The organism is Mesorhizobium sp. WSM4842, from assembly GCF_055901575.1.
In genome coordinates this window covers 853699-908501 of sequence record NZ_CM148372.1, presented here as the reverse complement: position 1 = coordinate 908501, position 54803 = coordinate 853699, and the positions used below count along the sequence as shown (strand labels likewise).

Below are 54803 nucleotides of genomic sequence, written 5' to 3'. Positions count from 1 at the left end.
CTTCGAGGGCACCATTGCCAAGGGCGAATATGGCGGCGGCTCGGTCATCGTCTGGGACGAAGGCAAATGGCAACCGGAGACCGATCCGGCCCAGGCGATGAAAAAGGGCCATATCAGCTTCGAGTTGCACGGCCACAAGCTGAACGGTCTCTGGCATCTGGTGCGGCTGAAGCCGCGTCCCGGCAAAACGCGCGACAATTGGCTGCTGATCAAATCCGACGATGCCGCCGCGCGCCCAGGCGAGGACATTTTGCAGGAGGCGCCAAAGTCGGTGAAGTCGGGCCTGACGATCGAGGAGGTCGGCGAAGGCAAGACGGCCGACGGCAAGAAGCCAAGGGTCTGGCATTCGAACAAACGGCCCACCAGCAAGGCGAAGGCCAAGGCGGCAAAGCAGCTCGAATTCATCGCACCATGCCTCGCCACACTGCAGAGGGATGCCCCTCCCGGCAAGGAATGGCTGCATGAGGTGAAATTCGACGGCTATCGCATGCAGGCGCAGCTTGCCGGCACAAAGGTGCGGCTGTTGACCCGCACCGGCCTCGACTGGACGGACAAAATCGGCGGCGCGATTGTTGCGGAACTCAAGCGTCTGAAATGTACCGACGCCATCGTCGACGGCGAGATCGTCGTGCTGGCGGACAGCGGCGTCTCGTCCTTCGCGCTGCTCCAGGCTGACCTGTCGGCCGGCCGCACGGATCGTTTTCTCTATTACGTCTTCGACCTGATGCGTCTCGACGGCGAAGACCTGCGCCCAGAGCCGCTGGTCGAGCGCAAGCAGACTTTGCAGGACTTGCTTGGCAAACAGCCAGACAATTCGGCAGTCCGCTTCAGCGACCATTTTGCCGAACCGGGCAAGGTCATGCTGGAGCACGCCTGCCGCATGGGGCTGGAAGGCATCGTTTCCAAGCGCGCCGACGCGCCCTATCGCAGCGGCCGCGGTCTGTCCTGGGTGAAGTCGAAATGCACGCTGCGCCAGGAATTCGTCATCGGCGGCTACCTGCCGTCGGAGAAGACCGGGCGTGGATTGCGCTCCTTGCTGGTCGGCTACCATGAGGGCGGCAAGCTGCACTATGCCGGCCGTGTCGGCACCGGCTTTTCGATGCAGAGTACCAACGACCTGAAGAAAAAGCTGGATGCGCTCAAGGCGAAAACCTCGCCCTTCGATAGGGCGGTACCGAGGGGCAAAGGGCTGGGCAAAAGAGTGGTTTGGGTGAAGCCCAAACTTGTCGGCGAAGTGGAGTTCCGTACCTGGACGTCCGACCGTATAATACGCCACGCCTCGTTCCAGGGATTGCGCGAGGACAAGCCGGCGGAGGAAGTCGTGGAGGAAAAACCGAAGGCACCCGCTGGCAAGGCCGACGCCAAGGCAAAGCCTGCCGACACCAAGGCAAAGCCTGCTGGGGGCAAGGGCGAGAAATCCACCTCTGTCAAATCCACGGAGGCGGCAAACACCGTCGTAAAACTTTCTCATCCGGACAAGCTTCTGTGGCCGCAGGAGAAGGTATCGAAGCAGGGCCTGCTCGATCACTACGCTTTGGTCTGGCCGCGCATGCAACAATTCGTCATCGATCGGCCGCTCAGCCTTGTGCGGGCGCCGGACGGCGTCGGCGGCCAACGCTTCTTCCAGAAGCATGCCTCGGCCGGCATGCATGACAAGATCGCCAAGATGAAGGATCCGACGGACGGCGAGGAGATACTGTTCATCCGCGACATCGACGGTGTCGCTGCCTTGGTCCAGCTCGGCGTGGTCGAGATCCATATCTGGGGCTGCACCATCGATGAACTGGACAAGCCGGACCAGATCATCTTCGATCTCGATCCCGACGAAGGCGTCGACGTGAAAGCGGTGCGCGCGGCGGCGCTCGAAATTCACGGCCGGCTCGATGCGCTGTCATTGCCGAATTTCGTCAAGACGTCGGGCGGCAAGGGCTACCATGTCGTCGTGCCGCTGAAACCGTCGGCGGATTGGGATGAGGTGAAGGACTTCGCCCATGATTTCGCCCGCGCCCTCGAGCAGGCCGCCCCTGATCGGTATACAGCGACGCTGTCGAAGAAGGCGCGCACCGGCAAGATCTTCGTCGACTATCTGCGCAATGGCCGCGGGTCGACCACGGTGGCACCCTATTCGTCGCGCGCCAAGAAAGGCGCTACGGTCTCAATGCCGGCGACCTGGGCGGAGATCGAGGCCGGGTTGGCGCCGAACGCCTTTCCGATCGGCGACAAGACGACGCTGAAGCAGTTGGCGAAAGCCGATCCCTGGGCGGATTTTTTCAAGCAGGGCAAGCCGCTCAAGCGCGGCTGATCAGTTTTTCAGCCGAGAAACACCTTCTCGAACGCCTGCTTGCCCATCGGCGAAAAGATCACAGCGCGGCTGTCTTTCTCGCGTCGCGCCCATTTCTCGGCGATAATCTTGTCGAGAATGGCCGCACCCAGCGTGCCGGCCAGATGTGAGCGCCGCACGCTCCAGTCGAGGCAGGCCCGGCACACCGGTCGTCGCGCCTTGCTCTCGACGTCGATGCCGATCGCGGCGAAATGCGAGGCGGCCGACGGCCCGAGCCGGATCTCCTTGTCGTGGCGCAGGAGCACTTGTCTAGCGACAAGACGGTCGAGCATCGCCACGGCCTGCTCGCCGGCGAGGTGGTCGTAGCAGACCCGCGCCACGCGCATGGCGGCGTCGCGCGGGCCCGGCCGCACCCGCTGTGGCCCGACCGCAGCGGCGACGCCGGTAATCGCCTCGATCATGCCGGCCACCTGCGGCCCGGCGAGGCCGTAGTAGCGATGCCGCCCCTGGCTTGCCAGCGTCAGCAGCCCACCCTCCATCAGTTTCGACAGATGCGAGCTGGCGGTCGGCAGCGACACGCCGGCCTCGAGCGCCAGTTCGCTCGCTGTCAGCGCCGTGCCACCCATCAGCGCGGTCAGCATGTTTGCCCGCGCTGGATCGCCGATCAGGCTGGCGATGCGGGCTATGTCAGGTCCTTCACGCATAGTTCGTCCGCCATCGAAGCATTCTTGTCAGATAACCACTATTCTCTGCTCAGATCAAGGAGACGAAGATGACCGCAAGAGCCGCCCCCAACGCCGTGCCCGACAGCCGCTTCGGCCGCCGGCCGTTTCCGTTCATCGTCTTGTGCCGATTGCGGCTCCTGGCTTGGTATGATCGCCATCTGCAGCGCCTCGACCTTGCCGAGATTGACGAGCATCTTTTGCGCGATCTTGGCCTGACGCCGGAAGACGTTCGCCGCGAATGCGCGAAATCCTTCTGGCAAGCATGACTACCGGTGAAATTGCTTAGCACATCGATCCACGGAATATTTCGACCCCGCTCGAACTGTCGCCGCAACGAACCATACTCAGCAAGGAGACAAAAGATGACCATCACCTGCTTTATCCGCTACGAGATCGACCCGTTCGGCAAGGCGGCGTTCGAGGAGTATGCCCGCATCTGGGGCCAGGCGATCCCGCGCTGCGGCGCCGATCTGATCGGCTATTTTGCGCCGCATGAAGGCTCGGCCACCACCGCCTACGCCGCCTACAACATCGACAGCCTCGCCGCTTACGAAGCCTACCGTGCCAGGCTCGCCGCCGACCCGGCCGGCAAGGCGAATTATGAATTCGCCCGGCGTGAAAAATTTATCCTCAAGGAAGATCGCATGTTCCTGAAACTCGCCTCCGGGCCGCATGCCTCTCTGGTGAAACTATGATCGCCGTCATCTTCGAGGTCGAGCCGGCAGCGGGCAAGCGCGACGCATATCTCGGCCTCGCCGCCGACCTGCGCCCGCTGCTCGACGGCATAGACGGTTTTCTGTCGATCGAGCGCTTTCAGAGCCTCACCGACCCGAACCGCATCCTGTCGCTGTCGTTCTGGCGAGACGAGGAGGCGGTGAAGGCCTGGCGCAACACGGGGGAACATAGGCGGGCTCAGAAGGCCGGCCGTGGCGGCATCTTTGCCGGCTACCGTCTGCGTATCGCCCACGTCGTGCGCGACTATGGCCTGACCGAACGTGCAGAGGCGCCTGAGGACAGCCGGGCGCTGCATGGGTAGGGCTTTCTAAGCATTCCCTATCAGCACGCCCGCCGCGAACACCAATCCGCCGCCCAGCACCACCTGAAAGGCGGCGCGCCAGAACGGCGTCTGCATATAACGGTTCTGCACAAAGGCGATCGCCCATAGTTCGAAGAACACCACCACCACCGCGAGAATTGTCGCGGTCCAGAAATACGGAATTAGGTAGGGCAAGGCGTGACCGAGACCGCCCAGCGCGGTCATGACGCCCGTGGTGATGCCGCGTTTTACCGGCGAGCCGCGGCCCGACAGCTTGCCGTCGTCGGAAGCCACCTCGGTGAAGCCCATCGAGATGCCGGCGCCGATCGAGGCGGCAAGCCCGACCAAGAAGGTCTGGAATGTGTCATGCGTGGCAAACGCGGCGGCGAAGATCGGCGCCAGCGTCGACACCGATCCGTCCATCAGCCCGGCCAGGCCCGGCTGCACATAGGTCAGGATGAACTGGCGTTGCTCGGCCGCTTCTTCCTCGTTCTTCACCGCGCCCGGCACATGCTTTTGCTCCAGCCGCTGCGCCAGCGTCTCGTGGCCCTGTTCGGCCACCGCCAGATCGTCGAGCAGCTTTCGTGTCGAGGCGTCGCTGGTGCGTTTCGCCGCCTCGACGTAGAACAGGTACGCCTGCCGCTCCATCGCCTCGGCTTGGCTGCGTACATGCTCGATGCCGAGTGGCCTGACCAGCCAGTCGGGCTTGCGATCGTAATAGCCCCTCACATGCTCGCGCCGGATCAGCGGAATGCGCTCGCCGAAACGCTCGCGGTGAAGTTCGATCAGCGAGTCGCGATGGCCGTCCTCCTCCTCGGCCATCTCCTCGAACACTTTGGCCGAATGCGGAAAGCTATCCGCCAGCCCGTCGGCATAGGCACGATAGATACGCCCGTCGTCTTCCTCGGAAGAAATGGCGAGCGCCAGGATCTCTTGCTCCGAGAGCGATTCGAACGGACGGCGGCCAAAACCGAAAACACGGGAAAGCATGAGAAATTCACCCTAGTTTAGAATAATTCTAAACTAGGGTTTGGCGCGCCATTGGTCAATCGCGCCCGTCTGCCGAACGTCCAAAATTAGGAGCTCCGGGAATCCTTCTCTGCCCCTTAATTATTGGCGAATGTTCACCTATATAGCTGAACCTAAGCCAAGAAAAAGGAATCCGTAGATGCCGGCAAAACAGTCCACGCATGCATTCGACCCGAAACCCGTTCTCGACCTGATCGCCGGTATCGAGGCCGATTTGCAGCGCCTCAAAGGCCTGGTCGAGCAGCAGGTCGAAAAATTCGATCCGGCCAACCCGCACAACAAGGCCCCCGACGGCAAGCTGACCGAGGAGGGCGTCGAGTGTTGCTACCGCATGTTCGACGAGGGCAAGTCGCGCTATTCGGTTGCCCAGCAGATGAAGATCTCCTTCGCCGCCGCCACCCATCGCTTCAACACCTGGCGCAAGATGGGCGGCGCCAAACGGAAAAGGACGCTTTTGGGATAAGAAGCGGCCGGGCGAAGATCTCCTGACTTCGTCACCCTAGGGCGGAGCGAACGCGAAGCGGAGCCCTAGGATAACGAAGTTAGGGAGGCTTCGGCCAAACGTCGGGGCGCTGATGAAGGCACCACGCTCTTTTCGCAATCCACGAATTGTAACGGTCACATTTTTCCAGTGGTGCGCGGCCTGGTTTTCCGTGCACCATGGGCGATCTCACTTCTGCAGGACCTCGCCATGACCACCCTTCCCGGCATCGCCGACATCCGCGCCGCAGCAGCGCGATTGTCCGGCCTGATCGTCGAAACGCCGCTGATCGAATCGCCTGAGCTGAACAAGCGCTTCGGCGCCAGGATCCTGTTCAAGCCGGAGACGCTGCAGCGTACCGGCTCGTTCAAGTTCCGCGGCGCCTACAACAAGCTGTCGTCGCTGGGCGATGAGGAGCGCAGCCGTGGCGTCGTAGCCTTCTCGTCGGGCAATCACGCGCAAGGCGTCGCCGCCTCGGCGGCGATGTTTGGCGTCAATGCGGTCATCGCCATGCCCACCGATGCGCCGGCGATGAAGGTCGGCAATGTCAGGAAAATGGGCGCGGAAGTGGTGCCGTTCGACCGTTTCCGCGATGACCGCATGACGGTGGTTCGCCCGTACGTCGAACGCGGCATGGTCCTGGTCCCACCTTTCGACGATCCGGCCATCATCGCCGGCCAGGGCACGATCGGCCTCGAACTGATGGCGCAAGCGAAAGCGCTCGGCGTGAGCCTCGACGCGGTCGTCATTCCCTGCGGCGGCGGCGGCTTGAGCAGCGGCATCTCGATTGCGGTCAAGGATGCCTCGCCGGGCACGGCCGTCTGGGCGGTGGAACCCGAACATTTCGACGACACCTGTCGTTCACTGGCCAGAGGTGCCCGGGTTTCGATCGAACCCGGCCACACTTCGATCTGCGACGCGCTCCTCACCGCCGAGCCGGGCGCGATCACCTTCGAGATCAACCGCAGGAATCTCGCCGGCGGCATTGCCGTCTCCGACAAGGCCGCGGCACAGGCTATGCGTGACGCCATGGCCCATCTCAAGCTGGTGGTCGAGCCCGGCGGCAGCGTCGGGCTGGCCGCACTGTCATCAGGCGAGATCGAGCTATCAGGCAAATGCATTGCCGTGGTGCTGTCCGGCGGTAATGTCGATTTCGGCACCTACGCTGAGATCATGGCGGCGGCTTAGGTGGCGACCGAACCAGCACCATTCAAAAAGGCTGACATGGAATGAAACTGTTCTTCAGCCGCAATCCCAATCCTCGCCTCGCGGTCGCGGTGGCACGTTATCTCGACGCAAAGGTCGAGTTTAAATTCGCCTCCCCCTTCGCTCCGGGGCAGGCTGAGCGATTTCGCCCACTGAATCCAAATCTTTCATTGCCCATACTTGTAGGCTCGGGAAAAAGCCTCTGGGAGACCGATGCCATAGCCTGCCGGCTGTCACGCGACGCGCATTCGGATCTCTGGCGCACCGGCGATGACGAACCCGAGATGATCCGATGGCTCAGTTGGGGGAAAGAGAACTTCGCAAGAGCTTGCGACGTCGTGCATTTCGAACGCGGGACCAAACAGCGGTATGGGCTCGGCCCGATCGATCAGGGCCGGGTTGAGGAGGGGTTGAGAGACTTCCGCACGGCCGCTGCAACACTTGAGGCCGAGCTTTCCGAGCGAGAATGGCTGGTTGAAAATTCGGTTTCCTATGCCGACTTTCGAATGGCGACGTTTCTGCCCTTCAACGATGTCGCCAGATTGCCGCTCGATGATTATCCTTCTGTCAGCCGCTGGTATCGTCAGCTTGAAGAAATCGACGCCTGGCGCGATCCTTTCCAAGGACTGGAAGCGCCTGAATTGCGGCCGGTCCCGGGAAGCCCGCATGAACCTCGATCCGAATGATCATGCCTATCGGCACAACCCGATGCGCTATCAAAGCGCGGTGTTTCACGACCTATCCGCCATGGCGAGAGTCCCCCCTTTTTCTGTTGATCAAAACGGGAAAACAACGCTAACTGGCTCCCGCGAGGGACCATGCTGACAGTTGATGAAGTGCGAGCAATCCCGTTGTTTTCGGGTTTGCCGCCGGCCGAACTGGAGCGGCTGGCGCGGACAGCGGCCGACCTCCATCTCAGCCCTGGAGAGTTCGCAGTTCACGAGGGCGGAGAGGCAGCGCTGTTTGCGGTTCTCGCCGGCAGGATCGAAGTCGTAAAAACCTTCGACGGCGTCGAGCGGACGCTCGGCTGGCGGCTGCCGGGAACGATATTCGGTGAGGTGCCGATTGCCCTGGGCTCGGGTTTCCCGGGCGGGTACCGCGCCACTGAGCCGTCCCGCGTGATGCGGATCGAGGTTCAGCAGTACTACTCCATCGCCGCGGTTTCAAAGGACGTCGCCCAGAAGGTCAGCGCGCTTGCCCGCGAGCGGATGGGCGGGCTGCAGAGCGTCACTGCCGAGCCGCAGAAGCCGCGCGTGACATTGGTCGGCCATCGCTGGGACACGGCGTGCGGTGATCTGCGCCGGTTTCTGGCCCGCAACCAGATCTCATTCACCTGGCTGTTGCCCGACACCTCAGATGCCGAGGCTTTCTGGTCTGCCATGGGCAAGCCGGCTCTCGATGGTCCCGTTGCCCGGCTGGCGGACGGAGAGATCATGGAAAGTCCCGCCGTGCGCGATCTTGCCATGCGCCTCGGGCTGCAGACGCGCCCGCGCGGCGCCGAATACGATGTCGCGATCATTGGCGGCGGGCCGGCCGGCCTTGCCGCGGCGGTCTACGGCGCATCCGAGGGGCTGCGCACCATCGTCGTCGAGCGCGAGGCGCCCGGCGGACAGGCGGGGACATCGTCGCGGATCGAAAACTATCTCGGCTTTCCCAGCGGAATCTCCGGCGACGAACTGGCCAGCCGCGCGCTGCAGCAGGCGAGGCGGCTGGGCGCCGAAATCCTGGTCACCCGCTCCGTCGCCGGCATCGATCCGGCGACGCACCAGCTGTTTCTCGACGGTACCGATGCCGTGCGGGCGCGCAGCCTCATTCTTGCGACAGGCGTGACATGGCGTCGTCTCGCCATCGACGGGTTCGACCGCCTTATTGGCAAGGGCGTCTATTATGGAGCCGCGCGCAGCGAGGCAAGCACCACACATGGACTGGACGTCTTCCTGATCGGCGCCGGCAACTCGGCCGGCCAGGCAGCGCTGCATTTTTCGGGCCATGCGCGCAGCGTGACACTGCTCGTGCGCGGCCCGGCGCTTGCAGACAGCATGTCTCACTACCTTATCGAGCAGCTCAGGGCGAAATCGAACGTAAAAGTCCAGCTTCGGTCCGAAGTCCAGGCTGTGCACGGCGAGACTCACCTGACGGCGATCGACACTCTCGACAAGGCCGGCAATGAGGTGAGCCGGCACGATTGCGGCGGGCTCTTCGTTTTCATTGGCGCCAACGCAGAGACCGAGTGGTTGCCGGCCGACGTCGTGCGCGATGCCCGCGGATACGTGCTAACCGGGGACGATGTGAAGAAGGCCGGCGGCTGGTCGCACGACCGCGACCCCTATCTGCTCGAAACCAGTGCGCCCGGCGTCTTTGCCTGCGGCGACGTACGCTTGAGTCCTGTCAAGCGGGTTGCGTCAGCGGTCGGAGAGGGCAGCATGGCGATCGCGTTCGTTCACCAGTATCTGGCGAATGAAGGAAAGGCCCACCGCAGCCGAAGCTAGACAGGGGCCGGCAACGTCCGCTCATGTTGCGTGCTCGGCTCCGCCGACCACTTCAAACGGCATGGTCCCACGCGTCGGCTTTTTGACGGCAGCCGGCCTGACTGAGTTTTGATCCTAGTCCAGCGTTCGGCGGAACCGCACCAGTGCGACGCCGGCAAACAGCGCTACGAACATGACGAGCCAGCCGATTTCCGTCGCGACCGCCGGCAGTTCGGCACCCTTCAGCATCACCGCGCGGATGATGCGCAGGAAATGCGTCAACGGCAGGATTTCGCCGAAAGCCTGGGCCCAGCCTGGCATGCCGCGATAGGGGAACATGAAACCGGACAGCATGATCGACGGCAGGAAGAAGAAGAAGGTGAGCTGCAGCGCCTGCATCTGCGTGCGCGCCATCGTCGAAATGGTATAGCCGAGCAGCACCAGCGCCAGCACGAAGATCAGGACCGCCGTCAGCAGCAGCGGCATCGACCCGGTGAACGGAATGGCAAACAGCAGTTTCGCCGCCGCGAGCACCACCACCACTTGTACCGCGCCGACCACCAGATAGGGCAGCACCTTGCCCAGCATGATCTCGAGTGGACTGGACGGCATCGCCAGAAGGTTTTCCATCGTGCCGCGCTCGGTCTCGCGCGTTAGCGCGATCGAGGTCATCATTACCATCGTCATCTGCAGGATGACGCCGAGCAGGCCGGGCACGATGTTGTATTGCGAGATGCCTTCCGGATTGTAGCGCCGGTGCACCACCACTTCGAGCTGGCCCCGGGCAGCTTCGGCGGCCGTCTCCTGCATGCCGCGTGCCCGGAGCAGCGCCTGGTTGGCGACAGTGCCGAGCGTCGAGATGGCGCCGCTGGCGACGGCTGGGTCTGTCGCGTCAGCCTCGATCAGGATCTGCGGCTGGTCGCCGCGCTCGACCCGCCGGGCAAAATCCGCGGGGATGGTGACAACGAAGGCGACATCGCCGCGCGCCATCAGGAATTCCGCCTCGGCGGCACTTTGCACGACACGGTCGAACCTGTAATAGCCGGTGGTTTGCAGCGCCGAAACCATGGCCCGCGTGTAAGGATCGCTGCTCATCGCCACCAGGGCTGCCGGCAGGCTCTTCGGATCGTTGTTGATGGCATAGCCGAACAGCACCAGCTGCATCAGCGGCACGCCCAGCATCATGGCGAAGGTGATGCGGTCGCGCCGCATCTGGATGAACTCCTTGATCAGCAGCGCGCCGAGCCTGGCGAAGGAAAAGACGCTGTCTATCCGGTTTTTCATCCCATATTGTCCTTCGAACCGGACATGAACTGGATGAACACATCCTCCAGGCTGGTCTCGCCCGGCGTCACCGTCACGCCCCTGTGCTCCTTCTCGACGTCGGCGAGTGCTGCCTGAAGCGCTTTCTTGTCGGAGCCGACGACATGCAGCGTCGCGCCGAACGGCGCCACCTGGTCGACGCCGGGGCGGCCGCTGAGTGCGGCAGCAACCTGGTCAAGCTGCGGGCCTTGCACCACAAAGGTCGTCAGCCCGGCATTCCTGACCACCTCGTCGACCGTGCCGGTGGCCAGCATCTTGCCGTACGAGATGTAGCCGATGCGGTGGCAGCGCTCGGCCTCGTCCATGTAGTGGGTGGAGACCAGCACGGTCAGCCCGCCGCTGGCCAGGCGATGGATCTCGTCCCAGAATTCACGCCTGGCTTTCGGATCGACCCCCGCCGTCGGCTCGTCGAGCAGCAGCAATTTCGGCTGATGCATGATGCAGGCGGCCAGTGCCAGCCGCTGCTTCCAGCCACCGGACAGCGTACCGGCCAGCTGGTCCTTGCGCGAGGTGAGGCCAAGATCCTCCAGTGTCCTGCCGACATGCTCGTTAAGCGGCTTCAACCCATAAAGCCGCGCCACGAATTCGAGATTCTCGGCTATGGTCAGATCCTCATAGAACGAGAATTTCTGCGTCATGTAGCCGACTTCGCGCTTGATCCTCAGACTGTCGGTGCGGATGTCGAAGCCGAGCACCGTGCCTTCGCCCTCGTCCGGCGTCAGCAGGCCGCACATGATGCGGATGGTCGTCGTCTTGCCCGAGCCGTTCGGGCCGAGGAAGCCGACGATCTCGCCCTCGGCCACCGTCATCGTCACATGGTCGACGACGGTCTTGTCACCAAAACGCTTGACCAGGCCATGGACATCGATGGCGTTCATTTGCCGATATCCGCCAGATCGACATCGACGATCTGCCCCGGTTGCAGCGCGCCGGCATCGCCCTCCGGCCGCGCCTCGACCAGATAGACCAGCTTCTGCCGGGTCTCAAGCGAGTAGATCACCGGCGGCGTGAATTCCGGGTCCGGCGACACGTAGCTGACGCGCGCCTTCACGTCAGGCCCGCAGCCGTCGCAATGGACGTTAAGCAGCGTTCCGACCTTTATCGACGAGAACGCGTTTTCCGGAACATAGACGCTGAGCTTCACGGCGCCGTCCGGCAGCATCGAAATGACAGGCGCGGTCGGACCGGCGATATCGCCCGGATTGCGGATCACGTCGTTGACACGGCCCGGCGACGGCGCCGCAAGCACACGCTTCGACAGCCGCCAGCGCGCTTGCTCCAGCGCCGATTGCGCCTGCCTGACCTTATTGTCGGCGGCCTTGATCGTCTCGGGCCGTGCCGGCAGGCCGCCGACAGCGAGATTGGCTTCCGCCTGGCCGAGCTGCGCGTTGGCTGTCTCCAGCGTCGCCGAGGCGGTGTCAAAATCGGCCTGGGTGCCGGTGCCGCGTTTGAACAGATCACTGGCGCGGGTGTATCTGCGTTTGGCGTCGGCGGCCTGCGCCTTGGCCATGTCAACCTGCGCCTTGAGCACCTCAATCTCTTCCGGCCGTTTGCCGACCTGCAGGTCGGCAAGTTGCGCCTGGGCCTGGGCAAGAGCCGCCTCGGCCTGTGCGACGGCTATTTTTGCGTCGGCGCTTTCCAGCGTCACCACAGGCGTACCCGGCGCGACGCTGTCGCCGCGCCTTACCGAAATCGTCTCTACCTGCGCCACCTCGATCGGCGCGAGCAGCACATAGTCGCCTTCGACATAGCCGACGGCGAGCGGCGGCGCCGGTGCGCAGGCACTGAAAAGCAGGGCGGCGAGCGGCAAAGAGCAGAGGAAACTCATGACCTACGATCCTTCCGGGCGGCCAATATCGCCCCAAGATTATCCGTCACCGCCGCCGCAATCTTGGTGGCCTCGGCATCGCCGATCCCTCGCCAGCCCATGCGGCGCATCACCGCTTCGCGGCCGATGCGAAAATAGACGACCTGGCCGATCAGCGTGAACACGGTGAGTCGGGTAGCCTCGCTTTCGGCCGGCTCGCCAGTTGCCTGCTCCCAGATCAGGCAGAGCCTACGATGCGTCGGCTCGAACACGCCGTCATAGATGCGGTCGAGTGCCGCCGTAGGATGCGAAAGTTCGCGCAGGACGAACTGCACGATTTCACCGGCCTCCGGCCTGGCCACGATGAAGGTCACCATCCGCTCCAATGCGGTGAAGAGTTGTGCCCGCGCCGCTTCAGGGTCGTTTGGCGCCTGCAGATCGCCGATCGCCTGGCCGGCAATGGCCTGGATGGTGTCGACGATATAGTCGGCCGCTGCCGCGCGAAGTCCTTCCTTGCCGCCGAAATGATAGGCGATCGAGCCGATATTGGCCTTGGCCTCAGCCGCGATCTCGCGCGTCGAGGTGCCGTCGAAACCCTGCCGTCCGAACAGCGTCAGCGCCGCCTGGACAAGTGCTGCGCGCGTCATGTCGGCGGGCGATACCTCGCGACGCGGAATTTTGGCGTTTGTCGGCTTGCTCATATCAAGTATTTAATCAATCGAATGATTAAAGTCAACCCCGCCTATCTCCATCTTGCCATCTCCAGCCGCACGCGCTTTAGTGCGAAGCCATGGTCAAGGAAATCGAGCGCAAGTTCCTGGTCTCCGGCGCGCAGTGGCGGGATCTGGTCGAGGCGGACATCCGCATTCGCCAGTTCTATCTCGCCGCCGCACCCGACCGCTCGGTCCGCGTGCGCATCAGCGACGGCGCCTTGGCAAAGCTGACGCTCAAATTCGGCAGCAAGGCCCGCGAACGTGACGAATTCGAGTATCCGATCCCGCTGGCGGAGGCGGAAGAGATGCTGGCCTTCGCCATCGGACGTGTCATCGAGAAGACACGCCACCATGTTAGGCATCGCGGCCATCTCTATGAAGTCGATGTCTTCGGCGGGACGCTTAGCGGTCTGGTGGTCGCCGAGCTTGAGACGCCCGAGGACGTGCAGGACGAAATGCTGCCAGATTGGCTCGGCCGCGAAGTCACCGGCGAGCAGAGGTTCTACAACGCGTCGCTCGCCATCGAGGGGGTTCCGGAGATCGCCGCATGAGCTATCGCATCGATCCGCGCCTGCCGTTAACCGGCGAGGTCAGGCGCATCCTCGCCGAGGAGATCGGCAAGGCGCTCGTCCATCTGGACGCGGCGCATGACAGGCCGGAGCAGGCGCTGCACAAATGCCGCAAGCGGCTGAAGAACGTGCGCGCCTTGCTGCGCCTGGTCCGTTCCGGAGACGAAACATTTTGCGGGACCGAGAATCAGTGTTACCGACAGGTGGCTGCCCTGCTTGCCGGTCCGCGCGAGGCAACCGCGCTGGTTGAAACCATCGATCGGCTGGCGGCAAGCTTTCCCGAGCAAAGCGCCGACGGCGGTCTCGATGCCGTTCGCGACACGCTCGTCGCGCGCCAGCACCAATTGCATGGTGGAGCCGGCCTCGGCGCAGCGATAGCTGCCGCGATTGCCGCTTGCGAGGAGGGTATCAGCCGGATCGATACGCTGGCCTTGCCCGACCAGCCCGAACAGGCCGCCGATGTGCTTGCCGAAGGCGCGCGCATCACTCTGCGTCGTGCCAGAAAGGCGCTGGACAAGGCAGGCTCCCGCGGTGAGGCCGATGATTTCCATGATCTGCGCAAGGCGGCCAAGACCCACGGCATGCATCTGTCGCTGCTCGGAAGGCTGTGGCCGACGCCGATCAAGGCCCGGCGCAAGGCGGTCGACGAACTCGGCGAAAGACTGGGCGAACTGCATGATATGTTCGTCCTGCGTACGCTTCTCGATGCCGACGACCGGCCGCTCGGCTCTCCTCAGGAAATGCGGCTTCTGAGCAAGCTGTTGAAGCGCTCGGAGAAAAGCCTGAAAAAGACCTGTCTCGCCGCGGCAGCCGATCTGTTCGGCGACAGCCCCAGGCGCTCGACAAGGAAACTCGCGCGCAAAGTGCGTGACGATCTGGCCGCTGCGCCGCGCGAAGATGCCAGCGCGCCCGGCGCCGCCGGCTGACGCGGTGCTTGCATCGGTATCCGTCCCGAGATCGTTGACAAATAAGGAGGAGGTTTAGACCTCTCCCGGGGGGCTTTTTTCAGTTGCGCCCGCGCACAGCGGTTTGGGGCACGCATAAAAACCAAGGAGGCGGCGGGATCGTCGGCAGGACTGTCGGCGGTCGCCGTCGCGACTTTTATCGGCTCAGCCTGGCGGCTTCTGCGGCACGACCGGCTTGAGGCGCACGCCCCTGCCGCCGCGCTCGCTGGCCTGGTTCTCGCCGATCTGTTCCACGCCGGCCTCATCGAGAGCCTGGATGACCTTCATCAGCGTATCGACCACGCCCCTGACCACGCCGTCGCTTGCTTCCATGCGCTGAATGGTTGGAAGCGAAACCCCGGCGCGCTCGGCGAGCATCTTCTGATCGATGCCGGCCAGCGCCCTTGCGGCGCGCATCTGCGCGGCAGTGATCATCGGCTAAGAACTCCCGTCTGAGTCTGCATTTCCATGTGTAATACCATCGTTATGATGGTTCAACCATCATGATGCACATGTCACGCATGCACACACCAAAACCGCCTGGGTCTTGCAGAGCTCGCGCGTTTCGCGTCGTCTGGCGGAAATAGCCACGGCGGTCTTCAATTTTCAGCAATCGAAATTCAAAGGGATTAACAGTTGAGAGTTTTCAGGGCTTTTGATGTGGTCGACGGTCTTAGTGTCGACGGTTTTCCAGCTGGCAGGTTGCGGGCATGAGCTCGCCAACACGCTGATTTGACCGCACGCTGACCGACGCAGCGTCGTTCTGACCAGCCGGTTCAGGCGCCGTCGGTCTGCCCGCGCCAGCGCTGTAACGCCCATGCGGCCAGCCAGCACAGCATCGCCCAGGCGAAGCCGGCGCACCAGCCAGCCAGCACGTCGGACGGCCAGTGGACGCCGAGATAGACGCGGCTGATACCGACCAGCAGTGCCGTCAGCACCGCCAGCGACAGCACGTAAATCTTCGTCGTTCGCCCAGGCAGGAAGCGCGACGCCATGCTGCCCAGCGTCAAATATGTCACCGCCGACAGCATCGCATGGCCGCTCGGAAACGAAAGCGACGCCACGTCGGCGAGATGCGAGACCAGATCGGGGCGCGGCCGGTCGATTCCGAGTTTCAGCGTGCTTGACAGGACCTGTCCGCCCGCCACCGCTACGAAGACGAGAAATGCTGGTCCCGGCCTGTGGATCAGCAGCAGATAGACAATCACCGCCGCCGTGATCAGCCCGAGCACGATGGCGCTGCCGAGGCTGGTGATGTCGCGCATCGCCCCTTCCAGCCATGGCGGTCCGATCGGATTGTCGGGCTGGCCCGCTTCACGAAAGGCGAGCAGGATTTCCGTGTCGAAGGCGTGCGGCGTGGTGTCTCGCGCCACCTCCATCAGCTCCTCGAATCCCCACAGTCCGCCGGCGATGACCAGTCCGGCCAGCAGCACCGGGAATTCGATCCAGTTGAGCAGCTTGCTTGCGGTATTCTTCATCGGCCCGATCGTCCTACAGCGCCGAGCGTCCTTTTAGACGCGCAAAGTACGCTGTAGCATTTTGACTGGCGCATGATCCCCCGCGAAATCGATTCCGATTTTCGGGGTCATGCGCGGTTACAGTTTTTGCAGATAGGGCCCGAGCGTGATCAGCGCCACCGCTGCGACGGCGAGCGCGATGCCGGTCGCCTGCAAGGCATCGACGCGCTCGCCGAAGAACACCAGTGCCACCACGTTCACCGATACCAGCTGGATCACCGCCGACAGGCTGAACGACACCGACATGCCGAATTCACGGATCAGCCTCAGCATGATAAGATTGCCCGCCGAATAGAGCGCCAGGGTCAAAACGATCTTGCCGAGGCTCGGCGCCATTCCCCATTGCTTGGCCGCCGTCGCCGCCAGCAGGAAGATCACCGTCGAAATGCCAAGCTGCCCCAGTCCCCAGAAACTCACTTTTTTGTCCCTCTCGATGCGATCTTCCGCGCCTGCCGCAGATGTTGTTTCCGAAGCTCGGGTCGCGGTCAAGCGGAGCTGATCATGGACATGAAATCGGGGCTGGAATTGGCCGGCAACGTCATCAAACTGTGATCTGCTGGCGATAGGCGGTCAGTCAAGCAACACGCTCCAGCCATCCCAAAGAAGCCAGAGGCAAGCCCCCATGACTGAACATCGCTCGACCGGACATCTTTCCCCAAATGCCCATTTCCGCACCAGTCTGCTTGAGGAAAACGATGGGCCAGGAGCCAATCCCACTGACAACCAGACGATGGGCGAGATCATCGCCGCGCGTTTCTCGCGCCGTGGTTTCCTGCAGGGATCGCTCGCGGCAACCGCCATCGCCGTCACCGTCAGCCCGCTCGCGCTGATCCTCGCCGACGATGCCCGCGCCGCCGGCGGCTCGGCCTTCAGCTTCAACGAGGTCGAGGCCGGCGTCGACGACAAGCATCATGTCGCCGCCGGCTACGACGCCGACGTGCTGCTGCGTTGGGGCGATCCGCTGTTCGCCGATTCGCCGGACTTCGATCCGACAAAACAGTCGGCGCAGGCCCAGGAAAGACAGTTTGGCTACAACAACGACTATGTCGGCTATATCCCGATCGACGGCTCGGCCGAGCATGGCCTGCTGGTGGTCAACCACGAATACACCAATCCGCATCTGATGTTCCCGGGCATCGTGAAAGTCGGCGAGAAGGACGGCAAAAAAGCGCTCGAAATAGCGCCCTTGAGCAAGGAACAGGTCGATGTCGAGATGGCAGCACACGGCGGCACCATCGTCGAGATCCGCAAGGAGTCGGGCAAATGGCAGGTGGTGCGCGACGGCAAGCTCAATCGCCGCATCACCTCCAACACCGAGATGGCACTGTCCGGCCCGGTCGCCGGACATGACCGCGTCAAGACCAGTGCCGATCCGACCGGCACGAAGGTCTTCGGCACCGCCAACAATTGTGCCGGCGGTGTCACGCCCTGGGGCACCTACGTCATGGCCGAGGAAAACATCCACGGCTATTTCTCGGGCGAACTGCCGGCCGGTCACGCGGAAGCCGCCAACTACAAGCGCTTGGGCATTCCCGAAGGCGCCTATGAATGGGCGGCGCATTATGACCGCTTCGACATCGGCAAGGAGCCGAACGAGCCCAACCGCTTCGGCTGGATCGTTGAGGTCGACGTCAACGACCCGACCTCGGTGCCGAGGAAGCGCACTGCGATGGGCCGCTTCAAGCATGAGGGCGCTGAATCAATCGTCGCCAAGGATGGCCGTGTCGTCTTTTATCTCGGCGACGACGAGCGCTTCGACTATGTCTACAAATTCGTCACCGCCGGCAAGTTCAACGCCGAGGACCGCGCCGCCAACATGGATCTTCTCGACGACGGCTCGCTCTACGTCGCCAAATTCGCCGAGGACCGGTCGATCGAATGGCTGCCCATCGTCTTCGGCCAGGGCCCGCTGACGGCGGAGAACGGCTTTGCCAGCCAGGCCGACGTGCTGATCGAGACGCGCCGCGCCGCCGACCTGCTCGGCGCCACCAAGATGGATCGCCCCGAGGATATCCAGCCCAATCCGACGACCGGCAAAGTCTACGTCATGCTGACCAACAATTCGAAGCGCAAGACGGATCAGGTCGATGCCGCCAACCCGCGCGCCGAAAACGCCTTCGGCCACATCATCGAGATCGTCGAGGACGGTGGCGATTTCACTGCTGCCAAGGGCAAGTGGGAAGTGCTGCTGAAATGCGGCGATCCCTCGGTGGCCGAAGTCGGCGCCACCTTCTCGACCGCAACCACCGCCAATGGCTGGTTCGGCATGCCGGACAATTGCGCCATCGATTCGGCCGGCCGGCTCTGGGTCTCGACCGATGGACAGGGCCCGAAGGCGACCGGCCGCACCGATGGCCTGTGGGCGGTCGACACCGAAGGCGAGGCGCGAGCGACCTCGAAGCTGTTCTTCCGCGTGCCGATCGGCGCCGAAATGTGCGGTCCGCTATTCACGCCCGACGACCAGACCGCCTTCGTCGCGGTTCAGCATCCGGCCGATGGCGGCGAAGACTGGGAGCCTTTTGGCCGTCCCTCTTACTATGAGGACCTGTCGACCCGCTGGCCCGACTTCAAGCCTGACATGCCGGTGCGGCCATCGGTCGTCGCCATCACTAAGCAGGGCGGCGGCAAGATCGCGGTCTGAATCGCCGCAAGGTGCTAGCAGCGCCAAGGAAGGATTTCGTCGATACGAAATCCTTCCTTTTCCTGATGCGCGGGAATGCGCCTGATGGGCTCATTCGGCGCGCTGAACCACGGCCACGTTCATCATGCTTCTCAACCTGAAGCCAATGGACTCGTATAATCCTATGGCCGTGGTGTTGCTGGCATAGGCGTGGAGATAGGGAACTTCGCCGCGCGCCGCTATCTGGTTTGCCACGAACAGCGACAGCAGCTTGCCCAGGCCACCGCCCCGAAATTCCGGATGTGAGCACACCCCGCTAAGTTCGGTATAGCCGGGTTGCTTCATGCGTTCGCCGGCCATCGCCGCAAGTCGGCCCTCGATCTTCACACCCCAAAAATCGCCGAGGCTCAAGGCTTCGAGCGTGAATGGGCCAGGCTTGGTGACCAATGCCAAGGCGAGCATCTCAGCTGCATCGTCTCGCGTCAGACGTTGCACGCGCTTGTCGGAGACCATCTGCAATGGCCGCTCGGCAATCATCTGAACCCCGGGCGCGGTCGAAGTCGCCGAAAGTTCCGCGGGCAGAGCAATGGCGTCCACCTGAAGCAGGATCGCACTCTCGCCTGGGGACACAAGTTTTCCGAGCGCCTGCAGGCTTTCCGCATCGTCCGCGGCACTGGCGGCGAAGGGAGCTATCGAGGGCCGATACCGCATGGCGAGGTCGTCACCTTGCGCGAAGGCTTGGTGTCGCGTCCGAAGCGCGCTCCACACGGGACGGTCAAGCAGGTATTTCATCGCGCGGCACCTTCCGGCTTCCTTACACGACGGTCGAGAGGCGCCGCGGCGAGGCCGTCCTCGATGGCGGCCAGCTGATCAAGAAGCGGCCCAGAAAGATCCGCGCACAGATTCGCGACGGCATTCTCGATGCGCGGCCAGACGTCGTGCTTTGCAACATCGACCAGCCGCTGGCCGTGCAGGGTGAGGCAGACAATCCTGCGCCGCTGGTCATCATCCGATGGACTGACCTCGACCAGTCCCAATTCGGCCAGAAGCGACACGCTCCGCGTTACACCTGGCTGCGCGACCCCGAGGGATTTCGCCAGTTCCCCGACTGGCAGCGGGCCCAGCCTGTCGAGCGCAGCCAGCAGCGGGTACTGGCTCGACTGAACCGGCACATCGAGGCAGTCGAGCAGGCGCTGCGTATCCGCCTGCAATTGCTCGCCAATACGCTTCAGCCTGCTGCCCAGGCACAGGAAGCCAAGGGACCTTATGACGTCTTCCATAATCGACCCGCCAGCACATTGATAACATCATATATAACATTATATGGAAATCAAGCGCCGCCATCGCACGGCCGCTTTCAAGCGTCGTCACCAGATTAGGTCGCCTTGGGTCGGGAACATCGCTCGGATGCTGGCGCTGCGTCGCCTGGGCAGGCCGTTCGGTCAGGTCCGCAGCCGGTACCCGGTCCTGAAGATCCACGCGACGATCGCTATGCAGATAAACAGGAAAACGACGGTCATGCCGAGGCTGACGCCGATCGAGACGTCGGACTTGCCGTAGAAGCTCCAGCGAAAGCCGCTGACCAGATAGAGGACGGGGTTGAACAGCGTCACCGAGCGCCAGACGCCGGGCAGCATGTCGATCGAATAGAAGCTGCCGCCAAGGAAGGTCAGCGGCGTGATGATCAGCAGCGGCACCAGCTGCAGCTGCTCGAAGCTTCTCGCCCAGATGCCGATGATGAAACCGAACAGGCTGAAGGTCACCGCCGTCAGCACCAGGAAGGCAAGCATCCAGAACGGATGCTCGATGGTCAGCGGCACGAACAGCGCTGCGGTCGCCAGTATGATCAGGCCGAGTATGATCGACTTGGTCGCCGCACCCCCGACATAGGCAATGATGATCTCCAGATAGGACACCGGCGCCGACAGCAATTCGTAGATCGAGCCGACAAATTTCGGGAAATAGATGGCGAAAGAGGCGTTGGAGATCGACTGCGTCAGCAGCGACAGCATGATCAGCCCCGGCACGATGAAGGCGCCGTAGCTGATGCCGTCGATCTCGGTGATGCGCGAGCCGATGGCCGAGCCGAAGACGACGAAATAGAGCGATGTCGAGATGACCGGCGAAACAATGCTCTGCAGCACGGTCCGAAAGGCGCGCGCCATTTCCATCTTGTAGATCGCCCAGACGGCTCGCAGGTTCATGCGTCCCTCCTCACCAGATTAACGAAGATCTCCTCGAGCGAGCTGTTTTGCGTGTCGATATCGCGGAACTGGATGCCGGCCGTCTCAAGGTCGCGCAGCAGCGAGGCGACGCCTGGCCGTTCGCTCTGGTTGTCATAGGTGTAAGTCAGTTGATTGCCGTCCGGCGAAAGCTCCAGCGCATAGCGCGAAAACGTCTCGGGTATGGTGACAAGCGGACTGCGCAATTCCAGCAAAAGCCTTTTGCGGCCGAGCGTGCGCATCAGTTCGGCCTTGTCCTCGACCAGCACGATCTCGCCGCGATTGATGACGCCGACGCGGTCGGCCATCGCCTCGGCCTCCTCGATATAGTGCGTCGTCAGGATGATGGTGACGCCATCCTCGCGCAGCCGGCGCACCATCGCCCACATGTCCTGGCGCAGCTCGACGTCGACGCCGGCTGTCGGTTCGTCGAGGAACAGCACCCGTGGTTCGTGCGACAGCGCCTTGGCGATCATCAGCCGCCGCTTCATGCCGCCGGACAGGGTGATCGCCTTGGCGTCCTTCTTGTCCCACAACGACAGATCACGCAGCACCTTCTCGACGAAGGCGTGGTCGGCCGGCTTGCCGAACAGGCCGCGGCTGTAGTTGACCGTCGCCCATACGCTCTCGAACGCGTCGATGGTCAGTTCCTGCGGCACCAGCCCGATCAGGCTGCGCGCGGTGCGATAATTCCGGCTGATGTCGTTGCCGTCCACGGTGACCGTGCCCGACGAGCGGTTGACGATACCGCAGACGATCGAGATCAGCGTCGTCTTGCCGGCGCCGTTCGGCCCGAGCAGCGCAAAGATCTCGCCGCGCTCGATATCGAGGTTGATCTCCTTCAGCGCCTTGAAACCGGTGGCGTAGGTCTTGGTGACCCCGGAAATGGAAATGATGGATGGCATGGCTGAAAAACGGCTGCTTGAAAGGAAGTCTGTTGATTTTAGTCCGCTGAATGTCGGTGCGCGCAGCTGGAAGTCAATGGCTCTCCTGACAGTTCTGGACATCGACATGTGAGGACGCATCCACAGCTGCCGCGGTCCTGCGGCGTTCCGCCTCGCGTGACGCCACGCCGCTTTGACCGGTCGGCGCATCCGGCCTATCTTCCCTGACATAGCAGCAGCCGGAGCCCACCATGGACCCGCTCATCCTTTCGCGCATCCAATTCGGCGCGAACATCTCGTTCCATATCCTGTTTCCGGCTATCACCATTGCGCTTGGCTGGGTGCTGCTGTTCTTCAAGCTTCGCTACAACGCCACAGGCGATTCCGCCTGGATGCGCGCCTATTTTACCTGGGTGAAGGTGTTCGCGCTGTCCTTTGCCATGGGCGTGGTTTCAGGCGTCACCATGAGCTTCCAGTTCGGCACCAACTGGCCGGGTTACATGGAGACCGTCGGCAACATCGCCGGCCCGCTGCTCGCATATGAGATCCTCACCGCCTTCTTTCTCGAGGCGGCTTTCCTCGGCATCATGCTGTTCGGCTTCCGCCGCGTCTCCAACCGCATCCACACGCTGGCAACCGTGCTGGTGGCCGGCGGCACCACCCTGTCCGCCTTCTGGATCATCGCGCTCAATTCCTGGATGCAGACGCCGGTCGGCTTCGAGATGCGCAACGGCGTAGCGCACGCTATCGACTGGTGGGCGATCGTCTTCAACCCGTCCATGCCCTACCGGCTCGTCCACATGCTGCTTGCCTCCGGCCTGACGGTCTCGTTCCTGATCGCCGGCCTGTCGGCGCTGCGCTATCTCTATGGCGACCGCTCGGAATCGATGTGGAAGGCCTTGCGCACCGGTGTCTTCACCGCGGCGATCCTGATCCCCATCCAGATCTTCGCCGGCGACCAGCATGGCCTCAACACGCTGGAGCATCAGCCGCAGAAGATCGCCGCCATGGAGGCCAACTGGAACACCGGCCCCAATGTGCCGCTGGTCCTTTTCGCGCTTCCCGACGAGGCGGCAAGGGAGAACAAATTCGAAGTCACCATCCCCGACGGCGCCAGCCTCATCCTCAGGCACAGCGCCAGTGGCGTCGTGCCGGGGCTGAACGACTATGCCGGCAACCACCCGCCGGTGTTCCCGGTGTTCTGGGCTTTCCGCATCATGGTCGGCACCGGCGTCCTGATGCTCGTCGTCTCCTGGTCGGCCGCCTTTTTCCTCAAGCGCCGCCACAGCCTGCCGAAACCGCTGGCGCTGGTGATGGTGCCGATGGCGCTGTCCGGCTGGCTAGCGACGCTGGCCGGCTGGTACACCACCGAGATCGGCCGCCAGCCCTGGCTGGTCACCGGCGTGCTCAGGACCGTCGATGCCGTCGGCCCGGTCGCCGGCAGCCAGGTCGCGCTGTCGCTTGCGGTCTATCTCATCCTCTATGCGCTGCTTCTGACCGCCTATCTCGGCGTACTGGTCTATCTGGCGCTGAAGGCGGCGAAGGACGGCGATACCTCGCCGCTGCCGGGCGTTCTCGACGCGCCGCTGTCGCAGCCGGCGGCGAAATAGGAGGAATGGTGATGACCCTCGACTGGCCGACATTGCTCCCCCTCATCTTCGCCGGCCTGATGGGCCTTGCCATCCTGATCTACGTCATCCTCGACGGCTTCGATCTCGGCATCGGCATCCTGTTCGCGGCCTCCGAGGACGCCGAGCAGGACACGATGATCGCGGCAATAGGCCCGTTCTGGGACGCCAACGAGACCTGGCTGGTGCTGGCCGTCGGCCTGCTGCTGGTCGCCTTTCCGCTGGCGCACGGCACCATCCTCACCGCGCTCTACATCCCGGTCTTCCTGCTCCTTGTCGGCTTGATCCTGCGCGGCGTTGCCTTCGATTTCCGTGCCAAGGTGCCGGCCGGCCGGAAGCATCGCTGGAACCGCATCTTCTTCCTGGGTTCGGTCATCGCCTCGCTGGCGCAGGGCTACATGCTGGGGATCTATGTGCTCGGCCTGGATGTCGGCCTCGGCGGCATGGCCTTCGGCGCGCTGGTGGCGCTCTGCCTTGCCGCCGCCTATGCGGCGATGGGCGCGGCCTGGGTCATCTACAAGACGGACGGCGAATTGCAGAAGAAGGCGGTGCTCTGGCTGCGCCGGGCGCTGGTGCTGACCGCGCTCGGCATGGTCGCCGTCTCGCTGGCCACGCCGCTCGCCAGTCCGCGCATCTTCGACAAATGGTTCGTCTGGCCCGCCATGCTCTATTTGTCGCCGCTGCCGATCCTGTCGGCGGTGCTGTTCGCGTGGCTGTGGCGGCAGACCTTCCATCTGCCTAAGACGGACGATCGCCATGCACTGACGCCGTTCTTGACGCTGGCTGCCATCTTCACGCTGGGCTTTGCCGGGCTCGCCTGGTCGTTCTATCCCTTCGTCGTTCCCGACAGGCTGACCATCTGGCAGGCGGCGTCCGCGCCTGAAAGCCTCGCCATCATCCTGGCCGGCACGGTGGTCGTGCTGCCGATCATCATTTTCTATTCGTTTTATGCCTACCGCGTGTTCGGCGGCAAGGCGACGGATCTGACCTACGACTGACAGGCAGCAGCCGCCGCACTGCACAATATGTAGGCAGCCTGCCGGTCGGGCGGGTATTGGATCGTGAAGACGGCCTTCCCAATCCTACTGGGAAACGCCGATTCGCGCTGATTTCGATGGTTTGGCATGTCTGTTGCTTTGCCCTGACGACCAATCGGTTTTGTTCAGTCAAAGGGAAAAATAATGAACCGTCGCAATGTATTCATGCTGGCCTTCGCCGCCGTGGCTGGAATCGCCATGGCTCCGTTTCCGCAGGCGCGGGCTGACGCCTTGAGCGACATCGGCGCGCGGGGCACCATCCGCATCGCCGTCCCACAGGATTTCCCACCCTTCGGCAGTGTCGGCGCCGACATGACGCCGCAAGGCTATGACATCGATATCGCCAATCTGATTGGCGAAAAGCTCGGCGCCAAGGTCGAGATCGTCCCGGTCACCAGCGCCAACCGCATTCCCTATCTCCAGACCAACAAGGTCGACCTGGTCATCTCCAGCCTCGGCAAGAATCCCGATCGCGAGAAGGTCATCGACTTTTCCGAAGCCTACGCCCCCTTCTACAATGGCGTGTTCGCTCCGGCGGACGTCGCGGTCGCGAAGGCGGAAGACCTCGCTGGCAAGACCGTTGGCGTCACCCGCGGCGCGATCGAAGACCTCGAACTGACCAAGGTCGTGCCGGCGAGCGTCGAGATCAAGCGGTACGAGGACAACAACGGCACTATTTCCGCTTTCCTTTCGGGGCAGGTCGAGGTGATCGCAACCGGGAATGTCGTCGCCGCCGCCATCCTCGAAAAGAACCCGCCCAAGCGGCCCGAGCTCAAGTTCCTGATCAAGAACTCGCCCTGCTACATCGGCATGAATAAGGAGCAGCCGGCATTGATGGCCAAGATCAACGGTATCATCGCCGCTGCCAGGTCCGACGGCGCCCTCAACGCGATTTCGCAAAAATGGCTGAAGGTGGACCTGCCGGCTGACCTGTGATCGCCGCCCGCCGCGTGTGGCTGAGGTCAGATAGCAAGCCATGACCTATCATTTCGATTTCGGCTGGCTGATCGATTCTCTGCCGGTGCTGCTCAAGGGCATCCGGATTACCGTGCAGCTCATCCTGATCGGTGCGGTGTTCGGCGTGGCATTGGGCATTGCCTGCGCCTGGGTGCGGGCGCTGGGGCCGAAATGGCTAAAACCTGTCGTCGCGACCTATGTCGAGCTGATCCGCAACACGCCGTTTCTGATCCAGCTGTTCTTCATCTTCTTCGGCCTGCCGTCGCTTGGCATCAGGATGTCGGAACTGACCGCCGCCAACCTCGCCATGATCGTTAACCTCGGCGCCTACAGCTGCGAGATCATCCGCGCCGGCATTCAGGCCACGCCACGTGGCCAGTTCGAGGCCGGCGCGAGTCTCGCCATGACCCCGTTCCAGGCCTTCTGGTATGTGGTTCTGGTCCCGGCGCTGCAGCGCATCTGGCCTGCGCTGTCGTCGCAGATCGTCATCGTCATGCTAGGTTCGGCCGTCGTTTCGCAGATCGCCGCCGAGGACCTGACCTTCGCCGCCAACTTTATCCAGTCGCGCAATTTCAGGGCCTTCGAAACCTACATCGTCTCCACCTTGATCTACCTGGCCCTCGCCATCCTGCTGCGCCAGCTGCTGGCCGGCCTGGGCTGGATGCTGTTTCCAAGGAAGGCGTCGCGATGAGACAAGCGCCATGATCGAGTTCAGCTTCTGGGACATCCTGCGTAACCTGCTTTTGGCCGCCCGCTGGACCGTTGTGCTTTCGCTGGTCTCCTTCATCGGCGGCGGCATCGTCGGTGCGGCCCTGCTTTTCCTGCGCATCGGCGGCCGGCATTGGCTGCGGCTTCTGTCACGCGGCTACATCCAGCTGTTCCAGGGCACACCGCTCTTGATGCAGCTCTTTCTCGCCTTCTTCGGCCTTGGCCTGTTCGGCGTCGACGTTCCCGCCTGGCTTGCCGCTTGTGTCGCGCTCGTCCTGTGGACCGCCGCCTTCCTCGCTGAAATCTGGCGCGGCTGCGTCGAGAGCATCGCCAAGGGTCAATGGGAGGCGTCCGCCAGCCTCGGCATGGGTTACCTCCAGCAGATGCGCTACGTCATCCTGCCGCAGGCGCTGAAAGTGGCGGTGCCGCCGACCGTCGGCTTCTCGGTGCAGGTGGTGAAGGGCACCGCGCTCACTTCCATCATCGGCTTCGTCGAATTGTCGAAGGCGGGTTCGATCGTCACCAACGCGACGTTCCAGCCGTTCACGGTCTATGGTCTGGTTGCGCTCATCTACTTTGCTTTGTGCTGGCCGCTGTCGAAATCGAGCCAGCTCCTGGAAAGGAAGCTCAATGTCGCTCATCGCAATCACTGAGGTGAAGAAGCGCTTCGGCGACAACGAGGTGCTGAAGGGGATTTCCATCGACATCGCGCCGGGCGAGGTCGTCGCCATCATCGGCAAGAGCGGGTCCGGCAAGTCGACGCTGCTGCGCTGCATCAACGGGCTGGAGACCATCGATGAAGGTTCGATCGTTGTCGCCGGCGCCCAGTTCCTGCCCGACGAGGTGCATCTCAAGGCGCTGCGCCTGAAGGTCGGCATGATCTTTCAGCAATTCAACCTGTTTCCGCATCTCACGGCCGGCGGCAATGTCATGCTGTCGCAGATGGTGGTAAAGAAGACGCCGAAAAAAGCCGCCGAAGCGGTCGCGCGAAAAATGCTCGACCGCGTCGGTCTCGCCCACAAGTTCGACGCCTTGCCGGATGAACTGTCCGGCGGCCAGCAGCAGCGCGTGGCGATCGCCCGGGCGCTAGCCATGCAGCCCATCGCGCTGCTATGCGACGAGATCACCTCGGCGCTCGACCCCGAACTCGTTGCCGAGGTGCTGGCGGTCGTCAAGGAATTGGCCGCGGAAGGCATGACGCTGGTGATGGTCACCCACGAGATGCGCTTCGCCCGCGACGTCTGCTCGCGCGTCGTCTTCATGCATCAGGGCCGCGTCCACGAGATCGGCGCCCCCGAGGACGTCTTCGCCAACCCCAGGACGCCGGAGCTCAGGCAGTTTCTGGGCGTGCACTAAGCGGGCATTGCTGCCCGCTCGCTGCCCTAAGCGCGTCGCAAAAGATCAGCTCTTGTTGGCGACCAGCACCAGCACCGGCTTGTCGCTGTAAAGGCTGGGGAATAGCGTCTTCAAATTCTCGACCTTGGGCAGGTCGTTGTAGACGATGTAGGGGTAGGTCGGGTTCAGCGTCAAAAAGTCCTGGTGATAGTCTTCGGCCGGATAGAACGTCTTTCCGGTCTCCAGCGTGGTCACGATCGGCTCTGGAAACACCTTGGCCTTGTCGAGCTGGGCGATGTAGCTCTCGGCGATCTTCTTCTGGGCATCGTTTTCGGCAAAAATCGTCGAACGGTATTGCGGGCCGCGGTCCGGACCCTGATAGTTCAGCTGCGTCGGGTTGTGCGCGACCGAGAAATACACCTGCAGCAACTGGCCGTAGCTCACCTCTGTCGGCTCGTAGGTGATCTCGACGGCTTCGGCGTGCCCGGTCCGGCCGGTGCCGACCGTCTCGTAGACGGCAGTGTCCTTGTCGCCGCCGGCGTAGCCGGAGACGGCGCTGGTCACGCCCTTGACGTGCTGGAACACGCCTTGCACGCCCCAGAAGCAGCCACCGGCGAAGACCGCCTTCGCGGTGCCGGCGGCGGGTTTCTCGTCCATCGCCGGCGGCGGGATCACCACCGCCTCCTCGGCCGAGCTTGCCGGCGTCTGCCACAAGGCGGCGCCGGCCGCCGCGAGCATCAGCGCCGCAAGCGCGCCCCTGGCGAAGCTCGTCGAGCGCCTCGCAATGGGTTCTCGAATGCCAGTCATGTCTGATCTCCATTGATGGTGTTGTGACTATAGAACATTTGGGTCCGCCGGCGTCTCACATTGCCGTGCGTACTTTCGGGCCGTGCGTATTTGGAATGGTGCACCGGCGCGGGATTGAAACCCCGCGCCGGTGCCGCGAGGGCTTGCCGGACCTACTTGGCCATGCCCATGGCGTCGCAGGCCTTGGTTGCCTCATCCTTCTTCATCGCGTCGGTCTCCATGGCTGCTTTGTCTATGCACTCCTTCATCTTTTCGGCGGCCATCGGATCGGCCGGCTTCATCGCGTCGGTGGCCATCGCATCGGCGGGCTTCATGGCATCCGTGGCCATCGGCTTCATCGCATCTTCGGCGCGGGCAATGCCGCCGGCGAAAAGCGCCGTCGAGCAAAGCGCGAAGGCGAGCGCCGGCAGCGTCAGTCGGGTAAAGTTGGTCATGGTGGTCTCCTCTGGGTGGCGCGCTGATGCGGCCGGCATGTGCGGCGCCGCTCATGCGGCGTTGCGCAGATCTTTGGATTCTAGTTCGTCGCGGCGGCCAGGATCGGTCCGCCATCCGGCACTTGCACCAGCACCGCGGTGCTTAGCCCGCTCGGCGGTGCCGGCAGCGGCAGCGCGATGGCCTCGCCGGTCCAGGCGCCAAGCCTGGAGAGGGAATGCACGACGTTGGCATGCGGCAGCGTGCGTCCGGTGTTTTCGCCGCGCGCCACCGGCACTTCGATGACGCCCTGCCGGTAGCGCACCAGCCAGATATCGGCCTTGCCGCCCGGCACCGGGCCGGCGCCGACGGCGATCTTGCCGCCGTCGAGTGACAGCGAGGGTCCTTTCGCGCGGCCGCTGCTCGAAATCAGCTGCTCGATCTCGCCGGGCCGGGCGCCGACCGCATCGGAATTGCCATTGACCACCACTTGCGGCGTGAACGGACCCGAACGGCCGAGAGACGGCTCGTAGCGGACCTGACGCTGGGTGAATTCCTCCCTGCCGAAAGTGTCCTTCCAGCCGAGATAGTCCCAGTAGGTGACGTTGAAGGAGAGCGCCAGCACATCAGGCCGGTCCTTGACCTTGATGAGATTGGCGTTGGCCGGTGGGCAGGATGAGCAGCCCTGGCTGGTGAACAGCTCCACCACGGTGAGCGGCTGGCCGGCGGCGCCGGTTGCTGAAAACAGAACAGCGGCGAGCCCTACAAGGACCGCGCCTGCGCTTGATTGCGTCGCGCTCCCGCTGCGTTTGGCTTGTGATCCAGTCATCGGCTGTCCTCCGCTGCGACGGGCGTGAAGCGCCGTCATGTTCACACTTCGGCGCCGCAGTGCGGTTCGTTACAGCCATCACCGCTTCGTGATCGTTTATCTTCGTTTGCTGCCGGCGCGATGCCGCGAATAACGGCGTATTCGGCCGCCTGCGCTCAGCCCTGGCGCCGCGTTTCCATGTAGTGCCATAGGCCGGCCGCGACGGCACCGGCCGCAATACAAACGGCGATCCAGATCCCGGTGTTGCCGCCCACATTGCCGAACGCGGCGCCCAGCACCACCCCCCCCGAGAATGCCCCAAACCAGCTTGCTCGCCATTGGTTTGTCCTTTCGTGAGTTCGGAAGGATAAGAGCCTTGCATAGCTGTGTGGTCATTTCGACACCGGACGGAGACCGGAAAATGGCCGGCACCGATGGATGCCGCTTCGGCTTTCGCCAGCCACTAATGCTGGAACACAGGCGGGGTGAGCGCAAACCTGACGCGATTGCCCTGGCGCCGCGCCCGGCCGCTTGCCCGGGCAAGCTGCCCCTGCTAAAGCCGCCCCATCATGACCACGCCGATCAAAAACATCCGCAATTTCTCCATCGTCGCCCATATCGACCATGGCAAATCCACGCTTGCCGACCGGCTGATCCAGTCCACCGGCGGGCTGGAGCTGCGCGACATGAAGGAGCAGGTGCTGGACTCGATGGATATCGAGCGTGAGCGCGGCATCACCATCAAGGCGCAGACGGTCCGGCTGAAATACCGCGCCAACAATGGCGAGGACTATATCCTCAACCTGATCGATACGCCCGGCCATGTCGACTTCGCCTACGAAGTGTCGCGGTCGCTCGCCGCCTGCGAAGGCTCGCTGCTGGTCGTCGATGCCTCTCAAGGCGTCGAGGCGCAGACGCTGGCCAATGTCTACCAGGCCATCGACAACAACCACGAGATCGTCGTGGTGCTGAACAAGGTCGATCTGCCCGCCGCCGAGCCCGAGCGCATCCGCGAGCAGGTCGAGGAGGTGATCGGCATCGATGCCTCCAACGCCGTGCTGATCTCGGCCAAGACCGGGCTCGGCATTCCCGACGTGCTGGAGGCGATCGTCAACGATTTGCCGCCGCCGCGCGAGGGCGACATCACAGCACCGCTGAAGGCGATGCTGGTCGACAGCTGGTACGACGCCTATCTCGGCGTCATCGTGCTGGTCCGCATCATCGACGGCGTGCTGAAGAAGGGCCAGACCATCCGCATGATGGGCACCGGCGCCAAGTACCTTGTCGAGCGCACCGGCGTCTTCACGCCGGCCCGCATCAATGTCGACGAGCTCGGCCCCGGCGAATTCGGCTTCTTCACCGGCTCGATCAAGGAAGTCGCCGATACCCGCGTCGGCGACACCATCACCGAGGACAAGCGCCAGACGGCCCAGGCCCTGCCCGGCTTCAAGCCGGCGCAGCCGGTGGTGTTCTGCGGCCTGTTCCCGGTCGACGCCGCCGATTTCGAGGATCTTCGCGCCGCGGTCGGCAAACTGCGCCTCAACGATGCTTCCTTCTCCTTCGAAATGGAAACCAGCGCGGCCCTCGGCTTCGGCTATCGCTGCGGCTTCCTTGGCCTTTTGCACCTCGAAATCATCCAGGAGCGGCTGGAGCGCGAGTTCAACCTCAACCTCATCGCCACTGCGCCCTCGGTCGTCTACCGGCTGCTGTTGAACGACGGCACGACGAAGGAATTGCACAACCCGGCCGACATGCCCGACGTGGTCAAAATCCAGGCGATCGAAGAGCCGTGGATTCGCGCCACCATCCTGACGCCCGACGAGTATCTCGGCGGCATCCTAAAACTCTGCCAGGACCGGCGCGGCATCCAGGCCGATCTGTCCTATGTCGGCAAGCGCGCCATGCTGACCTACGATCTGCCGCTCAACGAGGTTGTCTTCGACTTCTACGACCGGCTGAAGTCGATCTCCAAGGGCTACGCCTCCTTCGACTATCATTTGACCGATTATCGCGAGGGCGACCTGGTCAAAATGTCGATCCTGGTCAATGAGGAGCCGGTCGACGCGCTGTCGATGCTGGTCCACCGCACGGCGGCGGAAAAGCGCGGCCGGCTGATGTGCGAGAAGCTGAAGGAACTTATCCCGCACCATCTGTTCAAGATCCCGATCCAGGCGGCCATCGGCGGCAAGGTCATCGCCCGCGAAACGATCTCGGCGCTGCGCAAGGACGTCACCGCCAAATGCTACGGCGGCGACGTCTCACGCAAGCGCAAGCTGCTCGACAAGCAGAAAGAGGGCAAGAAGCGGATGCGCCAGTTCGGCAAGGTCGATATCCCGCAGGAGGCGTTTATCCAGGCGCTGAAGATGGGGGACTGAGAAGCCGGTTGGCGCGCAGCGCGCCAAGTCATCGATCCGGTGGATCGATGACAGGCTTCGAAAGCGGGGGAGCTGCCGGAGGCAGCGGGCCCCCCGCCAGCGCGGCGTTGAAGCTGCCCGGTAGAGAGCGAGTGTAACGACCCAGTCGCCATTGCGTTTTCTACCCCCGATTGTATCTTTGCCTCGGGGTCTTTGGGGAAAATCGCCTTTCATGCGCAAATATGTTGTTCCGTTCCTTTCGCTTTTTCTTGATTTCATCTGGATCAACGCCGTTGTAGGTCTGGCTATCTATCTAGCGCCATCACTACCGGAAACTGCGTTTGGCGGACCTTTGCCGTGGTCGGCGCAAATCGTCATTTCCCTGGTCTTGCTCTCGATTAATCGCCTGCTGAACCTCTCGCTCGGTGAGTATCTGCTATCCTACGCTGTCGCTGAATGGGAAGCCGGCGTGCGGCTTCGCCAATGGCCAAACCTCCTCCTTGGGACGGTCGGAGTCCTGTCCGGCGTAAACGAGCTGGTGCGCGGGACCGAGCCTGGCACCGGAGTGCCGTTCCTTTTCATGGTGGAGGAAACACGGCTCAAGATGGTCTCGCTCATGGTCTACGGAGCGCTCTATGGTTTGGGGGGCATCATGTTGCTGAGGTTTGCAACAGGTGCGAAACTGCTCAACGCCGCCTTATTAGCGAGCGGCGCTGTGATCTTTGCGATCAACATGCTGTTCAGCCATGACGCAATGGTTGAAGCAATCATCGCGCGCAACGAAGATCAAGGCAGACCAATCACCTGGGGAGCGGCAGAACAAGTCGTGGCGTTCTCGCCATACTATCTCGCAGTTATGTTGGCTGTCATGGCCGCGATCCTGTACTTTTGCCGGGAGCGCCCGGCAGCCCGGTGACCGGCAAGCTGCTCGACAAGCAGAAAGAGGGCAAAGGAACGCGCGGCAGTTCGGCAAGGTAGATATGCCGCAGGAGGCGTTATCCACGCTGAAAATGGGGACTGAGCGAGCTGCGCCACGAAAACCAACGATTGGAGAACGCCCTTTCCTGAAGTATCCTTGGGCTTGGAAGGGGGATCTCAATGCGTTCCGCCAACCCTGCCATCTCCGATATCGTCGCCGCGATTGGCCTGGCGATCGGTGGCGCCTTTGGGCTTGCCGGCACCTTCGTGGCGAGCGCCGAGCTGCGCGAAACACTTTGGACGATCGACGGCGTCGCACTCGTGGTGGCAGCCGCCCTGTTAACGATGAAGTACCAGCGGCTGGGCAATGACTGGGTCGCGGCCGGGTTCCTCACCTTCGTCGCCGGCGAGAGCCTGCTGCTGTCAGGCAATGCCGCAGGCCTCGAGGCCAGCGTTCCCTCCTATGTCGGGGGCATCTCGCTTTGGGCGGCCGCCCTTGTCATGGTCAGCGCGCCGAAAACCTTCGCACTGTGGATGCGCCTGACCGCTGTCGTGGCCGCTGTGCTGTTTGTCGTGTCGGCAGGCCTGATCCTCTGGGGCGCCCCTTTGCTGGCGACTTCGGCGCCGCTGCCCGCTGCCGGATATCCGTTTCTGGTCCTCACATTCATCGGCTGGATCTGGACCCTGCTGAAATCAGGCCGATGAGTGGCCCATGTCTTCGCCCGTCGAAATCCGCAACAGCCCCACCGGAAAAATCTTTCCCGCGCTCGGGCCGCTCCTGATCGCTGCGATCTTCGGCTTCTTCGCGCTGAAGGGGCTTGCGTCAGGCGCCCCGGGCCAAGGGCTGTTCCTGGTGGTGGTGCTGGCGCTTGGCTGCCTGGGGCTTGGTCTGTTCCTGGCGCGCGGCGCGTTCGACACCGGCGTCCAGGTGGTGCTCGACGCCAGTGGCTTTCGCGACCGGCGCGGTGGCGACGTGCTGGTGCCCTGGGAGAAGGTGCGCAGCGCGCACCTCACCTCCGGCGAAGGCGCGGCGATGATCAGCTTCGAACTGACCGAGCCGCCTCCCGATGCGATCAGATATGCGCCGGCCAACGCGCTCGGCCGCTTGCTGCCCTTCGGCAAAAACATCGTCCATATGGAGATATCCTCGCTCGACATCACCGGCGCCGACATGATCGCGGCGATCCGGCGGCTCGCGCCGCATGTGGCGGTGTTGAGGTAAGCGCTCCCCCTTCTCCCCCTTTGTTTGGACTGGGGACATCGCGAACAGGTGTGCGAGGACATCGCGAACAGTTTTGCGCGTTGTGCGCGAGGGGGTTCGGGATGCCGTTCAAGGACAGAAGCGCGATGTCCCCAGTCCAAACAAAGGGGGAGAAGGAAAGGTCGCGCCTTTCGCGACGCGCAGATTTACCGCCACCCCCTTCCACCCCTCCAGCCTCTATGCCATGGTCTCCTCGCGGCCGGGCAGGCCGTTTCATTCCGGGGGGAATCATCATGTTGTCTTACGCTTTCGCGCGGCGCATCGCCGTCGCGCTCTGTCTTGCCGCATCGTTTGCATCGGCGGCTTATGCCGGCGATGTCACCTTCGCCATCAAAAACAGCCATCCCAACGCCATGCGCGTCGAGCTCTACAGCCAGGACCGCGACCATATCTGGCCGGGCAACAATCAGGACTATTATCTCAGCGACGGCGAGACCAAGTCGATCCCGCTGTCCTGCGATGACGGTGAATCGATCTGCTACGGCGCCTGGGTCGACGGTGGCGAGGGCACCTATTGGGGCGTCGGCCCCGGCAACACCGAAAAATGCGACGATTGCTGCTACACCTGCAGCGGCGGCGAGACCGAAGAGATCGATCTGGTTCCGTGAGCGGGAATCTCCCCCTCGAGGGGGGAGATGTCGCCAAAGGCGACAGAGGGGGTCGGTACGTCCGGACGCGACTCGATCGCGGACAAAGGATGCCGGCGCTCCACGCGAGACGACCCCCTCTGGCCTGCCGGCCATCTCCCCCTCAAGGGGGGAGATTACGCGCGCCTGGCCCAGCGCTCGCGGCTTTATCGGCCGGGCCATATCGGCTAAGGGCTTCACAGCAAAAACCTCGCCGCCCCGGACCGCTGCTAAAATATGACCGCCAAATCCTCCCCCCTGTTCCTCGGCATCGACACCGGCGGCACCTATACCGACGCCGTGCTGTGGTCGGAAGCCGGCGGGCCAAGCGGAAAAGTGCACGCCAAAGCCAAGGCGCTGACCACCCGCCACGATCTGGCGGTCGGCATATCAGGCGCGGTCGATGCGGTGCTGCAAAAAGCCGGCACCGATCCTGCAGCGATAAAACTGGTATCGATGTCGACGACGCTCGCCACCAACGCACTGGTCGAAGGCCAGGGTGGCCGCGTGGCGCTGGTGATGATCGGTTTTTCCGAAGGCGATCTTGCCCGCGACGGGCTGAAGGCGGCGCTCGGCACCGACCCTGTGGTGTTCTGCCCCGGCGGCCACGATGTCCATGGCAATGCGGCAAAACTCGACCTGTCCGGGCTGGAGGCGGCGCTGCCGGAACTCGGCGCCTCGGTGTCCGGCTTTGCCGTCTGCGCCTATTTCGCCACCCGCAATCCGGCGCATGAGCTTGCCGCTCGCGACCTCATCCGCGAAAAGACCGGCCTGCCGGTCACCGCCAGCCACGAGCTTTCGGCCAAGCTCGGCGGCCCGCGCCGGGCGCTCACCACGTTGCTCAATGCCCGGCTGATCTCGATGATCGACCGGCTGGTGGCGGCGACCGAAGGGTTTTTGGCCGCCCGCAAGATCGCAGCCCCGCTGATGGTGGTGCGCGGCGATGGCGCTTTGGTCTCGGCCGCCTTCGCCCGCCAGCGGCCGATCGAAACGATCCTTTCCGGCCCCGCCGCCAGCCTTGTCGGCGCCCGCCACATGACCGGCCTCGACGATGCTGTCGTGTCCGATATCGGCGGCACCACCACCGATGTCGCCGTGCTCGACGGCGGTCGTCCCAGGCTCGACCCGGAAGGCGCCACCGTCGGCGGCTTCCGCACCATGGTCGAGGCCGTCGCCATGCGCACTTTTGGGCTCGGCGGCGATTCCGAAGTGGCGCTGGAGGACGGCGCGCTCAACCCGAAAATCCTGCTTGGGCCGCGCCGCCTGGTGCCGCTGGCGTTGGCCGGCATGGTGCATGGCGAGGCGGTGACTGTCGAACTGGAACGCCAAATCCGGGCGCCCAACCCCGGCCGCATGGATGGCCGCTTGGCGGTCAGGACCGGCGTGCCGGAGCGGCTGGCGGCCGGCCTGACCGGCGCCGAAGCCAAGCTTTATGAAATGATCCGCGCGACTCCGCTCACCGTCGACAGGCTTTTGACCTCGAATGCCCAGAACGCCACTTTGAACCGGCTGGTGTCGCGCGGCCTGGTGCATGTCGCCGGCTTCACGCCGTCGGATGCCGCCCATGTGCTGGGCAAGCAGGCCAATTGGGACGCCGCCTCGGCCCGTCTGGGTGCGGAGCTGTTCGCCCGCAAGCGCGACGGGCGCGGGCAGGCGATCGCCGCCTCGCCGGAGGAGATATCGGAACGGGTGCTGACCACGCTGACCCGCCTGTCGGCGGAAGTCATCCTCGAAACCGCCTTTGCCGAGGACGGGCTCGATGGCGCGGCGACCGTGGCGCACGCGCTGGTGCAGCGCGCTGTCGACGCGCATCCCGGCATCGCCCGCCTCAGCGTCGCGCTCGACCGCCCGGTCATCGGCCTCGGCGCCTCGGCGCCGCTGCACTATGCCGGCCTGGCCGAACTGGTCGGCAATGACTGCGTCGTGCCGGAAGATACCGACGTCGCCAACGCGCTTGGCGCCGTCGTTGGCCAGGTCCGCGTCTCAGCCGAGGCCCGCGTCAGCCAGCCCAAGGAAGGGCTGTTCCGCGTTTCGTCCGGGGAGACAGTCCGCGATTTTCTCGACGAGGCTGCGGCGATCGCGGCGGCCGAGGCCGATGTGCGCGCGCTTGCCGCCGGACGGGCCAGGGAAGCCGGCACCGACAGCGCCGAGATCGAGGTCGCCACCGAATTCCGCGTCTCCACCGTCGAAGCCCAGCGCATGTTCATCGAGGCGCATGTCGTGGCGGTGGCGTCGGGAAGGCCAAGGATTGCGGTGTGATGTCAGATGGAGGATTTGGGCGCGGTTGCAAGTCGCTCGAAAACCGCGTTTACCCGTATGCGGCTGCCATTGGGATCGACGATCTGCATGACCAAAATCAGCCGCTTTTGATGAAGCTTGAAGGCGGCCGCCAAGCCTCTGGCCTTGGCGCCTGCCGAAGTTGACCACGGCCAAGTGCCTTTTCCGATCAACGCAGCTTCTCCATTGATCGTTTCTGCTTTCAGATCGGCGGTCCACCCATTACTTGCAGCGACCTGCAGGCCGGGATTGCCGCTGCGGATGACGACCGTGCAATCGCTGCATTGGCCGCCGGTCGAGTAAGCCTGCTGCCAGGTGCCGATGAATTCGGCATCAGCAGCCGCGGCAGGACCAGCGCTCGCGAATGCAAGAGAGAATAGAGCAAAAGCAAGCCAGGCAAATCTCAACATCGGCCAACTCCAAAACGTCTTCTTCATTTGACAGGCAATGTATAAGGCCGGGTTTACTGGAATGAGAAAATTGGCCCGATATGCGATTGCACATAGCCGCTTATGCGCCGCGACGTCGTTTCGCTCCTGCTTCGCCTGGGATGACGAAGTGGACCAAAATACCCACCTTCACCCTAAGCTGAATTGACCGTGCTACCCTGACATGCCAAAGGCCCGGCCAAAGCCTTCATCTTGGAGACACCCCGATGACCGATCGCGTCGAAATCGCCGGATTGCGGATTGCCCGCGAGCTTTATGATTTCGTCGTGAACGAGGCGCTGCGGGGCACCGGCATTGCAGCCGACGCCTTCTGGACCGGCCTCTCGACCATCGTTCACGAGCTTTCGCCGAAGAACCGGGCGCTGCTGGAAAAGCGCGACGCGCTGCAGGACCAGATCGACCGCTGGTATCGCGACAATGGCGCGCCCAGCGATATGGAAGCCTACAAGGGATTCCTGAAGGAGATCGGTTATCTCGTGCCTGAGGGGCCGGCCTTCTCAGTGACGACCGAAAATGTCGACTCGGAGATTTCGGTGGTCGCCGGGCCGCAGCTGGTGGTACCGGTGATGAATGCGCGGTACGCGCTGAACGCCGCCAATGCGCGCTGGGGCTCGCTCTATGACGCGCTCTATGGCACCGACGCCGTTCCCGAGACCGGCGGCGCCGAGAAGGGCGGCAGATTCAATCCCGTGCGCGGCGCCAAGGTCATTGTCTGGGCGAAGGGTTTTCTCGATGAATCGGTGCCGCTCACGACGGGCAAATGGGCTGGGGTGAACGGGCTTTCGGTTGCCAACGGCATGTTGCGGCTGGGCGAGGGCGCCGGCGCCACCACGCTTGCCGACCCCAAACAGTTTGCCGGCTATCGTGGCGACGCCGCCAATCCCGAAGCCGTCCTGCTCACCAGGAATGGTCTGCACATCGAGATCGTCATCGACCATAGCAACCAGATCGGCAAGACCGATCCAGCCGGCATCGCTGATGTCATCTTGGAATCGGCGCTGACCACCATCCAGGACTGCGAGGATTCGGTCGCGGCGGTCGATGCGCAGGACAAGGTCGTGGTCTACCGCAACTGGGTCGGCCTGATGAAGGGCGACCTTGCCGAGGAGATCACCAAGGGCGGCAGGACGTTTACACGAAAACTCAATCCCGACCGATCGTACACGGCGCCCGATGGCGGCGCGCTGACGCTGCCAGGCCGCTCGCTGATGCTGATCCGCAACGTCGGTCACCTCATGACCAATCCGGCGATAACAGACCGCGACGGCAACGAGGTGCCGGAAGGTATCATGGACGCAGCGATGACGGCGCTGATCGCGCTGCACGATGTTGGGCCGAATGGACGACGCGCCAATTCCCGCGCCGGCTCGATGTACGTCGTAAAACCCAAGATGCACGGGCCGGAGGAAGTCGCTTTCGCCGTCGAGATCTTTGACCGCGTCGAAGCGCTGCTCGGCATGGCGAAAAATACCATCAAGATGGGCATCATGGACGAGGAGCGGCGCACCACCGTCAACCTCAAAGAGGCGATCCGCGCCGCCAAAGACCGCGTCGTCTTCATCAACACCGGTTTCCTTGACCGCACCGGCGACGAGATCCACACCTCGATGGAAGCCGGCCCGATGATCCGCAAGGGCGACATGAAGCAGGCCGCCTGGATTGCCGCCTATGAGGCCTGGAACGTCGACGCCGGGCTGGAATGCGGACTGGCCGGCCACGCCCAGATCGGCAAGGGCATGTGGGCGATGCCCGATCTGATGGCGGCGATGCTGGCGGAGAAGATCGCCCACCCCAAGGCCGGCGCCAACACCGCCTGGGTGCCGTCGCCGACGGCGGCGACGTTGCACGCCACCCACTATCACAAGGTCAATGTCCAGGCTGTGCAGGCGGCGCTGAAGAGCCGGCCGAAGGCAAAGCTCGACGACATCCTGTCGGTGCCGGTTGCGGTGCGGCCGAACTGGTCGCCGGAGGAGGTCCAGAAGGAACTCGACAACAACTCGCAAGGCATTCTGGGCTATGTCGTGCGCTGGATCGACCAGGGCGTCGGCTGCTCGAAAGTGCCTGACATCAATGACATCGGCCTGATGGAGGACCGTGCCACGCTGCGCATCTCCTCGCAGCACATCGCCAACTGGCTGCATCATGGCGTCTGCACCCCCCACCAGGTGATGGAGACGATGAAGCGCATGGCTGGCGTCGTCGACCGCCAGAACGCAGGCGATCCGCTCTACCGGCCGATGGCGCCGGACTTCGACAAGTCGATCGCCTTCCTCGCCGCCTGCGATCTCGTCTTCAAGGGCCGCGTCCAGCCCAACGGCTACACCGAACCGGTGCTGCACGCGCGGCGGCTTGAGCTGAAGGCACGTGCATCGGCCTGACCCGAAGGTTCAGGAAGCACGATGCGCAACCTTTAAAGAGGCGGGTGAGGTAGGCTCGGCGTCCCCCACCCCTCAAGGGGGAGGGAAACGTCACGCCGCCTGCGCCATCCGCTCCGAGCTCATGCGGTAGGAAATCGCCTCGGCCAGATGGATGCGGCCGACCGTCTCGCTGGCCTCGAGATCGGCCAGCGTTCGCGCCACTTTCAGCACTCGATGATAGGCCCGCGCGGAAAAGCCGAGTTTTTCGCTGGCGTCCCTGAGCAGCGACAGGCCTGATGCATCCGGCATCGCGATCTCCTCGATGACCGAGGGCGAGCAATGCGCGTTGGTGGTGGCGGAGGTCGCGCCGAGCCGTTCGAAACGCTCGCGCTGGATCGTCCGGGCGCGTGCCACGCGCAATGCCACCGCGGCACTTTTCTCCGCCCGGTCCGGCCGGATCAGATCGCTGGCCGAGACCGCCGGCACCTCGATCCGGAGATCGATGCGGTCGAGCAGCGGGCCGGAAATGCGCGCCTGGTAGTCGGTGCGGCAACGGTCGCCGCGCAGGCAGCGATAGCCCGGCTCGCCGGCCATGCCGCAGCGGCACGGATTCATCGCCGCGACCAGCTGGATGCGCGCCGGATAGGTGACGCGATGGTTGGCGCGAGCGATCATGCAATCGCCGGTCTCCAGCGGCTGGCGCAGCGCATCGAGCGCCTGCGGCGAGAATTCGGGAAACTCGTCGAGGAACAGCACGCCGTGATGGGCAAGCGAGGCCTCGCCCGGCCGCACGCGCAGGCCGCCGCCGACCATCGCCGCCATCGAGGCCGAATGGTGCGGCGCTCGGAACGGCCGCCGGTCGGTCAGTTTTCCCTCGCCGAGTTCGCCTGCCACTGATGCGATCATCGAGACTTCGAGCAATTCCCTCGGCGCCAGCGGCGGCAGGATCGACGGCAGCCGCTGCGCCAGCATCGATTTTCCCGATCCCGGCGGTCCGACCATCAGCAGATTGTGGCCGCCGGCTGCCGCCACTTCCAGTGCTCGCTTGGCGGTCTCCTGGCCCTTGATGTCGGCGAGATCCGGCAGGTCGCGCGCCGAGGCATGGATGCCGGCTTCCGGCCGCGACAGCACCTGCGTGCCGCGAAAATGATTGGCGATGGCGATCAGGCTGCGTGGCGCCAGGATGTCGAAATCCTTGCCGGCCCACGCCGCTTCCGGGCCGCAGGCGAAAGGACAGATCAGGCCCTTGCCTTCGGCATTGGCGCCGATCGCCGCCGGCAGCGCGCCGGCCACCGCGGCGATGGTGCCGTCGAGCGACAGCTCGCCAAGCACGACATAGCCGGACAGCATGTCGCCTGGAATGGCGCCCAATGCTGCCATCAGGCCGAGCGCGATCGGCAAATCGTAATGGCTGCCTTCCTTGGGCAGGTCAGCCGGCGCCAGGTTAACCGTGACCTTCTTGGACGGCATCGACAGGCCCGACGCATGCAGCGCTGCCTGAACCCGCTCGCGGCTTTCGGCCACCGCCTTGTCGCCGAGGCCGACGATGTGCATGTTGACCTTGCCCGGCGCGATCATCACCTGCACGTCGACCGGCACGGCCTCAATGCCTTGGAAAGCGACCGTGCGAACCCTTGCCACCATTTTTTGTCCCCGGACATGGGCTTGCCCGAAGCCCATGCGATCATGCCGCGAACGGCGTTTTACCAGAAACAACCACAGATTTCACGCGAAGGCAAGAACATTACGGGAACAATTGGACGCTACAATCTGATGGCGTCGCGGCGCTAACGGGTCGGAAAAACACTGTTCCGCAAAGCGTGCCCTTACTTGCGTTTGTCCTCGACCGCATCCCAGAACAGGCTCGCAATATCGGCGCCACCAAAACGCTGCACTTCGCGCACGCCGGTCGGCGACGTCACGTTGATCTCGGTCATGTAGTCGCCGATCACGTCGATGCCGACGAGGATAAAGCCGCGCTCTTTCAGCGACGGGCCGATGCGGGCGCAGATCTCGCGTTCGCGCTCCGTCAATTCGGTTTTTTCGGCGCGGCCGCCGACATGCATGTTGGAGCGTGAATCAGTCTCGGCCGGCACCCGGTTGATGGCGCCGACCGGCTCACCGTCGATCAGGATGATGCGCTTGTCGCCGGCGCGCACCTCCTTGAGATAGCGCTGCACGATGTAAGGCTCGCGGAACAACTGCCCGAACATCTCGAGCAGCGAGGCAAGGTTGCGGTCGGCCTCGTGCAGGTGGAAGATGCCGGCGCCGCCATTGCCGTAGAGCGGCTTGACGATGATGTCGCCGAACTCCTTGCGGAAGGCGGCGACCTCCAGCGGGTCCTTGGTGATCAGCGTTTCCGGCATCAGGTCGGGAAATTCGGTGACGAAGATCTTTTCCGGGCTGTTGCGCACCCAGGCCGGGTCGTTGACCACCAGCGTCCGGGGATGGATGCGCTCAAGGATATGCGTGGAGGTGATGTAGTTCATGTCGAACGGCGGATCCTGCCTGAGCAGGATGACGTCCATCTCCGACAGGTCGGTGCGGACTTCTTCGCCGAGCGAATAGTGATTGCCCTTCTCATCGCGGACCTGCATTGCCTCGATGCGGGCAAACACCTTGCCGCCGCGCAGCAACAGTCGATCGGGCGTATAATGGAAGAGCTGATGGCCGCGCCGCTGCGCTTCCAGCGACAGCGCGAAAGACGTGTCGCCGGCAATCGAGACGGTGGAGATGTGGTCCATCTGGACGGCGATTTTCAGAGGCATGGCGGATCTCCGGCGGATCGTATGGCTGTTTGCCTGTACAACCTCGCCGGTCATCTGCCAATCGCGACATTTGAGGATTGCCTGCTGCAAGCTGGGCGTGTGTCGGTCAGTTGCAGACAAAGCGAGGCTGTGTGTGCGCTCGATGCCTTCGTGGGTTGGCCGCGCTGCGAGGACGCGTAGTGGGGCGTGATCGTCTTTTTGTCTGACATAAGCCTCCGGAATCCGTTTTTCTCCCTTGCTCCCCCGACCGGGCTGGCTAGGATGCGCGCCGACTGAGCCTACAGCGCCGCGCGTCCTTTTGGACGCTCAAAGGACGCTGTAGCACTTTGATTTTGCGCATGATCCTTTCCGAAAATCGAAACCGATTTTCGGGGCCATGCGCAGGGAGAAAAAGATGATGCCATCGGCGCGCTTTGCCGACCTTGAAGGTGCTTCGGTGCTGATCACCGGCGGCGGTTCCGGCATCGGCGCGGCGCTGACCGAGGGTTTTGCCCGCCAGGGAGCGAAGGTCGCCTTCATCGACATCGCCGATGGCCCGAGCCTGGCGCTGGCCGACCGCATCGAGAAGGATCTTGGCCGGCGGCCCCTCTATCTCAAGACGGACATACGCGACATCGAGGCGCTGCGGGCTTCAGCCGCCAAGGCGGCCGAAGCCCATGGCGACGTTACGGTGCTGATCAACAATGCAGCAGTTGACGATCGCCACGCGGTGGAGGATGTCACCGTGGAGTTCTGGGACAACAACCAGGCGGTCAACCTGCGTCCGCATTTCTTCACCGCCCAGGCGGTAGCGCCGGGCATGAAGCGCGCCGGCGGCGGCTCGATCATCAACTTCACGTCGACGTCGTTTCTGATCAACCACCCCGACATGCCGGCCTATACCGCCGCCAAGGCCGGCATCGTCGGCCTGACCAAGGGGCTTGCCGGCGAGCTCGGCGCCGACGGCATTCGCGTCAATGCGATCGCACCGGGCTGGGTGATCACCAAGCGGCAGAAGGAGCTCTGGGTCACCGAACAGGCGCTCGCCGCCCATATTGCCAAGCAATGCATCAAGCAGGTGATGCAGCCGGAAGACATTGTCGGCACGGTGCTGTTCCTGGCGTCGGACGTTTCGCGGATGCTGACCGCACAGATGCTGATCGTCGATGGGGGCTTCCTGTGAACTCAGCGAGCAACGTGCCTTCTGTGGCCGCCGTCGACTGGGGCACGACCCGTCTCAGGGTCTGGCTGGTCGATGAGGCCGGAAACGTGCTTGCCGAGCGCCGCGGCGACGACGGGCTGATCACCGCGCAAGCCGCCGGGTTTTCGACCGTCCTCGAAGGACATCTGGCGGCGATGGGCGCGCCGGAAGCGATGCCCGTCATCGTCTGCGGCATGGCCGGATCGCGCCAGGGCTGGCTCGAGGCGCCCTATGTCACCGTGCCGGCGCCGATCGGTGCCATCCTTGCCGGTGCTGCGCGCGTCCCCGGCCAGCGCCGCGACATCCGCATCGTGCCGGGCCTGGCCCAGCGCCAGGCCGACGCGCCTGACGTCATGCGCGGCGAGGAAACGCAGCTTGCCGGCGCCGGTTTGCCGGCAAAAGGCCACCATCTCGTCTGCATGCCCGGCACCCATTCGAAATGGGTGCTGGTCGAGGACGGCGGCGTTACCGGTTTTGGCACTTGGCCGACCGGGGAGCTGTTTTCGGTGCTGGCGGCGCATTCGATCCTGCGCCATTCGCTTGGCGAGCAGCCCCAGCCGGTTGCAGCAGGCAATCCGTTTTTCCGGCGCTGGTGCGAGCAAGCGCTGGCTGAGGGCGGCGATGTCACGTCGAGGCTGTTCTCGATCCGCGCCGCGGGCCTGCTGCAGGACCTGAACCCCGACGATGCCGCTGCTTGCCTGTCCGGCCTGCTGATCGGCGGCGAGATCGCGTCGGCCAGCCGCCGTTATGCCAAAGGCGGGTCGGTCGTGCTGGTCGCTTCCGGCGCGCTCGGCACGCTCTATACTGAGGCGCTCGGTCTTGCCGGACTTGCGGTGAGAGCCGTCGATGCCGAAGAGGCAGTGCGTGCCGGCTTGATCGAGGCGGCGCGTGAAAATGGCATGATTGCCGGAAGCGGAGTTGTAGCATGACCGAGACCGCACCGTTTCCGAAGCTCGGGCGAGGCCTTGTCGCCATCCTGCGCGGCCTCAAGCCGGACGAGGCGGTGGCCGTTGCCCGGGCGATCTTCGAGGCCGGCATCGAAGCGATCGAAGTGCCGCTCAATTCGCCGGACCCTTTTGCCTCGATCGCGAGGATCGTTGACGCGCTGCCGGCGACGGCACTGGTCGGCGCCGGGACTGTGCTGACCGCGGCCGATGTCGATCGCTTGCACAAGGCCGGCGGGCGGCTGCTGGTCAGCCCCAACGTCGATGCCGATGTCATGGGCCGGACGATGCATTACGGCATGGTGACGATGCCCGGCGTGTTCACGCCAACCGAGGCCTTCCAGGCCATCCGGCTCGGCGCCTCGGCGCTGAAATTCTTCCCGGCGAGCGTGCTTGGCGCGGCCGGCATCGCGGCGATGCGCGCGGTTTTGCCGGCTGAGACGCTGGTCGGTGCCGTCGGCGGTGTTTCGGAAAAGGACTTTGCCGGCTACAAGGCGGCCGGCGTCAGCGTCTTCGGCCTCGGCTCCAGCCTGTTCAAGCCTGGTATGAGCGTCGACGAGGTGGCAACGCGGGCGCAGGCCGCAGTCGCAGCCTGGGATGCGGCGTTTGGAGCGGCAGGATGAGCGAAGCCATCGTCTCGGTTTTTTCCGACCATGTCTGCCAGCTCGGCGAAGGCCCGAGCTACGACCCCACCACCGATACGCTCTACTGGTTCGACATCGTCAACGGCCAGCTTTTGGAAAAGCGCCTTTCCGGCGGTACGGTCAAAATCCAAGAGCTTGGCCAGATGGCCAGCGCGATCGCCTTCATCGACGACAAAAGACAATTGATCGCCACCGAAACCGGCCTGCATGTCCGCGACGTGGCGACCGGCAAGATGACACTGCACACGGCGATCGAGGCCGACAATGCGGGGACGCGCTCGAACGATTCGCGCGTCCACCCCTGCGGGGCCTTTTGGGTCGGCACGATGGGCAAGGGTGAGGAAAAGGCCGCCGGCTCGATCTACTGGTTCCTCAAGGGAGAGTTGCGCCGGCTTTATTCCGACATCACGGTGTCGAACTCGATCTGCTTTTCCGAAGATGGAACGTTCGCCTTTTATACCGACACCAGCACCGGCCTGTTGATGCGCGTCGCCTGCGATCCAGCGACTGGCCTGCCGGTCGGCGAACCGAAGATCTTCGTCGATCACCGCAAGGCCAAGGGCTATATCGACGGTTCGGTGCTCGATCGCGACGGTGTTCTTTGGAACGCCTGCTGGGGCGGCAGCGTCATCGAAGCATACGGGCCTGACGGCAAGCTCATCCGATCGGTCGCGATGCCGGTGACGCAGCCCTCCTGCCCGGCCTTTGTCGGCAGGAATGCCGATCGGCTGGCGGTCACCTCCGCCTGGTCGGGCAAGGATGAGAAACAGCGCCTGCTGGATCCGCAAGCCGGCATGACGTTTCTGCTCGATATTCCGGTGAACGGCCACTTCGAGCCGCGCGTGCTGATCGCCTAGGCCATGATCCCGAACCTTCGGTCCGGAAAAGATCACGGTCAACAGGAAGATCGCGCCAGCACTGTCGCGCAGGCGTCCAGCTGACGTCGGTTTTCCGCGAAAGCCGAATGCGTCTGCCGTGCGATGGTAGGCAATCGCGCTGCCAGGACCCGTTCATCCCCGGATCGTGCATCTCATGTCAAGCCGCAGGCCGAAGCTGATCCTTGTATACGAGCCGGAAAAGGCCTGCTTCGACCGGCTGGTCGCCGATGGCCACGTGCCGGCGCGCGCCGCCGAAATCGCCTCCTATCTGGCGCAGTCGACCGACATCGCCCCTGAGTTCGACACGCTGGCGGCAGCCTGCCAGACGCGCGGTCTGTCGTTCGTGCCGGTGGAACTCGACGATGCCGCAAGCGTGCTTGCCGGTGAGGACACGACGCTCGTCTGGACGCTGACAGACGGCGTCGCCTATTTCCGCGGTGGCGCGGCACCGGCTTTGGCGAGGCTGAACGGCCTGAAGGCACTCGGCGCCGATGATGCGCTGTTTGCACTGTGCCAGGACAAATTCCGCTCCGGCGCCGTGCTCGGCGCACTCGGCCTGCCGGTGCCGCAATCCGGCTTGGCCCGCGACGGCCGCTGGCTGGTCGAGCCACCAGCTTCGCCAGCCGGCTGGTTCGTCAAGCCGAACCGGCTCGGCGCCAAGATCGGCATCTGGCCGGAGTCGCGCAACAGTGATCTCGGCCACGCACTGGAGCTCAGCCGGCGTGTTTTCGACGCCTATCGCGACGATGTCGTCGTGCAGCCCTATGTCGCCGGGCGCAATGCGCGCGCCAGTTTTCTGGGCCTGAAGCCGGACACCGGCGTCGAAGCGCTCGGCGTCGCCTTTGTCGATTCGGGCGGTGATTTCCAGACCATGGCGGACAGCCTGGTGCTTTACGGCGACACCGGCGAGGCTGCCAGGGCGGCGGGAACATACACCGAGCCGGTGCTGCTGCCGGTCGCCGCCACCCAGCCGCGAGCCGATGCAAGGATCCGACGGATCGCCGAAAGCATGATGACCGGACTTGGCTTGCGGGATGTGTTTTCCATCGATTTCCGGGTCGAGGCCGACGACAGCGTCCATCTCATCGAGTTCGAGGTCTGCCCCGGCCTGCCCTGCTTCGATTTCCGCGCCTATTGCCGTACGCAGTGGGAGATGGGCCTCGCCGATGCGATGGCCGAGACCGCTGCGAGTCGTTTTGGTCGATTGGCCGCGTCTTGAGCAGAAATCCTGCGTGAAGCTGCCCGGAACCCTGCAGCCAAGTCCGCCAGTGGACTTCGGAAGATGGCAAGATCGAAGTCGGTGTCTGGGAATGTTCGCAGGGCCGGTTCACCGCGCGCCGAGACACGAATTCCGAGATTTGCCACATCGTCTCCGGCCGCGTGACGCTGCACGGTCCCGACGGCGCGGCCAAAGATGTCGGGCCCGGCGAATTGCTTGTCCTGCCTCTTGGCTGGGAGGGCGAATGGACCATCCACGAGAAAACGCGCAAGCTTTACATCCTGCATTCGGTCTGATCGCCGCGGGCACGTTCGCGACGGTTCCAAATGACTCTGCACGCTACGGCGGTGGCCGCTGAACTAAACCCCTTCGACCAGCACGATCTCGCCGTCGGCCACCTTCTGGCGGATCGCGACGGCGCGCTGGTATTCGGGCGAGTGATAGCAATCCTGCGCCGCAGCCAATGACGGAAACTCGATGATCACATTGCGGTCGCGACCTGGGCCCTCGGCCTTTTCATGTGCACCGCCACGTGCCAGGAATTTTACATCGAAAAGGTCGAAGGCAAGCTTGGCGGCGGCAACATAGTCCTTGTAGCCTTCGGCATCGCGCACATCGACGCGGGCGATCCAGTATCCCTTTGGCATGCTTCTTCTCCTGGTTTTTGGCCGTGCACGGACCGATTTCGAAAATCGCTCCGGCGAGATGGCTGGGGGCGTTTTCGAGAACCGGAGTGGAGCGTACGTAAAGTATATGAGCACCGGAAGCGGAGAAAACGCCGTCAGACAGCCGCCGGAGTAGAGTTTCGGAATTGGTCCTAGGCCGAGCGCATTTCGTCAAGAATTGCTTCCGCGACCGCCCGTCTGTCGGCGGCGCCGACGATCGGCCGGCCGACGACGAGATGGCTGGAGCCGTTGCGGATCGCCTGCGCCGGCGTGACCACGCGTTTCTGGTCGCCATGGTCGCTGCCCTTGGGCCGTATCCCCGGCGTGACGACGGCCATGTCAGGCCCGACGATCCGGCGCACCGCTTCCGCTTCCTCGGCCGAGCAGACGATGCCCCCCATGCCGGCATGCAGCGCCTGTTCGGAGCGCCTCAGCACCAGCGTGTGCGGGTCATGCTCATAGCCGGCGTCGATCACGTCCTGCTCGTCCATCGAGGTCAGCACGGTGACGCCGAGCAGGCAGAGATCGCTGCCCCTGGCGGCCTCGACCGCTGCCTTCATCGTCTTCGGATAGGCGTGCAGCGTCAGCATGGTCATGCCCATTCTGGCAATGGCCTCGACACCCTTGGCCACCGTGTTGTCGATGTCGAGCAGCTTCATGTCGAGGAAGATCCTGGTGCCGCCGCTGGCGAGCTCGCGGGCGAAGTCGAGGCCGCCGGCGAATGCGAGCTGATAGCCGATCTTATAGAAGGAGATGACCCCGTCGAGCTCGCGCACCGCCTTCTCGGCGTCCTTCAGCGTCGGCAGGTCGAGGCCGACGATCAGCCTGTCTTGCATGGTGCTGTCGCGTTGCTGGATCACGCCTCGATCCGCGTCGACAGCATGCGCGAGGTTTCGATCAGCGTGCGGCATAGGTGCTCCATCGATCTGTGCAGTTTCTCGTCCCTGAAATTTCCGTCCTCGTCGAAGGCGTTGCCGCCCTCCGGCACCGAGCATTCCGGCGTCACCACCTCCATCTTGCAGCGCACCAGCACGGCGCGCAGATGGTTGATGCAGCGTACCCCGGCGAAATGTCCTTTGGAAGACGAACAAAGGCCGGCGGGCTTGCCGGCGAACGGCCTGAACGACCGCCCGCCATCCATGCGCACCCGGCTCACCCAATCGATGGTGTTCTTGAGCAGCGGCGGGATCGAGCCGTTATATTCGGGCGTCGCGATCAGCAGCCCATCATGCGCAGCGATCTGCCGGGCAAACTTGATGGCGTTTTCAGGAATGCCTTTCTCCTTTTCCAGGTCCTCGTCGAGGATCGGCAGCGGATACTCGGCAAGCGAGATGCGGGTCACCTCGGCACCCTGCAGGGCGAGTTCCCTCTGCGCCACATCGGCGGTCCTGCCGCTGTAGGCGCCAGTGCGAATCGAACCTGCGACGACGAGAATTTTCGGGATCACTGCCATTGGCCACACTTGTCCCCGGACAGGTACAGCCAAGGAACGGTCAAATCAACGCACCGGCCCAAAAATCGAAAAGCGATCTTTGAGGCACTGAGTGAAGGGTGTGTTGAGATTCAGGTCAGGCCGAGCCGGAGTCGAAGACGGGCGCGAAGCGACCAAACAGGTGGGTTCCGAGAACCGGAGCGGAGCGTACTTGAAGTACGTGAGCACCGGAAGCGCAGGAAGCTGCCATTTGCAGGCCGGCCTCACCTGAATATCGGCACACCCTAATGCGCCCCGCGCCGGTAGATCCACAGCTGCGTTGGCGGGATGTTGCGGATGACGAAATGGAAGTGCTCGACCGTGTAGTCGCCGCGGCCGGGCGGGATCGGCGACAGCGGGCCGTAGGTCAGCTGCACGATCGGGCGGCCTGTCGGGATGCGGTCGAGAAGGCTTTCGACATAGGCGATGCGCTGGGCGACCGGGAAATTGAGCAATGGCACGCCGGAGATGACCGAATCGAAGGTCAGACCGCTCTTGTCGCCGAGCGTCGCATCGAGATTGAAGGCGTCGCCCTCGATGACGTTGACGCCGGGATAGAGCTGGCGCAGATGGCGCACGAAATCGGGGGAGTATTCGACTGCGTAGAGATTTTCAGGCTTTACGCCCTGGGCGAGGATGGCTCGGGTGATGACGCCGGTGCCGGGCCCGACTTCGAGCACCGGCAGGCTCGACTTCGGGTCGACGACGGAGGCCATCTTGCGGGCCGTGATGGAACTGGTCGGCACGATCGAACCGACCGCCTTCGGCTTGTCGATCCAGCCCTTGAAGAATTTCAGTTCGTCGTCGAACTTCTCTGCCAGAGCCTTTCGCAGTCCGGGACCATGTGCCATGCAAGTTCTCCTGAACGGTCCCCCGAGTGGCTACTTAGCAGCTACGGGCTTCAAGGCAAGGCGGACGCCGGTATAAGGTGTTGATGACGCTAGGGGAGCTTCCGCTCGATTGTATCTTACACCCGATTGGCGAGAGTCGCCATCAGCGCTCGCCGAAGGTCTCGAAAAAGTCCTTCATGCGGGCGAAAAAGCCGCTCGACTGCGGCGAATTATCCTTCGAGGAAAGCTGCTCGAACTCCTCCAGCAGCTCGCGCTGGCGGCGGGATAGGTTCTGCGGCGTCTCGACCGCGGTCTGGATGTAAAGATCGCCGACGTTGTGCTGGCGCAGCACCGGCATGCCCTTGCCCTTGAGGCGGAACTGGCGGCCGTTCTGGGTGCCTTCCGGCACCTTGACCTTCGTCTGGGTGCCGTCCAGCGTCGTCACCTCGAAGGAACCGCCAAGGGCAGCCGTCGTCATTGAGATCGGCACCTTGCAGTAGAGATCGGCGCCGTCGCGCTGGAAGAATTCGTGCGGCTTGACCGCCAGGAAAATATAGAGGTCGCCCGACGGGCCGCCGCGCAGGCCGGCCTCGCCCTCATTGGCAAGGCGGATGCGCGTGCCGTCCTCGATGCCGGCCGGGATATTGACCGACAGCGAGCGCTCCTCGGTGACGCGGCCCTGGCCGGCACATTTCGGGCACGGCTCCTTGATGGTCTGGCCACGCCCCTGGCATTGCGGGCAGGTGCGCTCGATCGAAAAGAACCCTTGCGTGGCGCGCACCTTGCCGTGGCCGTTGCACATCGAGCAGGTGACGGGCTGGGTGCCGGGCTTGGCGCCGCTGCCGGAGCATTCCGTGCAGGAGATCGAGGCCGGCACGTGAATCTGTGCGGTCTTGCCGGTAAACGCCTCCTCCAGCGTGATTTCCATATTGTAGCGCAGGTCGGCGCCGCGCTCGCGGCCACCTGAGGAGCGGCGCTGGCGCCCGCCCATCATGTCGCCGAAAATATCCTCGAAGATGTCGGCGAAGCCGCCGGCGCCGAAGCCGTGTGCGCCGCCGTTCATGCCGCCCTGTTCAAAGGCGGCGTGGCCGAAACGGTCGTAGGCCGCACGTTTCTGCGGGTCCTTCAGCGTCTCGTAGGCTTCGTTGATTTCCTTGAATTTGTGCTCACAGGCATGATCGCCGGGATTGCGATCGGGATGGAACTGCATGGCGAGCTTGCGGAAAGCGCTCTTGAGCTCCTTCTCGTCGGCCCCCTTTTGCACGCCCAACGTTTCGTAGAAATCAGCTTTCATCTTTTCCTGCAGTCCGGATATTCAACGTCTTGAAGCCTTGTTGCGTCGTTTGCCGGCACGCTGTTCCGATTTAGGTGCGATGGAGCCGGGATGCCAGTGTTGACACGGGCTTGCTCGCACTTTTTCGATCAGGCCCGCACTTTTTCGGCCAGAGTTGCAAAAAAGCCCGGCTTTGCGCCGGGCTTTCTGCCTAAACCTGCCATCCGGCCGCTCAGGCCGACTTCTTCTTGTCGTCGTCCTCGTTGATTTCCTCGAAATCGGCATCGACCACGTCGCTGTCCTTGGCGGCATCCGCCTTGGCGTCAGCCTCCGCGGCTTCCTTCTGCGAAGCCTCGTACATGGCCTGGCCGAGCTTCATCGAGGTTTCTGCGAGCGCCTGGGTCTTGGCTTCGATCTCGGCCGTGTCGTCGCCTTCGGCAGCGGTCTTCAGCGCCGCGATCGCATCGGCGATCGCCGTGCGATCGGCCTCGGAAACCTTCTCGCCATATTCCTTCAGCGACTTCTCCGAGGAATGCACCAGCGCCTCGGCCTGGTTGCGGGCCTCGACCAGCGCGCGCCGCTTCTTGTCGGCCTCGGCATTGGCTTCGGCGTCCTTCACCATCTTCTCGATGTCGGCGTCCGAAAGGCCGCCAGACGCCTGGATGCGGATCTGGTGCTCCTTGCCGGTGCCCTTGTCCTTGGCCGAGACATTGACGATGCCGTTGGCGTCGATGTCGAAAGTGACCTCGATCTGCGGCACGCCACGCGGCGCCGGCGGAATGCCGACCAGGTCGAACTGGCCGAGCGCCTTGTTGTCGGCGGCCATTTCACGCTCGCCCTGGAAGACGCGGATAGTCACGGCCGACTGTGAATCCTCGGCCGTCGAGAACACCTGGCTCTTCTTGGTCGGGATCGTCGTGTTGCGCTCGATCAGCCGCGTGAACACACCACCCAGCGTCTCGATGCCGAGCGACAGCGGCGTCACGTCGAGCAGCAGCACGTCCTTGACGTCGCCCTGCAGCACGCCGGCCTGGATGGCGGCGCCCAATGCGACGACCTCATCCGGGTTGACGCCCTTGTGCGGCTCCTTGCCGAAGAACTGCTTCACGATCTCCTGGATCTTGGGCATGCGGGTCATGCCGCCGACCAGGACGACCTCGTCGATTTCGCCGGCTTTCAGACCGGCATCCTTGAGCGCCGCCTTGCAGGGATCGATCGTGCGCTGGACGAGATCCTCGACCAGGCTCTCGAACTTCGCCCGCGTCAGCTTCAGCGTCAGGTGCTTGGGACCGGTGGCATCGGCGGTGATGAAGGGCAGGTTGATCTCGGTCTGCGTCGTCGACGACAGCTCGATCTTGGCCTTTTCGGCCGCTTCCTTGAGGCGCTGAAGGGCGAGCTTGTCGCTCCGCAGGTCGATGCCCTGTTCCTTCTTGAACTCGGCCGCCAGATATTCGACCAGACGCATGTCGAAGTCCTCGCCGCCGAGGAAGGTGTCGCCATTGGTCGACTTCACCTCGAAGACGCCGTCGCCGATTTCGAGCACCGAAATGTCGAAGGTGCCGCCGCCAAGGTCATAGACGGCAATGGTCTTGCCTTCCTTCTTGTCGAGGCCATAGGCAAGCGCGGCCGCGGTCGGCTCGTTGATGATGCGCAGCACTTCGAGGCCGGCGATCTTGCCGGCATCCTTGGTTGCCTGGCGCTGGGCGTCGTTAAAATAGGCTGGAACGGTGATGACCGCCTTCTCGACCTTCTCGCCGAGATAGGCTTCCGCCGTTTCCTTCATCTTCTGCAGGATCATCGCCGAGATCTGGCTGGGTGACTGCTTCTTGCCGCCGGCCTCGACCCAGGCGTCGCCATTGTCGCCCTTGACGATCTTGTAGGGGACAAGCTTCTTGTCTTTTTCCGTCACCGGATCGTCATAGCGGCGGCCGATCAGGCGCTTGACCGCGAAGATGGTATTTTCAGGATTGGTGACTGCCTGGCGCTTGGCCGGCTGGCCGACGAGGCGCTCGCCATCGCTGTTTATGGCGACGATGGAAGGGGTCGTGCGCGCGCCTTCCGCATTCTCGATCACCTTCGATTCCTTGCCATCCATGATGGCGACACAAGAGTTGGTGGTCCCCAGATCGATACCGATTACTTTTGCCATTTTTCTAATCTCTCCGCTAAGCAGGCTCTCAGGACCCGTACAGGCGTTCCGGCGAAAGCCCCTGTTCACAAGAAATTCCGCTTCGGCAACCGGCATTCCGGCGTCGAACGGCTTGGCGCGTATATAAGAACAGGCTGCGCGGCGCGCAAGCATTCTGCGCAAGGCGTCCAACATCCTTTTCTCGGGCCGGCCGGTTGTTCTCCGGCCATGGCTCCCCTGAACCTTTCCGCGTCCGTTCGCGACTGACACCAAGGTGCGCCGCATGGTGCGGCCCTGGAAAGGAAAGCCCCATGACTGGAAATCCAGAGCCTCCGCGGTCTCCGGGAACTCAGCGCGACCACCGCTTGCGGGATGGAGCCGATATGCCAGGCCTTCCGCTGATTCCGTTGACCCCGCGTAAGTGCCGGCATATCGTGACTACGAGGAAAGCAGACAATTCGATCAGGGAAAAACGTGCCGGAACGCCGCGCCTTGCCCTGATTTGCGCGGAAATGCCGGATGTTTCTCCCGTAGCCCGGGGGGGAACTCCATGTCTGGCGACCACGGCGCGTTCGTGCGCACTCGTGCTGGCCGTTCGCGTCGTGCGATGCAACAAACCAGTGGCTTTCTGGCGCTGGCGCTCGCCACCACCCTGTGGCTTGGCGGTGCCGCCCAGGCGCAGGAAACGCAGATCATCTATCGAGGCTCGATGGCGGTGACCGGATTTTCCGGCACCGTCATTCCCGATTTCGAACAGGATCCCACTCTCGAAGAAGGCCCCAAATTCGAAGAGGGCCTCCCGCCCGGCGTCGACCCTGTCGGCGAAACCTTCATCGACACGACGCGCGCAACCTTGCGCGTTTTCGATGTTTCAAGCCTAGGCGGGCCGGCTTCCGGCCAACTCGTCTTCACGCCGCCGCCCTTCGAAGTGACGGCCGGGCAGATCGGCCAGGTGTTCGCCATCACCTATGACGACGGTGTCCGCGACGGCGCTCCCTCAGGCATTCCGAACCTCTATGCCGGCGCCACCTCGTTGCATGGCATC

General features: G+C 63.5%; 57 protein-coding genes and 1 pseudogene (2 of these 58 only partly in view). 32 read left to right on the top strand and 26 right to left on the bottom strand.

Going from position 1 to position 54803, the window contains the following annotated elements:
* Window positions 1–2302 carry the 3' portion of a DNA ligase D gene (gene ligD, locus AC0NIE_RS04230; RefSeq protein WP_473485706.1) on the top strand. It extends 263 nt beyond the left edge of the window, so 2302 of the gene's 2565 nt are visible here — the last part of the coding sequence; the start codon falls outside the window, past its left edge; it ends in the stop codon at window positions 2300–2302.
* 8 nt (window positions 2303–2310) lie between these two features.
* Here ligD and AC0NIE_RS04225 read toward each other — a convergent pair whose 3' ends face one another.
* Entirely contained in the window at window positions 2311–2985 is a 675-nt protein-coding gene (locus AC0NIE_RS04225; protein WP_473485705.1) for an ArsR/SmtB family transcription factor, read from the bottom strand.
* A 68-nt stretch (window positions 2986–3053) separates the two neighbouring features.
* On the opposite strand from AC0NIE_RS04225, the gene AC0NIE_RS04220 reads away from it, so the two are divergent.
* The 3 genes from AC0NIE_RS04220 (at window position 3054) to AC0NIE_RS04210 (ending at window position 4042) form a co-directional block, all read left to right on the top strand.
* On the top strand, window positions 3054–3272 hold the full coding sequence (locus AC0NIE_RS04220; protein WP_473485704.1) for a DUF1127 domain-containing protein: 219 nt from the start codon (window positions 3054–3056) through the stop codon (window positions 3270–3272).
* Window positions 3273–3368: 96 nt separating this feature from the next.
* Window positions 3369–3701: an NIPSNAP family protein gene (locus AC0NIE_RS04215; RefSeq protein WP_473485703.1), complete on the top strand. Its 333-nt coding sequence runs from the start codon at window positions 3369–3371 to the stop codon at window positions 3699–3701.
* Entirely contained in the window at window positions 3698–4042 is a 345-nt protein-coding gene (locus AC0NIE_RS04210; RefSeq protein WP_473485702.1) for an antibiotic biosynthesis monooxygenase family protein, read from the top strand. Before AC0NIE_RS04215 ends, AC0NIE_RS04210 begins: the two co-directional genes overlap by 4 nt.
* 6 nt (window positions 4043–4048) lie before the next feature.
* Here AC0NIE_RS04210 and mbfA read toward each other — a convergent pair whose 3' ends face one another.
* Entirely contained in the window at window positions 4049–5032 is a 984-nt protein-coding gene (gene mbfA, locus AC0NIE_RS04205) for an iron exporter MbfA (RefSeq protein WP_473485701.1), read from the bottom strand.
* Between the two features lie 178 nt (window positions 5033–5210).
* On the opposite strand from mbfA, the gene AC0NIE_RS04200 reads away from it, so the two are divergent.
* The 4 genes from AC0NIE_RS04200 to AC0NIE_RS04185 all read left to right on the top strand — a co-directional run bounded on the left by AC0NIE_RS04200 (window position 5211) and on the right by AC0NIE_RS04185 (window position 9247).
* A complete protein-coding gene (locus AC0NIE_RS04200; protein ID WP_123146013.1) occupies window positions 5211–5534 on the top strand; it encodes a hypothetical protein in 324 nt (107 codons plus the stop codon).
* A 228-nt stretch (window positions 5535–5762) separates the two neighbouring features.
* Window positions 5763–6740, top strand: a complete 978-nt coding sequence (locus AC0NIE_RS04195) for a threonine/serine dehydratase (RefSeq protein WP_473485700.1) — start codon at window positions 5763–5765, stop codon at window positions 6738–6740.
* Window positions 6741–6781: 41 nt separating this feature from the next.
* Window positions 6782–7444, top strand: a complete 663-nt coding sequence (locus tag AC0NIE_RS04190) for a glutathione S-transferase family protein (protein WP_473485699.1) — start codon at window positions 6782–6784, stop codon at window positions 7442–7444.
* A gap of 132 nt (window positions 7445–7576) precedes the next feature.
* Entirely contained in the window at window positions 7577–9247 is a 1671-nt protein-coding gene (locus tag AC0NIE_RS04185; RefSeq protein ID WP_473485698.1) for an FAD-dependent oxidoreductase, read from the top strand.
* 114 nt (window positions 9248–9361) lie between these two features.
* Here the strand turns inward: AC0NIE_RS04185 and AC0NIE_RS04180 are convergent, their stop codons facing one another.
* Genes AC0NIE_RS04180 through AC0NIE_RS04165 form a run of 4 tightly spaced genes read right to left on the bottom strand, consistent with a single transcriptional unit; the run spans window position 9362 to window position 13057 of the window.
* Window positions 9362–10498, bottom strand: a complete 1137-nt coding sequence (locus AC0NIE_RS04180; protein ID WP_473485818.1) for an ABC transporter permease — start codon at window positions 10496–10498, stop codon at window positions 9362–9364.
* Between the two features lie 8 nt (window positions 10499–10506).
* Complete coding sequence (locus AC0NIE_RS04175) at window positions 10507–11427, bottom strand: ABC transporter ATP-binding protein (RefSeq protein WP_473485697.1); 921 nt, start codon at window positions 11425–11427, stop codon at window positions 10507–10509.
* Window positions 11424–12377: an HlyD family secretion protein gene (locus AC0NIE_RS04170; RefSeq protein ID WP_473485696.1), complete on the bottom strand. Its 954-nt coding sequence runs from the start codon at window positions 12375–12377 to the stop codon at window positions 11424–11426. Before AC0NIE_RS04170 ends, AC0NIE_RS04175 begins: the two co-directional genes overlap by 4 nt.
* Window positions 12374–13057 carry a CerR family C-terminal domain-containing protein gene (locus AC0NIE_RS04165; RefSeq protein WP_473485695.1) on the bottom strand — a complete coding sequence of 228 codons (684 nt, stop codon included), beginning with the start codon at window positions 13055–13057 and terminating at the stop codon, window positions 12374–12376. The genes AC0NIE_RS04170 and AC0NIE_RS04165 overlap by 4 nt, the downstream gene beginning before the upstream one ends.
* A gap of 89 nt (window positions 13058–13146) precedes the next feature.
* On the opposite strand from AC0NIE_RS04165, the gene AC0NIE_RS04160 reads away from it, so the two are divergent.
* Both AC0NIE_RS04160 and AC0NIE_RS04155 read left to right on the top strand, forming a co-directional pair.
* A complete protein-coding gene (locus tag AC0NIE_RS04160) occupies window positions 13147–13620 on the top strand; it encodes a CYTH domain-containing protein (RefSeq protein WP_473485694.1) in 474 nt (157 codons plus the stop codon).
* Entirely contained in the window at window positions 13617–14564 is a 948-nt protein-coding gene (locus AC0NIE_RS04155; RefSeq protein ID WP_473485693.1) for a CHAD domain-containing protein, read from the top strand. The genes AC0NIE_RS04160 and AC0NIE_RS04155 overlap by 4 nt, the downstream gene beginning before the upstream one ends.
* A 183-nt stretch (window positions 14565–14747) precedes the next feature.
* On the opposite strand, the gene AC0NIE_RS04150 is transcribed toward AC0NIE_RS04155, so the two are convergent.
* The 3 genes from AC0NIE_RS04150 to AC0NIE_RS04140 form a co-directional block, all read right to left on the bottom strand.
* On the bottom strand, window positions 14748–15017 hold the full coding sequence (locus AC0NIE_RS04150; RefSeq protein ID WP_473485692.1) for a helix-turn-helix domain-containing protein: 270 nt from the start codon (window positions 15015–15017) through the stop codon (window positions 14748–14750).
* 341 nt (window positions 15018–15358) lie between these two features.
* A complete protein-coding gene (locus AC0NIE_RS04145) occupies window positions 15359–16060 on the bottom strand; it encodes a phosphatase PAP2 family protein (protein WP_473485691.1) in 702 nt (233 codons plus the stop codon).
* A gap of 117 nt (window positions 16061–16177) precedes the next feature.
* Window positions 16178–16516: a hypothetical protein gene (locus AC0NIE_RS04140; RefSeq protein ID WP_473485690.1), complete on the bottom strand. Its 339-nt coding sequence runs from the start codon at window positions 16514–16516 to the stop codon at window positions 16178–16180.
* 205 nt (window positions 16517–16721) lie between these two features.
* On the opposite strand from AC0NIE_RS04140, the gene AC0NIE_RS04135 reads away from it, so the two are divergent.
* Window positions 16722–18740, top strand: coding sequence for a PhoX family protein (locus tag AC0NIE_RS04135; protein ID WP_473485689.1), 2019 nt, complete (start codon window positions 16722–16724; stop codon window positions 18738–18740).
* Between the two features lie 90 nt (window positions 18741–18830).
* On the opposite strand, the gene AC0NIE_RS04130 is transcribed toward AC0NIE_RS04135, so the two are convergent.
* The 4 genes from AC0NIE_RS04130 to AC0NIE_RS04115 form a co-directional block, all read right to left on the bottom strand.
* Complete coding sequence (locus tag AC0NIE_RS04130; protein WP_473485688.1) at window positions 18831–19511, bottom strand: GNAT family N-acetyltransferase; 681 nt, start codon at window positions 19509–19511, stop codon at window positions 18831–18833.
* Window positions 19508–19999 (bottom strand): MarR family winged helix-turn-helix transcriptional regulator, encoded by a 492-nt coding sequence (locus AC0NIE_RS04125; protein ID WP_473485687.1) that lies wholly within the window; start codon window positions 19997–19999, stop codon window positions 19508–19510. The genes AC0NIE_RS04130 and AC0NIE_RS04125 overlap by 4 nt, the downstream gene beginning before the upstream one ends.
* A 162-nt stretch (window positions 20000–20161) precedes the next feature.
* Window positions 20162–20923, bottom strand: a complete 762-nt coding sequence (locus AC0NIE_RS04120) for an ABC transporter permease (RefSeq protein WP_473485686.1) — start codon at window positions 20921–20923, stop codon at window positions 20162–20164.
* Complete coding sequence (locus AC0NIE_RS04115; RefSeq protein ID WP_123146025.1) at window positions 20920–21846, bottom strand: ABC transporter ATP-binding protein; 927 nt, start codon at window positions 21844–21846, stop codon at window positions 20920–20922. Before AC0NIE_RS04115 ends, AC0NIE_RS04120 begins: the two co-directional genes overlap by 4 nt.
* On the opposite strand from AC0NIE_RS04115, the gene AC0NIE_RS04110 reads away from it, so the two are divergent.
* The 7 genes from AC0NIE_RS04110 to AC0NIE_RS04080 all read left to right on the top strand — a co-directional run bounded on the left by AC0NIE_RS04110 (window position 21833) and on the right by AC0NIE_RS04080 (window position 27511).
* A complete protein-coding gene (locus AC0NIE_RS04110; protein WP_473485685.1) occupies window positions 21833–21958 on the top strand; it encodes a hypothetical protein in 126 nt (41 codons plus the stop codon). The genes AC0NIE_RS04115 and AC0NIE_RS04110 overlap by 14 nt on opposite strands.
* A gap of 118 nt (window positions 21959–22076) precedes the next feature.
* Window positions 22077–23435, top strand: coding sequence for a cytochrome ubiquinol oxidase subunit I (locus AC0NIE_RS04105; RefSeq protein ID WP_473485684.1), 1359 nt, complete (start codon window positions 22077–22079; stop codon window positions 23433–23435).
* An 11-nt stretch (window positions 23436–23446) separates the two neighbouring features.
* On the top strand, window positions 23447–24451 hold the full coding sequence (locus AC0NIE_RS04100; RefSeq protein WP_473485683.1) for a cytochrome d ubiquinol oxidase subunit II: 1005 nt from the start codon (window positions 23447–23449) through the stop codon (window positions 24449–24451).
* A 180-nt stretch (window positions 24452–24631) separates the two neighbouring features.
* Entirely contained in the window at window positions 24632–25426 is a 795-nt protein-coding gene (locus AC0NIE_RS04095) for a transporter substrate-binding domain-containing protein (protein ID WP_473485817.1), read from the top strand.
* 40 nt (window positions 25427–25466) lie between these two features.
* Complete coding sequence (locus AC0NIE_RS04090) at window positions 25467–26138, top strand: amino acid ABC transporter permease (RefSeq protein ID WP_123146027.1); 672 nt, start codon at window positions 25467–25469, stop codon at window positions 26136–26138.
* Between the two features lie 10 nt (window positions 26139–26148).
* Window positions 26149–26808: an amino acid ABC transporter permease gene (locus AC0NIE_RS04085; protein WP_473485682.1), complete on the top strand. Its 660-nt coding sequence runs from the start codon at window positions 26149–26151 to the stop codon at window positions 26806–26808.
* Complete coding sequence (locus AC0NIE_RS04080) at window positions 26786–27511, top strand: amino acid ABC transporter ATP-binding protein (protein WP_473485681.1); 726 nt, start codon at window positions 26786–26788, stop codon at window positions 27509–27511. The genes AC0NIE_RS04085 and AC0NIE_RS04080 overlap by 23 nt, the downstream gene beginning before the upstream one ends.
* 45 nt (window positions 27512–27556) lie before the next feature.
* On the opposite strand, the gene msrA is transcribed toward AC0NIE_RS04080, so the two are convergent.
* The 4 genes from msrA to AC0NIE_RS04060 form a co-directional block, all read right to left on the bottom strand.
* Window positions 27557–28297, bottom strand: coding sequence for a peptide-methionine (S)-S-oxide reductase MsrA (msrA, locus tag AC0NIE_RS04075; protein WP_473485680.1), 741 nt, complete (start codon window positions 28295–28297; stop codon window positions 27557–27559).
* Between the two features lie 152 nt (window positions 28298–28449).
* On the bottom strand, window positions 28450–28731 hold the full coding sequence (locus AC0NIE_RS04070) for a hypothetical protein (RefSeq protein ID WP_473485679.1): 282 nt from the start codon (window positions 28729–28731) through the stop codon (window positions 28450–28452).
* Window positions 28732–28811: 80 nt separating this feature from the next.
* Entirely contained in the window at window positions 28812–29537 is a 726-nt protein-coding gene (locus tag AC0NIE_RS04065) for a DUF1223 domain-containing protein (RefSeq protein WP_473485678.1), read from the bottom strand.
* Window positions 29538–29692: 155 nt separating this feature from the next.
* Window positions 29693–29815 (bottom strand): hypothetical protein, encoded by a 123-nt coding sequence (locus AC0NIE_RS04060; protein ID WP_473485677.1) that lies wholly within the window; start codon window positions 29813–29815, stop codon window positions 29693–29695.
* Window positions 29816–30085: 270 nt separating this feature from the next.
* Here AC0NIE_RS04060 and lepA point away from each other — a divergent pair, with 270 nt between their 5' ends.
* The 6 genes from lepA to AC0NIE_RS04030 all read left to right on the top strand — a co-directional run bounded on the left by lepA (window position 30086) and on the right by AC0NIE_RS04030 (window position 36934).
* On the top strand, window positions 30086–31891 hold the full coding sequence (gene lepA, locus AC0NIE_RS04055) for a translation elongation factor 4 (protein ID WP_473485676.1): 1806 nt from the start codon (window positions 30086–30088) through the stop codon (window positions 31889–31891).
* Between the two features lie 211 nt (window positions 31892–32102).
* Window positions 32103–32786, top strand: coding sequence for a hypothetical protein (locus AC0NIE_RS04050; RefSeq protein ID WP_473485675.1), 684 nt, complete (start codon window positions 32103–32105; stop codon window positions 32784–32786).
* 182 nt (window positions 32787–32968) lie between these two features.
* The gene (locus AC0NIE_RS04045) at window positions 32969–33493 is read left to right on the top strand and encodes a hypothetical protein (protein ID WP_473485674.1); all 525 of its coding nucleotides are present in this window, start codon (window positions 32969–32971) and stop codon (window positions 33491–33493) included.
* Between the two features lie 7 nt (window positions 33494–33500).
* Window positions 33501–34010: a hypothetical protein gene (locus AC0NIE_RS04040; RefSeq protein ID WP_473485673.1), complete on the top strand. Its 510-nt coding sequence runs from the start codon at window positions 33501–33503 to the stop codon at window positions 34008–34010.
* A 275-nt stretch (window positions 34011–34285) separates the two neighbouring features.
* Window positions 34286–34657 carry a hypothetical protein gene (locus AC0NIE_RS04035; protein WP_473485816.1) on the top strand — a complete coding sequence of 124 codons (372 nt, stop codon included), beginning with the start codon at window positions 34286–34288 and terminating at the stop codon, window positions 34655–34657.
* Between the two features lie 255 nt (window positions 34658–34912).
* Entirely contained in the window at window positions 34913–36934 is a 2022-nt protein-coding gene (locus AC0NIE_RS04030; protein ID WP_473485672.1) for a hydantoinase/oxoprolinase N-terminal domain-containing protein, read from the top strand.
* A gap of 2 nt (window positions 36935–36936) precedes the next feature.
* Here the strand turns inward: AC0NIE_RS04030 and AC0NIE_RS04025 are convergent, their stop codons facing one another.
* Complete coding sequence (locus AC0NIE_RS04025; RefSeq protein ID WP_473485671.1) at window positions 36937–37389, bottom strand: hypothetical protein; 453 nt, start codon at window positions 37387–37389, stop codon at window positions 36937–36939.
* Window positions 37390–37607: 218 nt separating this feature from the next.
* Between AC0NIE_RS04025 and AC0NIE_RS04020 the strand changes: the two genes are divergently transcribed.
* Window positions 37608–39779: a malate synthase G gene (locus AC0NIE_RS04020; RefSeq protein ID WP_473485670.1), complete on the top strand. Its 2172-nt coding sequence runs from the start codon at window positions 37608–37610 to the stop codon at window positions 39777–39779.
* A 90-nt stretch (window positions 39780–39869) separates the two neighbouring features.
* Here the strand turns inward: AC0NIE_RS04020 and AC0NIE_RS04015 are convergent, their stop codons facing one another.
* Both AC0NIE_RS04015 and gshB read right to left on the bottom strand, forming a co-directional pair.
* Window positions 39870–41402, bottom strand: coding sequence for a YifB family Mg chelatase-like AAA ATPase (locus AC0NIE_RS04015; protein ID WP_123146038.1), 1533 nt, complete (start codon window positions 41400–41402; stop codon window positions 39870–39872).
* 182 nt (window positions 41403–41584) lie between these two features.
* On the bottom strand, window positions 41585–42526 hold the full coding sequence (gshB, locus tag AC0NIE_RS04010) for a glutathione synthase (RefSeq protein ID WP_473485669.1): 942 nt from the start codon (window positions 42524–42526) through the stop codon (window positions 41585–41587).
* Window positions 42527–42920: 394 nt separating this feature from the next.
* Here gshB and AC0NIE_RS04005 point away from each other — a divergent pair, with 394 nt between their 5' ends.
* The 6 genes and pseudogenes from AC0NIE_RS04005 to AC0NIE_RS03980 form a co-directional block, all read left to right on the top strand.
* Window positions 42921–43688, top strand: coding sequence for an SDR family NAD(P)-dependent oxidoreductase (locus AC0NIE_RS04005; protein ID WP_473485668.1), 768 nt, complete (start codon window positions 42921–42923; stop codon window positions 43686–43688).
* Window positions 43685–44635: a 2-dehydro-3-deoxygalactonokinase gene (locus tag AC0NIE_RS04000; RefSeq protein WP_473485667.1), complete on the top strand. Its 951-nt coding sequence runs from the start codon at window positions 43685–43687 to the stop codon at window positions 44633–44635. Before AC0NIE_RS04005 ends, AC0NIE_RS04000 begins: the two co-directional genes overlap by 4 nt.
* Window positions 44632–45273 carry a 2-dehydro-3-deoxy-6-phosphogalactonate aldolase gene (locus AC0NIE_RS03995; RefSeq protein WP_473485666.1) on the top strand — a complete coding sequence of 214 codons (642 nt, stop codon included), beginning with the start codon at window positions 44632–44634 and terminating at the stop codon, window positions 45271–45273. Before AC0NIE_RS04000 ends, AC0NIE_RS03995 begins: the two co-directional genes overlap by 4 nt.
* Complete coding sequence (locus AC0NIE_RS03990; RefSeq protein WP_473485665.1) at window positions 45270–46151, top strand: SMP-30/gluconolactonase/LRE family protein; 882 nt, start codon at window positions 45270–45272, stop codon at window positions 46149–46151. Before AC0NIE_RS03995 ends, AC0NIE_RS03990 begins: the two co-directional genes overlap by 4 nt.
* Window positions 46152–46326: 175 nt before the next feature.
* Window positions 46327–47391, top strand: coding sequence for a D-alanine--D-alanine ligase family protein (locus tag AC0NIE_RS03985; RefSeq protein ID WP_473485664.1), 1065 nt, complete (start codon window positions 46327–46329; stop codon window positions 47389–47391).
* 68 nt (window positions 47392–47459) lie between these two features.
* A pseudogene (locus AC0NIE_RS03980) lies at window positions 47460–47687 on the top strand (cupin domain-containing protein); the annotation flags it as partial.
* Window positions 47688–47750: 63 nt separating this feature from the next.
* On the opposite strand, the gene AC0NIE_RS03975 reads toward AC0NIE_RS03980, so the two are convergent.
* From AC0NIE_RS03975 to dnaK, 6 genes are all read right to left on the bottom strand, one after another.
* Entirely contained in the window at window positions 47751–48038 is a 288-nt protein-coding gene (locus tag AC0NIE_RS03975; protein ID WP_123146043.1) for a DUF1330 domain-containing protein, read from the bottom strand.
* 170 nt (window positions 48039–48208) lie between these two features.
* Window positions 48209–48892 carry an orotidine-5'-phosphate decarboxylase gene (pyrF, locus tag AC0NIE_RS03970; protein ID WP_123147316.1) on the bottom strand — a complete coding sequence of 228 codons (684 nt, stop codon included), beginning with the start codon at window positions 48890–48892 and terminating at the stop codon, window positions 48209–48211.
* A gap of 20 nt (window positions 48893–48912) precedes the next feature.
* Complete coding sequence (locus tag AC0NIE_RS03965) at window positions 48913–49509, bottom strand: NADPH-dependent FMN reductase (RefSeq protein ID WP_473485663.1); 597 nt, start codon at window positions 49507–49509, stop codon at window positions 48913–48915.
* A gap of 263 nt (window positions 49510–49772) precedes the next feature.
* A complete protein-coding gene (gene pmtA, locus AC0NIE_RS03960) occupies window positions 49773–50378 on the bottom strand; it encodes a phospholipid N-methyltransferase PmtA (RefSeq protein ID WP_473485662.1) in 606 nt (201 codons plus the stop codon).
* Between the two features lie 142 nt (window positions 50379–50520).
* Entirely contained in the window at window positions 50521–51651 is a 1131-nt protein-coding gene (dnaJ, locus tag AC0NIE_RS03955) for a molecular chaperone DnaJ (protein ID WP_473485661.1), read from the bottom strand.
* A 211-nt stretch (window positions 51652–51862) separates the two neighbouring features.
* Window positions 51863–53779 (bottom strand): molecular chaperone DnaK, encoded by a 1917-nt coding sequence (gene dnaK / locus AC0NIE_RS03950; protein WP_123147317.1) that lies wholly within the window; start codon window positions 53777–53779, stop codon window positions 51863–51865.
* A 586-nt stretch (window positions 53780–54365) separates the two neighbouring features.
* Here dnaK and AC0NIE_RS03945 point away from each other — a divergent pair.
* Window positions 54366–54803, top strand: partial view of a hypothetical protein gene (locus AC0NIE_RS03945; RefSeq protein WP_473485660.1) — the start only. It continues 1506 nt past the right edge of the window; 438 of the gene's 1944 nt are visible here — the first part of the coding sequence; the start codon lies at window positions 54366–54368; its stop codon lies beyond the right edge, outside the window.

Coding starts and splice junctions, on each gene's coding strand:
- AC0NIE_RS04020 (WP_473485670.1), top strand. CDS start 37,608: ATGACCGATCGCGTCGAAATCGCCGGATTGCGGATTGCCCGCGAGCTT.
- AC0NIE_RS04115 (WP_123146025.1), bottom strand. CDS start 21,846: ATGCCATCCATCATTTCCATTTCCGGGGTCACCAAGACCTACGCCACC.
- AC0NIE_RS04080 (WP_473485681.1), top strand. CDS start 26,786: ATGTCGCTCATCGCAATCACTGAGGTGAAGAAGCGCTTCGGCGACAAC.
- AC0NIE_RS03990 (WP_473485665.1), top strand. CDS start 45,270: ATGAGCGAAGCCATCGTCTCGGTTTTTTCCGACCATGTCTGCCAGCTC.
- AC0NIE_RS04175 (WP_473485697.1), bottom strand. CDS start 11,427: ATGAACGCCATCGATGTCCATGGCCTGGTCAAGCGTTTTGGTGACAAG.
- AC0NIE_RS04030 (WP_473485672.1), top strand. CDS start 34,913: ATGACCGCCAAATCCTCCCCCCTGTTCCTCGGCATCGACACCGGCGGC.
- AC0NIE_RS04065 (WP_473485678.1), bottom strand. CDS start 29,537: ATGACTGGATCACAAGCCAAACGCAGCGGGAGCGCGACGCAATCAAGC.
- AC0NIE_RS04090 (WP_123146027.1), top strand. CDS start 25,467: ATGACCTATCATTTCGATTTCGGCTGGCTGATCGATTCTCTGCCGGTG.
- AC0NIE_RS04190 (WP_473485699.1), top strand. CDS start 6,782: ATGAAACTGTTCTTCAGCCGCAATCCCAATCCTCGCCTCGCGGTCGCG.
- AC0NIE_RS04130 (WP_473485688.1), bottom strand. CDS start 19,511: ATGAAATACCTGCTTGACCGTCCCGTGTGGAGCGCGCTTCGGACGCGA.
- mbfA (WP_473485701.1), bottom strand. CDS start 5,032: ATGCTTTCCCGTGTTTTCGGTTTTGGCCGCCGTCCGTTCGAATCGCTC.
- AC0NIE_RS04200 (WP_123146013.1), top strand. CDS start 5,211: ATGCCGGCAAAACAGTCCACGCATGCATTCGACCCGAAACCCGTTCTC.
- gshB (WP_473485669.1), bottom strand. CDS start 42,526: ATGCCTCTGAAAATCGCCGTCCAGATGGACCACATCTCCACCGTCTCG.
- AC0NIE_RS03985 (WP_473485664.1), top strand. CDS start 46,327: ATGTCAAGCCGCAGGCCGAAGCTGATCCTTGTATACGAGCCGGAAAAG.
- lepA (WP_473485676.1), top strand. CDS start 30,086: ATGACCACGCCGATCAAAAACATCCGCAATTTCTCCATCGTCGCCCAT.
- AC0NIE_RS04215 (WP_473485703.1), top strand. CDS start 3,369: ATGACCATCACCTGCTTTATCCGCTACGAGATCGACCCGTTCGGCAAG.
- AC0NIE_RS04050 (WP_473485675.1), top strand. CDS start 32,103: ATGCGCAAATATGTTGTTCCGTTCCTTTCGCTTTTTCTTGATTTCATC.
- AC0NIE_RS04150 (WP_473485692.1), bottom strand. CDS start 15,017: ATGATCACTGCCGCGCAGATGCGCGCCGCAAGGGCGCTGGCCGGCATC.
- AC0NIE_RS03975 (WP_123146043.1), bottom strand. CDS start 48,038: ATGCCAAAGGGATACTGGATCGCCCGCGTCGATGTGCGCGATGCCGAA.
- AC0NIE_RS04005 (WP_473485668.1), top strand. CDS start 42,921: ATGATGCCATCGGCGCGCTTTGCCGACCTTGAAGGTGCTTCGGTGCTG.
- AC0NIE_RS03965 (WP_473485663.1), bottom strand. CDS start 49,509: ATGGCAGTGATCCCGAAAATTCTCGTCGTCGCAGGTTCGATTCGCACT.
- pyrF (WP_123147316.1), bottom strand. CDS start 48,892: ATGCAAGACAGGCTGATCGTCGGCCTCGACCTGCCGACGCTGAAGGAC.
- AC0NIE_RS04220 (WP_473485704.1), top strand. CDS start 3,054: ATGACCGCAAGAGCCGCCCCCAACGCCGTGCCCGACAGCCGCTTCGGC.
- AC0NIE_RS04105 (WP_473485684.1), top strand. CDS start 22,077: ATGGACCCGCTCATCCTTTCGCGCATCCAATTCGGCGCGAACATCTCG.
- AC0NIE_RS04085 (WP_473485682.1), top strand. CDS start 26,149: ATGATCGAGTTCAGCTTCTGGGACATCCTGCGTAACCTGCTTTTGGCC.
- AC0NIE_RS04045 (WP_473485674.1), top strand. CDS start 32,969: ATGCGTTCCGCCAACCCTGCCATCTCCGATATCGTCGCCGCGATTGGC.
- AC0NIE_RS04040 (WP_473485673.1), top strand. CDS start 33,501: ATGTCTTCGCCCGTCGAAATCCGCAACAGCCCCACCGGAAAAATCTTT.
- AC0NIE_RS04165 (WP_473485695.1), bottom strand. CDS start 13,057: ATGAGCAAGCCGACAAACGCCAAAATTCCGCGTCGCGAGGTATCGCCC.
- AC0NIE_RS04170 (WP_473485696.1), bottom strand. CDS start 12,377: ATGAGTTTCCTCTGCTCTTTGCCGCTCGCCGCCCTGCTTTTCAGTGCC.
- AC0NIE_RS04070 (WP_473485679.1), bottom strand. CDS start 28,731: ATGACCAACTTTACCCGACTGACGCTGCCGGCGCTCGCCTTCGCGCTT.
- AC0NIE_RS04225 (WP_473485705.1), bottom strand. CDS start 2,985: ATGCGTGAAGGACCTGACATAGCCCGCATCGCCAGCCTGATCGGCGAT.
- AC0NIE_RS04195 (WP_473485700.1), top strand. CDS start 5,763: ATGACCACCCTTCCCGGCATCGCCGACATCCGCGCCGCAGCAGCGCGA.
- dnaJ (WP_473485661.1), bottom strand. CDS start 51,651: ATGAAAGCTGATTTCTACGAAACGTTGGGCGTGCAAAAGGGGGCCGAC.
- AC0NIE_RS04110 (WP_473485685.1), top strand. CDS start 21,833: ATGATGGATGGCATGGCTGAAAAACGGCTGCTTGAAAGGAAGTCTGTT.
- msrA (WP_473485680.1), bottom strand. CDS start 28,297: ATGACTGGCATTCGAGAACCCATTGCGAGGCGCTCGACGAGCTTCGCC.
- AC0NIE_RS04025 (WP_473485671.1), bottom strand. CDS start 37,389: ATGAAGAAGACGTTTTGGAGTTGGCCGATGTTGAGATTTGCCTGGCTT.
- AC0NIE_RS04160 (WP_473485694.1), top strand. CDS start 13,147: ATGGTCAAGGAAATCGAGCGCAAGTTCCTGGTCTCCGGCGCGCAGTGG.
- AC0NIE_RS04155 (WP_473485693.1), top strand. CDS start 13,617: ATGAGCTATCGCATCGATCCGCGCCTGCCGTTAACCGGCGAGGTCAGG.
- AC0NIE_RS04120 (WP_473485686.1), bottom strand. CDS start 20,923: ATGAACCTGCGAGCCGTCTGGGCGATCTACAAGATGGAAATGGCGCGC.
- pmtA (WP_473485662.1), bottom strand. CDS start 50,378: ATGGCACATGGTCCCGGACTGCGAAAGGCTCTGGCAGAGAAGTTCGAC.
- AC0NIE_RS04100 (WP_473485683.1), top strand. CDS start 23,447: ATGACCCTCGACTGGCCGACATTGCTCCCCCTCATCTTCGCCGGCCTG.
- AC0NIE_RS04145 (WP_473485691.1), bottom strand. CDS start 16,060: ATGAAGAATACCGCAAGCAAGCTGCTCAACTGGATCGAATTCCCGGTG.
- dnaK (WP_123147317.1), bottom strand. CDS start 53,779: ATGGCAAAAGTAATCGGTATCGATCTGGGGACCACCAACTCTTGTGTC.
- AC0NIE_RS04135 (WP_473485689.1), top strand. CDS start 16,722: ATGACTGAACATCGCTCGACCGGACATCTTTCCCCAAATGCCCATTTC.
- AC0NIE_RS04125 (WP_473485687.1), bottom strand. CDS start 19,999: ATGGAAGACGTCATAAGGTCCCTTGGCTTCCTGTGCCTGGGCAGCAGG.
- AC0NIE_RS04210 (WP_473485702.1), top strand. CDS start 3,698: ATGATCGCCGTCATCTTCGAGGTCGAGCCGGCAGCGGGCAAGCGCGAC.
- AC0NIE_RS04185 (WP_473485698.1), top strand. CDS start 7,577: ATGCTGACAGTTGATGAAGTGCGAGCAATCCCGTTGTTTTCGGGTTTG.
- AC0NIE_RS03995 (WP_473485666.1), top strand. CDS start 44,632: ATGACCGAGACCGCACCGTTTCCGAAGCTCGGGCGAGGCCTTGTCGCC.
- AC0NIE_RS04015 (WP_123146038.1), bottom strand. CDS start 41,402: ATGGTGGCAAGGGTTCGCACGGTCGCTTTCCAAGGCATTGAGGCCGTG.